Consider the following 57,671-nt stretch of genomic DNA (forward strand, 5'->3'; position numbering starts at 1 on the left):
ACCGCGAACCGCGAACCGCGAACCGCGAACCGCGAACCGCGAACCGCGAACCGCGAACCGCGAACCGCGAACCGCGAACCGCGAACCGCGAACCGCTGGCGGGTGGCGGGTGGCAAGGTCAGTGCGTCCGAGAGAGCTGCGCAGCCCTGACCTCGTAACCATCCGGGGCAGCCATGACCGCTAGCGGCATCGGCTCGCCCCACCGCCTCCCCTTCGGCCGGGACGCCCGCCGCTGGAGCACCTTCCCCGGCGAGCGCACGGTGGTCGTCGCCGCGCGCACGGTCACGTCCACGGTGCGGGTCCTCGAAACGCTGCCCACCTTGCTGCGAGGAGACAGCCGGATCGCCGTCGTCTTCGCCCACGACCCCACCTCGGCGTTCTCCGACGGCGTCCTCGACCTGCTGTACGACTCCGGGTGCCGGGTCATGCCGTGGTCGGACGTGGGGGCCGTGGAGCCGGACCTCATCCTGTCCGCCAGCGAGAACGTCGACGTCCCGGAGGGCCGCTGCCCCGTCCTCGTCCTGCCGCACGGCATCGGCTTCCAGAAGCAGGTGCCCGACTCGCGCTCCCCCAGGACCCGGCTGTCCGGCATGGTGCCGGACGCGCTGCTGGCCTCCGGCCGCGCCTGGCTCGCCATATCCCACCCCGACCAGGAAGAACAGTTGCGGGCCGCGCACCCGGCGACCGCCGACCGCACCGTGCTCGTCGGAGATCCCTGCTTCGACGAACTCGCCCGCAGCCTCCCGCGCGCCGACGCCTACCGGCGCGCGCTGGGCGCCGCCGACGGCCGCCGACTGGTCGTCCTCAGCTCCACCTGGGGCCCCACCTCGCTGCTCGGCCGGGATCCGGAGCTACCGGCCCGGCTGCTCGCGGCGCTGCCGTACGACGAGTACCGGGTGGCCGCCATCGTGCACCCCAACGTCTGGTCCTGGCACGGTTCCTGGCAGGTCCGTACGGCACAGGCCGCCGCGCTGGACGCGGGGCTGCTGCTGATGCCGACGGTGCACGCGTGGCGGCCCGCGCTCGTCGCCGCCGATGTGGTGATCGGCGACCACGGGTCCGTGACGCTGTACGGGGCCGCGCTGGGCAAACCCGTCCTGCTCGCCGCGTTCGGTGAGGACGCGGTCTCCGGGACGGCGGTCGCCCGCCTCGGCCAGGCCGCGCCCCGGCTCGATCCACTCGTGGACCTGGTCGGCCAGATCGAGTCCGCGATCCGCGAGCACGGCGCGGACCGGTACGAGGAGATCGCCAAGCTCGCCTTCTCCGCACCGGGCCAGGCCCTCAGCCGCCTGCGCACCACCGTCTACCGCCTGCTGGAGCTGCCCGAACCGACCACCGGCCCGCCGCCCCTACCGGCCCTGCCCCGACCGGAGCCACCGGCCGAACCCGTCACCTCCTGGCAGGTGACCGCCTCCGCGCACCCCGAGGACGGCCAATGGGTGATCACCGTCCGCCGCCATCCGGCGTCCGTCGCCGACAGTGGAGCCGGTACCGACGACCGAGCCGTCACCGGCAGCGGCCCCGGCCCCGAGGAAACCGGCCCCGGCCCCGAAGGCACCGGCCCCGAAGGCACCGGCCCCGAGGACACCGGTCCCGAAGGCACCGGACCCGAGGCCATGACGAGCCTCTCCCAAGACGCGGCACCCAGCAGCCCCCCGCACCCATCCCCAGCCCTGGCAGCGGACCCCCATCAGTCCCCCCGCACGTTCCACCACCTCGCCTGCGACGAGGGGGAACGCGACCAACGGCTCATCGAGAGCGCCACCGTCCTGACCCGCCGCGCCCCCGCACCGACCCCCGTCGAAGCGCTCCGCTGGGCACGCGCCACCTTGGACCGGCTCCCCGGCAGCCACCTCGCCGCCACGGCCCTGGACGGCGCCGGCTGCCTGGTGGCCCTGCGCGATGGACGGGCCATGGAGGCGACCACCACCGGCCCCGCGCTCGACCCCGGCCTGCCCGCCGCCGTCATCCACGCCTGCCTGTGCGCGGGCCTGCCCTTGAGCGCCACGGACGGCCCGGCCAACCCAGCCGGTGCGGCCAATCCGCACGGCACAGCCGACGCACACGGCACGACCAACCCGCACGACACCTTCGTACGGATACGAATCGGCGGTCTACGCGAGGAAGAGATGGCGATCCGCCTGCGCCCCTCAGCCCCGCCCACCACCTCCGCACATCCATACCGCCCCGGGCACCACCCCTGAGCAAGCGGACAGAGCCCCCACCCCCGCCCCGGACGAGACACCCCCTTAAAAAGAACCCCTCACGCCACCCCGTCTCCCCCGTCTCCTTCCGCCTCCCCCATCCCCCGCAACCGCTCCCTCAGCACCTCAGCCTCCGGACTCCCCCCGGCCTCGTAGATCTCGTAAGCCCTGGTCAGGTACTCCCGAACGGCCGCGGCGCCCCCGACATCCCCAGCCTCTCCGGCACACCCGGCACCCCCGGCACCCCCGGACCGCTCCCCGATATCGGCCAGCCGGACCAGTGCCTGGGCCTCGTAATGGCTGGCCCTCTGAGCCCGGAGCGCACGTGCCGCCTCGCTCAGGGCCCGACGGGCCTCGTCCGTCTCTCCCAGGTGGTCGTGGACGACGCCGATGGCGGCCAGCACCCGGGCCGCCATCCGCAGGTCGTCCCGCTCCTCCAGGTCCCGCCGGGCCTGCCGCAGGGTGGCCAGCGCCGGGCCGTGCTCGCCCGCGGCGTCCTGCGCGCACCCCAGGAAGTACGCGGCGATGGCCGCGCCGCGTCCCTCCCCCGCCTGGACGTTGAGCTCGATGGACCGCCGGTAGGCGCCCATGGCCCGGGACGGGTCGAACCGGTCCCAGTACCGGCCGGTGAACTCCTGCACCGAGGCGTTCAGCACCGTGTGCCCCGAGACCTCGGCGCAGGCGGCGGCCTTCTCCAACTCCGTACGGGCCCGGTCGTACGCGCCGAGGTCCATCAGCGGCCGGGACAGCAGGCTGCGCAGCCGCGCCTCCGCCGCCGGGACCACCGCCTCGGCCGCCGCGGTGGCGCCCAGCTCCAGGGACTCCTGCCAGTCCGCCAGGTGCCGCCGGTGCAGGAACAGCACCGTGAACCCCTCCGCGAGCTGCCACACCGGCGTGTGGAGGCCCAGCCGCGCGGCCTCCCGCAGGACGGCCAGGATGTTGGCGCGCTCCGCCTCCAACCAGGCCAGCGGCTCCGGCCCGCCCTCGGCCGCGAACGGGTCGGGGACGCCGCGCAGCACCTCGTCCAGGTCCGCGACGCGCAACCGGTCCCGCCGCACGGCGCGGTCGGCGAAGGCGGTGAGGGCGAGGTAGTGCCGGGTCACCCGTTCCGTCAGGGCGTGCCGCGCGTCGGCCGGTTCCTCCGCGGCGGCGCGCTCCCGGGCGTGCAGCCGTACGAGGTCGTGGAAGCGGTACCGCCCGTCCTCCGCCACGTCGAGCAGGCTCGCGGCCTCCAGCGCGTCCAGCAGCGGCCCGACGGCCTCCGGGGCGAGCCCGGCGGCGGACGCGGCCGTCCCCACGTCGAACGTGCGCCCGGGCAGCCAGCCCAGCAGGCGGTACAGCCGGGCGGCACCCTCCGGCAGCTCCCGGTACGCGGGCCCCAGAACGGCGGACATGGAGTGCTCCCCTCGTAACGCCATCCCGGCGAGCCGGGCGGTCTCGTCGGCCAGTTCCGCAGCCAGCTTGGCGAACGTCAGCCGCCGGTCGGTCAGCCGCCGCGCCGCCACCACGTGCAGGGCCACCGGCAGCCCGCCGCACAGTTCGACCAGCCGCTCGGCGGACGCGCGCTCCGCCGCGACGGCCCGTTCCCCGCACCGGTCCGCCAGGATGCGCAGCCCGCTGTCCCGGTCGAGGGGGCTCAGCGGCAGTACGCGGGCGCCGTCCAGCGCCGCCAGTTCGTCGAGCCGGTGCTTGCTGGTGACGAGCAGGACGCTGCCCGGCCCCTTGGGCACCAGGGCCCTGACCTGGGCCGGCTGGTCGGCGTCGTCGAGGACGACCAGCAGCCGGCGCCCGGCCGACCGGGAACGGAACAGCGCGACACGCTCGGCGAGGGAGGCGGGCAGGTACGCCTCACCCACCCCCAGGGCGCGCAGGCACATGCCGACGGCCTCGGACACGTCCCCGCCGACCCGATCCCGCAGCTCCCCGAAGTCGACGAAGATCTGCCCGTCGGGAAACCGCTCGCGCCGCCGCGCCGCCCACCGCTTGACCGTCGCGGTCTTCCCGACCCCCGGCAACCCACTGAGCACAGCAACCCCGACCGGCACCGCGGCCCCGGAGCCCCGCCCTTCCCACTCCCCCTCTGCCTCCGACTCCGGCTCCGACTTCGACTCCGCGAACCAGTCGTCCAGCAGCGACAGGTCCGCCGCACGGTTGATGAACCGAACCGTCAGCGGCGGAATTTGATCGGGCGGGCCGTCCCCACCCGCCCCGGTGGTTGGGGCGCCGACCTGGAAGGTGATGCCGCCGTGCACGTGCTGGGCCTGGACGAGCGTCCCGAAAGACCCTCCGGACACCTCGTTCCTCCCCGTCGGAGCCCCGACCGGGTTGCTCCCGTAGGGCTCCACGGGCGACCCGCTCCACCCCTCACCGTTCACGGCCCCGCCCTTTCGTCCTCGTCCCCGTCACCGCCACGCGTCCTCCCGCCGGCCGCCACGAGCCTCTCCTGGCACCGGGCCCCATGCACATCAGGCCCAATGCGCACCGGAGCCTTCACCCACCAGGCCCTTCACCCAGCGGATCCTTCGTCCCACCAGGTCCCTGAGGCACTCCCTACAAAACGCCACCCCGAAACAACACCACGAGACGGGCCAAGAGACGACACCACCACACGCGAGAAGGCCCGGACCGCACCCTCACACGATCCGGGCCACTCCTACCCGTCAGCCGCACAGCTCCCCGTCAGACGTCTCCCGCCCGTCAGCCATCCCCCACCCGCCGGGCAGCCCCGCGCGTCAGCCCTCGGCCCGCTCGCTCCGGTCCCCCGCCCACAGCGTGTGGAAGGTGCCCTCGCGGTCGACCCGCTCGTAGGTGTGGGCGCCGAAGAAGTCGCGCTGGCCCTGGATGAGCGCGGCGGGCAGCCGCTCGGCGCGCAGCGCGTCGTAGTAGGCGAGCGCCGCCCCGAACCCGGGCGCGGGCACACCGGCCTGCGCGGCCGTGGCCACGACCTGCCGCCAGGCGTTCTGCGCGGCCCCGACCTCCTGGGCGAACCGCTCGTCCGCGAGCAGGCCCACGAGCTGCGGGTCCTTGGCGTACGCGGCGGTGATCCGGTCCAGGAAGGAGGCCCGCACGATCGAACCGGCGCGCCAGATGGCGGCCACCGCGCCCAGGTCCACGTTCCAGCCGTACTCCTCGCTGGCCCGCTGGATCATGTGCCAGCCCTGCGCGTAGGCGACCACCTTCGACGCGTACAGCGCCTGCTCCACCTGCTCGGCGAACCGGGCCGCGTCGTCCGGGTGCAGCTCATGCGCCGTCGGGCCGGGCAGCTCGCGGGCGGCGGCGCGCAGCTCCGTGTGCCCGGAGACGGTGCGGGCGAAGACGGCCTCCGCGATGCCGGAGACGGGGATCCCCAGGTCGAGGGCGAGCTGCACGGTCCAGCGGCCGGTGCCCTTCTGCCCGGCCCGGTCCGCGACCACGTCGACGAACGGCTTGCCGGTGTCCGCGTCCGTGTGACCCAGCACCTCCGCCGTGATCTCGATCAGGTACGACTCCAGGCGCCCCTCGTTCCAGCCCCGGAACGTTTCCGCGATCTGCGCGGGCTCGTACCCCGCGACCTTCCGCAGCAGGTCGTACGCCTCACCGATCAACTGCATGTCGGCGTACTCGATGCCGTTGTGCACCATCTTGACGAAGTGGCCGGCCCCGTCCGCCCCGACGTGCGTCACCGTCGGCGTGCCGTCCGGCGCCTTGGCCGCCACGGACTCCAGCAACGGCCGCAGCGCCGCGTACGCCTCCGCGGACCCGCCCGGCATGATGCTCGGCCCGTGCAGCGCGCCCTCCTCGCCACCGGAGACACCGGCCCCGACGAAGTGGATGCCCTTCTCCCGCAGCGCCGCCTCGCGCCGCCGGGTGTCGGCGAAGTGCGCGTTGCCGCCGTCCACGAGGACGTCCCCGGGCTCCAGCAGCGGCGCGAACTCCTCGATCACCGCGTCCGTCGGCTCCCCGGCCTTCACCATGATGACGAGCCTCCGGGGCCGCTCCAGCGCGGCGACGAGCTCCCGCGCGCTCTCCGCGACCACGAACTCGCCCTCGCCACCGAACTCCTCCACCAAAGCGTGGGCCTTGGCCGCGGTGCGGTTGTGGACGGCCACCGTGTATCCGTTGCGCGCGAAGTTCCGCGCCAGGTTGCGGCCCATCACGGCCAGGCCGGTGACTCCGATGTGCGCTGAGGCAGACATTGCGTGCGTGCTCCTTCGTACGTGGCGAGATACGTTCAAACGCGCTGACGTGCTGGGCACGTTGCGGACGCGTTCCCGCGTCGGCGCCCTGCGGCCCTCCCACCCTTCCCCGTCACCGCCGTGAGCGCCACGGTGCCTCGCACGGCGCCGACTTGGCCCCGCCCGTCACCGCACCCGCGTGCTTGCCAGCCCCAACGTCTCCCCCGCGGCGCGTCATTCCACCCGCGCGGCGTGCTGTGGATCACTTTCGCCGCTTTCCCCGCGACCAGGCCCGCACCTCCGTGCGCCTTTCCGTGAGGGCATACAAAGAAGGCTCGCGGTCACCAACGCCCGACATTGCGGCGACCATGACAATCACCGACAACCGCGGCGGCCGTGACATCGCCGGCTCCGCCGGCCCGGACGAACGCCGGCAATGCCTCCGATCGCGGCCCTTGCGAGGTCGCGTATCGATTCTCGTACGAGTCCGGCACGAGCTCCCCAAGACCGGGAAGCCACGAGACCCCATCGCTCAGACGGGGGCGGCCGAACGCGGACTCCCGTGGAAGACCTGCCGCCTGTGCCACGAACGATAGGCCGCCGCTATCGGACGGACACCGGGCTGAGGGCCGATGAGAGGACGATCCGCGAGCGCTGTGACGTTGTCGCGCGCGGTCTCGCTGTGCCCGACGAACCGTTGCGAAACCAGAATGCGGTGGCCCTCGCCGATCCCGAGAACACCTTTGTCGAACAGCTTGTGGTGCAGCGAGCACAGGCACAGCCCGTTCTCGATCTCGTCCGGGCCGTCGAAGGCCCACCACCGCACGTGCGCGGCCTCCAGACCGACCGGCACCGCGCCGATCCGCCCGTCGTAGCCGCAGAAGGCGCACCGGTACTCGTAAGCCGTCAGCACCAGCTCACGCATCCGCCGGTCCCGCTGCCGTCGCCCGGCCGGGAGCCGTTCGCTCCGCCCCGGCTCCAGTTCCAGGCCGACGGCCTCGCACAGCTCGCCGTGGAGGGAGGGCGGGAAGTTCATGTCCAGCAGCACCCGCGCCATCCGTTCGAGCAGCGAGGGCTCCCGCCGAAGCGCCGCCCGCAGCTCCGGCACCAGCCGCCCCACGGCCCCCGTCTCCCGCAGTTCCCGCACCCCGCTGCCGGGGCTGCCCGCTCCACGGTCCGTGCGTACCTCCCACACCTCGTCGCTGACCAGGTGGTGGAAGGGGTAGGCGGGCGTCGTCTTGTTGGGCGGACCGTACTCGGCGAGCAGTTGCTTCAGGTCCTCCTCGACCGCGGTGTACCGCAGCTCACCATCGGCGTCCTGCTGGAACCGGCCGAGGGCGTACAGGAACAGCAGCGGCTTGTGCGGGGCGCGCGTCCCGCTCCTGCTCCACTGCCGCAACTTGGCGGTGCGTTCGAGCCAGTCCATGACCGGTGATCGTAGTGGGGCTGCGTCGAACGTCGTCTCGGGCCCGCGCTGTGTGCGGGGCACGGTCGCCGTCAGCGGAAGCCTGGTCGGCCGTCACCGGGCCGCAGGTCGTCGCGAGGGGCGACGCTTTCGATCCACCGGCCACCCATTCAGTGCGGGTCGGGCCCCAACGTGTCCCACCCTGAGGACGATTCGCGTCCCCGGCGCTGAGGATTGCCGTCCGGATGCTGGTTGATCCAGGACAGCCCTCCCAGGTCAAGGCTGTGCCGGGCACGGGTGACGGCGACGTAGGCGAGGCGCGCCTCGGCGTCGTCGATGTCGCCGGGCAGCGGGTTTCCGTCCTTGTCCGTCTCCTCCTGGTCCACCGGTTCCTCGAAGTCCTCACCGACCCGCACGGAGGCCCACTCGCGGCCCTTGGACTTGTGGGCGGTGGAGACGACGATCTCGGCCCCCTCCTCGGCCGCGAGCCGGTCCACCGCTTGCAGGATGACCTCCACGCCGTGCTCGTCCACCAGGTCGACCAAGGGCAGCAGATCCCGCCCGGACGGGTCGTACTCGGCGTACTCCTGCAGTTCGCCCCAGGTCTCGAACAGAATCAGCTCAGGGTGGGTGCTGCGTTTCCCGGCCTTCAGGTCACGGGCGGCACGGGCCAGGGCCCGCAGTGCGTCACCACCGCCGACCAGTGCGACGCGACGGCCGGCCGCCAGCTGGCGCATGACTTCGAGCATGGCGCCGACGTTGGTCCGGCACAGGACCGCGTGCGGTCGCGCGAGGCGTTCGAGCCGGGTGTGGATGGCCGGGGTGCCGGTCAGACGGATCGGGGAGTCGACGATGTGCAACCATCGGTTGGCTTCCTCGGCCAGCGCGCTGCCGAAGCGGAAGGACTGGGACAGGGCCAGCCGCGTCCCGTCGAAATCACTCATCACGTCCCGCGCCCCGCGCCAGCCGTAGATGGCCTGCGCGGAGTCACCGACCATCACCAACTGGCAGTGTCCCCGCTGGGCGTTGAAGATCTGCTCGACCACCGGGTTGGTGTCCTGGGCCTCGTCCAGCAACAGGAATTCCGCCTCGATCCTCGGCTCGGTCAGTGCCCAGATCTTCAGGTAGTGATCGTGATCGAAGCGGACGACGCCTTCCTGCGGGTTCTGGAGGTCGTCCCATGCCTTGATCGCGTAGGGCAGGACGATGTCCACGAGCTGTGCGTGCGGGTCCGCGGCCTCGACGCCGCGCAGGCGGGGAACGTGGTGCCGTTCGATGGCGCGGTCCGCGGACTGGCAGAAGCGGGTGACGGTCCGCAGCACCGTGTAGGAGAGCGCCTTGTTGGTGACGTTGCGCGCACCGATCCGCACTCTCATGTTGATGCCGATCCCCAGCGAAGCGCCCGTCTTCCAGCCGGGCACACGGGGCGCGTTCATCCGGGACGCGTACTTGTGACCCACGGCGGCGAAGGCCAGCGCGTGCGCGGTCTTGCACCGCACATTGCCAGGGAACTTGCCGGCGGCTTCGTTCGCGATCGACTTGTTGAACGCGATGTACCGGCCGGGCTTCGACGTACTGGCCGCGAGCATCGCCAGCGTCGTCGTCTTCCCGGTCCCCGCCCCGGCTTGCAGGACCATGTGGTCCCCACGCCGGAAGACGTCGACGGCCGCGCTCTGCTCAGGGGTGGGTGCGGGCATCGTGCTCCTCAAAGGGTGAGTGCTGCTTCGCAGCGTCCTCGCACGGTGACACACGGGGAGGAGACGCGTCCGGCGATCATAAAAACGCCGTCATAAAAACGCCGCGCCTTCTGGTAGCGGGGCGGTTTCTGCGGTCACACGGTCGCGACGGGTCCCGCAACCCGGTGGGGGTGGGAGCCACAGGGCGACATCCCGATGGTCCGGCTGGGGCCCGGGCCGCGAGCATGGTGTCCGCGATCCCGACCGGCCAACACAAGCGGGTCACAAGACGCCCGGCCTACACAGGCCGGGGCGCAAGACGCCCGGCTGGCACAAGCCGGGGCACAAGACGCCCGGCTGGCGACAGCACGATTCACCGCACACCACCGTTCGCATGAAGGGCACCATTCTCGATGTCCTCGACATGGACGATGGCATCCGGAATATCCTTGAAGTGCATAAGAGCCTTGACGGACACCTTGTAACTCCGCCCCGCCCTCGCCACGGGGAAAGGAAACTGCCCGGCTCTGATGAGCCGGTGTGCGGCAGATTCAGCGATTCCCATCACGCCCGCGGCTTCTCGTAGCCCGATGAACGGAGGGTAGAGGTCTGAGGCGTAGTAGTAGAGGTTCGGATCGGAAATCCGGGAACGGCCAAGCCTCGTGGCCCTCACCGCCTGACTGACCGATCCTGAACGACGACCGGAGCGGAGTTCGTCATGGAAGCCCCGCACGGCGTCGAAACACCCATGACCTTGGAGAAGCGCCCCGAGTCGCTCACCCCTGATCTGTTCCGCGACACCTGTGTCACGGATACCGCTCATATCGATGATCGACGTTGCCCTCAGCGGGGAACTCGGGGTGGATATCTCCGGCCGGACGAAGATCTCGATATCGTCCATCGAGTACTCCGACGAGTTGGCGCTCCCATACCGGAACGCAACCTCGAAGGCCGCCTTCACCATGCGGTCCCTGACGTGGCGCGGTGGGACCCCCACGGCAGTGTCGGCCCATACCTCCAATGCCGTTGCCACCATGGCCGACCGAATCTCCTCACGCTCGACTCGGAAATCGCGGGCGATTCTCGTGGACAGCAAACGGAAGCACGGGACGATGCAGTCGAGTATGACCAACCGCCATGTGCTGTCGTCGTCCAGGTCGCACAGCCTTCCCATGGCGATCAGGGACTCCCACAGACGTGAGGTCGGAGCCGATCGGACGCCCGCCGATATCGCCTCGGCGCGGAACTTCGGATAAGTGGGATGCCGCTTGATGTCGCACTCCTTGACATCTCCCACATGCACGCAAACCGGCGACTTCCCGAACGCCTTCCGAACATTCCATTCGATGTGGTCGAACACATCTGGCATGATTCGTGCCCCAATCTCCACAGGTCATCCGCGACCGAGTATGGGGACCAGGGAAGATCCAATGACCCCGCGCCAACCGGGTCACCCAATCGTGTGAAGAAATTCTTGTATTCAGATAATCTGGGCCCCTCCGGCGGCCCCTCCGGCGGCCCCACCGGGCCCGTTCGGTGCACGCCGGGACCGCGTGACGCGGGCGGCATCGGGTGGGCCCTGCCCGCCGGCAGGCGACGTTCGCTCAAGTCCTCAAGCCCTGAGGGCCTGCCCGCGTATCGGCGAGAGCCCTGACGAGGCTGCGGCCAAGCCGGTTCGTCCCAACGCGAACAACGTGAAGCTGAGACGGAAAGACGGCTCGCAAGCCGCGAAGACCCTCAGGGCGGCGGGGGGACAAGGCGAAAGCCCAGGCCGGGACCAAACGAGAGCAAGGCCGCTCAGGGCAGCTGGTCGTAGACGGTTCGGACGTAGGCGGCGCTGCGGTCGGAGCCTAGGATGCCCGGTCCCATCTTGTTCATGACGTAGGAGATGGTCATGCGCCGGTCGAGATCCGCGATGATCATCGAGCCGCCCCAGCCACCCCAGAACGCGATCCTGCCGTCCGGGATCCAGGACAGGGTGCCCTTCTTCGGCAATGCGAAGCCGATGCCCCAGCGAGACGGCAGGCCGTTGACGAGGTCGACGCCGTCCGCCTGCACGTCGAAGATGAGGTCGATCGTCTTCTCGCCGAGCAGCCGGATGCCGTCGACCTGGCCGCCGCGGGCGAGCGCGGACAGGATGCGGGCGACGGATCGGGCGTTGCCGTGGCCGTTCGCCGCACCGATGTCCGCGGCCCGCCAGGCCGGGGTGTTCGCGGTTGCCGCCGCCACCGCCGGGCCCGTCAGGGTCTTGTAGGCGGGACTGGCTGTCTTGTGGGCGGCCGGATCGAACGGCAGCGGGGGCGGCGGCACGATGTCCGCGACCCGCGTCCAGTCCGCTTCGGCTGCGCCTATCTGGAAGTCCGCTCCCAGGGGGCGGGCGATCTCCTCGGCGACGAACTGCCGCAGGGACCGGCCGGTGATCCTGTGCACGAGTTCCCCGATGAGGTGCCCGTAGTTCATCACGTGGTAGCCGGAGGCCGTGCCCGGCTTCCACCACGGGGTTTGCGCGGCCATCCGGGCCGCCGCCCCGGGCGTGTCGTACAGGTCCTCCACGCTCGCCGGCTGTTCGAGCCCGGAGACGCCGGAGGTATGGGATAGCAGATGGCGGACTTCCACGCCCCGCTTGCCGCCTGCGGCGAACTCGGGCCAGTACCGGGCCACCGGCGCGTATACGTCGAGTTCGCCCCGGTCCACCAGCATGAGCGCAGCGAGACTGGTGACGGTCTTCGTGATCGACCACACGTTGGTGAGGGTGTCCTCCTCCCAGGCGGCGGTGCGGGCGACGTCGCGGTGCCCGCCCCACAGGTCCACGATGCGCTCACCGTCGATGTCCACGACCAGCGAGACGCCGATCTCCTCACCGGATGCGAGGTTCTGCCGCAGTGTCTCCCGCAGGCCCGCGAAGCGGGGCTCGAACGTTCCGTGCAGTGTGGTCATGGCGCGCTGTCCTTCGTCGATGTCGCCGGCCGCGGCCCCGGTGTGCCCCACGGGCGGGACTCATGCCCTGTGGGGCTACGCCGCAGATGCGGCTCCGGTGTGGATGGCCGAAGCCGTCAGTGTCCGAGGCTGACACTGGTGTGAAGGTCAAGCGGTGCAGGTCACGGCGCTTTCAGGCGCTGTCGTCTTCGGTGGGACCCGGTGCGTGTTCCTGCTGCTCGTTCGTCTCGCGCAGGGCGGCGAGGTAGTCGGCGATCGCGTCCCTGTTGCGGGTCAGGCAGTCGATGCGTGTCGTCAGGCGAGCCTGCTCGGTTTCCAGGAGTGCGACCATCTCCGGTGTCAGACCGGAGAAGCGGATGCTGCTTTGCGGGGTGGAGATGCACGGCAGGATCTGCTGGATCAGGCGGGTCGGCAGACCGGCTTGCAGAAGGTCTCGGATCTGCACAATCCGCCCCAGGGAATTTTCGTCGTACTCCCGGTAGCCGTTCTCGGAGCGACCGGACACGATCAAGCCCTGCTGTTCGTAGTACCGCAGCAGTCGCGGAGTCGTTCCCGTGCGCTGCGCCGCCTCTCCGATGAGCATGTCCTCGATCTTAGGAGACGGTTTCCAGAAGGCCGTGACCTGCACGGTTTGACCTTGACATCAGTGTCAGGGATGGACACTGACGCCGTTGGCGAGGCCCACCGGAACCGTTTCGGTGACGACCACCCCAGGACATGCATCTCATCCGTGTGGCACACCGGCGCCGCGCAATCAGCGACATCGACGAAAGACATGAGCACCATGAACTTGACACCAGAGGCCACAGCACTGCTGGGACGTTGGATACAGGCGGCCGGCGGCATCGCTCCTGCGCTTGCGGGGGAAGGCGACCTCAGCTGGGCGGAGGTGCGGGAGTCCTACGGCAAACAGCTCGCCGCCGCCCTCCCGGCACCGCACGGCGTGACCTTCGAGCAGACCGAGCTCGACGGCGTGCCGACCATGCTGGTGGTGCCGGAGGAAGTGACCGATGACCGGACCCTGCTCTACATCCACGGCGGAGGCTACGTACACGGGGCGGTCGAGGCCTACGTCGGACTGACCGGCCACTACGCCAAGCGCCTGCGGGCCCGGGTCTACGTGCCCGACTACCGCCAGGCACCCGAGCATCCTTTCCCCACCCCCATCGAGGACGTGTTCACCGCCTACCGGGCGCTCCTCGCGGCGGGGACCGCTCCCGAGAAGATCGCGATCTCGGGCGACTCCGCCGGTGGCGCGATGGTGATCACCATCATGCGCAAGGCACGCGCCGCGGGCCTGCCGCTGCCCGTGGCAGGCGTGGCCATCTCGCCCTGGGCCGACCTGACGCACTCCGGTCCCTCGGCACGCAGCCGCGCCCACACCGACCCGATATGCGGCGTGGACTTCCTGGAATCGCTCGCCCGTACCTTCCTGGGCGATGCGTTGCCGACCGATCCGGACGCCTCCCCCATCTTCGCCGACGTGCGCGGCCTGGCTCCGACCCTGATCCAGATGGGGGAGAACGAGGTGATGCTCAGCGGCGGCATCACGCTCGCCGACCGGCTCGCCGAACAGCGCGTGCGTACCACCCTTGAGGTATGGCCTCACATGTTCCACGTCTGGCACCTGCTGGCCGGTCACATGGCCGAGTCCGACGAGGCCCTCGACAACGCCGTCTCCTTCATCACCCGGGAGTACGAGCGAGCACGCTGAGCCGGCACCCCGCCACGCATCCCGGCCTCTCGGCTCCGCCTGTCCCACCCCGTGGAATGATCCTCGGCCTCCAGGGCTCCGGGTGCTGCGGGCGTTCGATCGCCACCTCGGTCATCACGAGTCCTGGAGCGGATGTACCGGGCCATGCTCGACGCCGGTCCCGCCCCCTCGCACGTCGTGAAGGTTCACCGCATCCTGTCCCGCGCCCTGAGAATCGCTCACCGCCGCCGCATCGTCGGAGAGAACGTCGCCGCACTCGTCGACCCGCCGAGCATCGACGAGACCGAGGCCAACCCCTTCACCAAGGAGGAAGCCCAAGCCTTCCTCGAAGCCGCGGCGAAGGCCCCACCTTTATGCGGTGGATCGTCGGTGTCGGCATGGGGTTCCGGCAGGGCGAGACGCTCGGGCTGCGCTGGTCGTACGTCGGCCTGAAAGCCGAGCTGTTCCACCCCGAGTGGCAGCTTCAACGCCTCACATGGCGGCATGGCTGCGCCGACCCGCACGCCTGTGGGGCGCGCCTGCACCGCTTCGAGCCGTGTCCGCCGGACTGTACGAAGCACAAGAGCTACAAGCGCGGCTGCCCGGAGCCATACGGCAAGACGTGCACCAAGCGCGCGAGCGCCTGCCCGGAGCGCAAAGAGGGCGGGCTTACCTTCACCCGGCCCAAGACCAAGAAGAGCCGGAACGCCGTGCCGATCCCACCCGTCTTCGTTCCCTTCCTGCACGACCACAAGGCGCGACAGAAAGCGGCGCGGGAAGCCGCCGGGGAGCTGTGGCAGGAGCACGACGTGGTGTTCTCGCGGCCCGACGGCCGGCCGCTTGACCCGCGCGCCGACTATGAGGAGTTCAAGGAACTGCTCAAGGAGGCCGGGATCGACGACCGCCGCCTGTACGACGGGAGCCGCCACACCGCCGGGACGATCCTGAACGAGTTGGGCGTCGACATGCCCACCACCATGGAGATTCTGCGGCACACGCAGATCAGCCAGACCCGGCGATACGTCAAGGGCAGGTCCCACCTGTCGAAGGACGCCATGCGGCGCATGGGCGAGTTCTTCGTACCGCCGCCGTCGCCTCCGTCGGCCCCGATTCCGGGCCCCACTGAGACCAGAAGTGGGACCACCGACACCCGTGCGGCCCGCGCGCAGCGCCGTCGCCGCATCCGCTGAACGCAAAGGCCCAGGTCACACGGTGTGTGACCTGGGCCTTCATCTGAGCCGCCTAAGGGAATCGAACCCTTGACCTACGCATTACGAGTGCGTCGCTCTGGCCGACTGAGCTAAGGCGGCGTGTTGCGCGGCCCAGTCTACACACCTGGTGGGGGTGGTCCGAAACGGGTTCGAGGGCTGGTCAGGTGCACTGCTTGTGGGCGGGGGGTGGGGTGCCTTCCAGGAGGTAGGTGTTGATGGCGGTGTCGACGCAGTCGCTGCCGCGGCCGTAGGCGGTGTGGCCGTCGCCCTCGTAGGTGAGGAGGGTGCCGGAGGAGAGCTGGGAGGCCAGGCCCTGGGCCCAGCGGTAGGGGGTGGCGGGGTCGCGGGTGGTGCCGACGACGAGGATCGGGGCGGCGCCCTCGGCCTTGATGCGGTGCGGTGTGCCGGTGGGCTTGACCGGCCAGGACGCGCAGTTCGCGGCGGACCAGGCGAAGCCTTCGCCGAAGACCGGGGAGGCGGCCCGGAAGGAGGGGAGGGCGGCCCGGACCTCATCCGGGCCGGAGAAGGCGGCGGGGAGGTCGAGGCAGTTCACGGCGGGGTTGGCGGCGGTCTGGTTGGCGTAGGTGCCGTCCGGATCGCGTTCGTAGTAGCTGTCGGCCAGGGCCAGCAGGCCGCTGCCGTCGCCCTTCTGAGTGCGGGCGAGCGCCTCGCGCAGGAGGGGCCAGGAGTTCTCGTCGTACATCGCGGCGATCACGCCGGTGGTGGCGAGGGATTCGGTGAGGCGGCGGGTGGTGCCGGTGGCGACCGGGTGCCGGTCGAGGTCGGCGAAGAAGGCGCTCAGGCGCTTGCCGACGGTTTCGGGGCGGCCGGTGCCGAGGGGGCAGTCGGGCCGCTTGGCGCAGTCGGTGGCGAAGGCGGTGAAGGCGGTCTCGAAGCCGGCGGTCTGCTCGCGGTTGATCGTGCGGGCGTTCAGGGACGGGTCCATGGCGCCGTCCAGGACGAGCCGGCCGACGCGGGACGGGTACAGGCCGGCGTATGTCGCGCCCAGGAGGGTGCCGTACGACGCGCCCACGTAGGTCAGCTTCCGGTCGCCCAGGACGGCGCGCAGCACGTCCATGTCGCGGGCGGCCTCGATGGTGGAGACGTGGCCGAGGCGGGCGCCCGAGCGGGCCCGGCAGGCGCGGGCGAAGTCGCGGTAGGCGGCGGTGAGGCGGGTGACTTCGGCCGGGGTGTCGGGGGTCTGGTCGGTCTGCGTGTACGCGTCCATCTCACGGTCGGGGAGACAGGCGATCGGCGCGCTGCGGCCCACGCCGCGCGGGTCCATGGCGACCATGTCGTACCGCGCCCGGACGGGGGCGGGCTCTGGGGCGTACTGCTGGAGGTAATCGATCGCCGAGCTGCCGGGGCCGCCCGGATTGACCATCAGGGCTCCGATCCGGGCGCCCGGGCCGGTGGCCTTCTTCCGGGACACGGCGAGCTTCAGGTCCGTGGCCGCGTCGGGCGCGGCGTAGTCCAGGGGTGCCTTCAGGGTGGCGCACTCGAAGGTGGGCGCGGTGTCACAGGGGCGCCAGGTGAGCTTCTGGTCGTAGTACGGGCGCAGGGCGGCGGGGACGGCCGTGGGCAGCGGCTTGAGGAGGGCGGCGGTGGCCTCGCGTGCGGGGGCGGTGCCGGTGGGGGCGCTACCGGTGGGGGCGGTCGGGCGGGACGAGGGAGGCGAGGGGTCGGAGCCGCCGGACGAGCAACCGGAGAGGAACAGGGTGGCGGCCAGGAGAGCGCCGCCGGTGGCGCGGCGCAGGCGGATGGTGTCCATCGGGAGGTCCCCTCGGTCGGTCCCTGGTGCGGCGGCGGTGGGAGGACGGCGGTGGTGCGGGGTGCGGGGTGCGGGACGCCGGACGCGGCGCCGGGCGGTGCGGGGTGCCGGACGCGGCGCCTGGCGTGGTCCTGTGGCAGGGCCGCGTGGCGGGACCGCGTGTGTCCGGTCAGCCCGCGCGGAGGGCCGCGGTCATCGCCTCGACCGCCAGGAGCGGGGCCACGTTGCGATCCAGGGCCCGGCGGCAGGCGATGACCGCTTCTATGCGGCGCAGCGTGCGCTCGGGGGTGGAGGAGGCCGCGACCCGTTGCAGGCTGTCGCGCACCTCGTCGTTGGCCAGGGCGACCGACGAGCCCAGCTGGAGGGCCAGCACGTCGCGGTAGAAGCCGGTGAGGTCGACGAGGGCGAGGTCCAGGCTGTCCCGCTGGGTGCGGGTGGAGCGGCGCTTCTGCTTGTCCTGGAGTTCCTTCATGGCGCCGGCGGTGCCGCGCGGGAGCCGACCGCCGGTGCCCGCCGCGGCGCCGAGGGCGGCGCGCAGCTCCTCGGTCTCCTTGGCGTCGACCTCTTCCGCGACCTGCTTGGCGTCCTCGGTCGCGGCGTCGATCAGCTCCTGGGCGGCCTTGAGGCAGCCGCCGAGGTCGTCGACGCGGGTGGGCAGCCGCAGCACGGCGGCGCGGCGGGCCCGCGCCCGCTCGTCGGTGGCCAGGCGGCGGGCCCGGTCGATGTGCCCCTGGGTGGCGCGGGCGGCTGCCTGGGCGGCGGCGGGCTCGACGCCGTCCCTGCGGACGAGGAGATCGGCGACCGCGCCGACCGGCGGCGTGCGGAGGGTGACGTGCCGGCAGCGGGAACGGATCGTGGGGAGGACGTCCTCGATGGAGGGCGCGCACAGCAGCCACACCGTCCGGGGGGCGGGCTCCTCGACGGCCTTCAGGAGGACGTTGCCGGCGCCCTCGGTGAGCCGGTCGGCGTCCTCCAGGACGATGACCTGCCAGCGACCGCCCGCGGGTGACAGCGACGCCCGGCGCACCAGGTCACGGGTCTCCTTCACGCCGATGGAGAGCAGGTCCGTACGGACCACCTCCACGTCGGCGTGCGTGCCCACCAGGCTCGTATGACAGCCGTCGCAGAAACCGCACCCCGGGGCGCCACCGAGCGCGCGATCCGGGCTGACGCACTGCAGCGCGGCGGCGAAGGCACGGGCGGCGGCGGCCCGGCCGGAACCGGGCGGCCCCGTGAACAGCCAGGCGTGCGTCATCTTGGACGTGGACGAGGCAGGGCCGCCCTCGGCGCCCTCGTCCACGGGTGTGGCGGTGCCCGCCGGTTCTGCCGCGGCCTCCGCGGTGACCAGCGCGTCCGCGTCCCGCGCGGCGGCGGCGAGCTGCTCCGCCAACCGATCCTGACCGACCAGGTCGTCCCACACCGCCATCGCCGACCGCCGTTCCTCGTTCTGTTTCGTGGTGTTCCGCTGGGTTGGTTGCTGGACGGATTCCATTGTGGTGCACGGCACTGACAATCACGGCGCGCGCACGTGGAGGCGGGGAAGGGGAGGGAGGGGGGAAGGGAAGGGACCGGGCGAGTGTACGGGTGGGACGGTGGCGTCGGATCGGCCCGGGGCGGGCGGATGCCGGGCCCACGCCCGCGTCAGGCCGCCGGCAGGCTCGTCCCCCGCCGCCCGGGAGCCGCCCGGTAAGGCGCCGCCCGAGCCCCGGGATCAGTCCCGGTGGCCGGTCGTCAGCCGTCAGGACTCGTCCGCATCCCCGCCCGGAGACGCCCGGGTATACCCGGCGATCCGGCACCGGGCCACGCCGCGTCAGGCCGCTGCCGGGCTCCTTCCCCACCGTCCGGCGGAGCCGCCGCGCCACGGCCCCAGGAACCGCCCGGTACGACACCGCCCCAGCCCGGAACGCGACCCGCTTGCCCCGCCGCCCACGCCCCCGTCCGGACTCGTCCGCGTCCGCGCCCGACGACGACCGACAGGGCGGCACCGAGCCCCCGCACCGGGCCACTACCAGGCTCCTCCCCCACGGCCCGGATGCCGCCCAGTGCGGCGCCCCGAAGGGAAGATCAGCCCCGCTTGCCCCGCCGCCCACGCCCCCGTCCGCGGCCGGACTCGTCCGCGTCCCCGCCCGGCGACGGGCGGCGGTCCGGCTCGGCCGGGTTGGCCTCGCGCGGGCCGAGGAGTTCGTCGGCCAGGGTGGGGATGTCGTCGAGCGGGGTCTCCTCCGCCCATGTGGGGCGGGGGCGCTCGCGGCGCGGCGGCTCGACCGGGCGGCCGGTGTCCGGATCGATCTGCGGGAGCTCGCGGGTGCGTTCCGTGCCGCCCTCGGAGGGTGCGGCCGGTTCGCCGGTGCCGTTCCATCCACCGCTGGTGTGCGTGGTCCGGCCCGTGGGCGCGGCGGCGTGGCCCGTGCCCTCGTCGCGGAACAGCCACGGCGGTACCCGGTCCGCGGGGTCCTCCTCCCGGGGCGGGAGATCGGCCCGGGGCTGCTGCGCCTGGTCCTGCCACCCGCCAGTGGCCCACCGGTCGCCGCCCGCCTCGGTGCGGTGCTCGTCATACGGCTGCGGCTGCGGGTCGGGCCACGCCTGCGGTCCATCCGGCCGGACGGGCGGCAGCACGGCCGTCTCGTCGGCGGCACCCGGCGCACCGTGGCCTGCCGGGCCTGCCGGGCCTGCCGGGCCTGCCGGGCCTGCCGGGCCTGCCTGCGGCAGCACGGCCGTCTCGTCCGCCGCACCGGGAGCTCCCTCGCCCCCGAAGCCCGCCTGGCCGCCGAAGCCCGCCTGGCCGCCGGTCCGACCGGCCGGATCCTGCCGGTCCGGGCCCGGCTGCGGCAGCGCCGCCGTCTGCTCCGAGTCCGAGTCCGAACCCGAGTCCGGCCCCTCGGCCGTGCCCCGGCCCCCGGCCTCCCAGCCCCGCTCCGGCGCGCGGCTGACCCCGAGGCGGGGATCGGCCGCTCCCGCCTCCCGGCCGGAACCCGTCCCCGCGTCCTCACGGCCCCAGGAAACCGACGGCGTCGCCCCGGACACCACCGGCGTCGCCCCCGCAGACGGGTAGGAACCACCCGTGCCGCGCGGCGCCTCGGCGGCGCTTGCCGCCTCGGCCGTCGCCGCCAGCCGCGCCCGCTCGGCCCGCAGGAGGGCTTCCTCGGCCTTGCGCTGCTTCTCGATGCGGCGTTCCTCGGCCTCGGCGCGCAGCCGCGCCTCCTCCTCGGCCTGCTTGCGGCGGCGCTCCTCTTCGGCGGCCCGGGCCCGCGCCTCGGCCTCGCGCCGCCGGCGCTCCTCCTCGGCTGCCTTGCGGGCCTCCTCGGCGCGGCGGCGCGCCTCCTCCGCCTGGCGGGCGGCCTCGCGTGCCTTGGCCTCCTCCAGTTCGCGGCGCTTGCGCTCCTCCTCTTCGGCGCGCAGCTTCGCGAGCTGTTCCTCGCGCTCGCGCCTCAGCCGCTCCTCCTCGGCCTTGCGGGCGGCTTCCTCCTCGGCCTTGCGGCGGGCCTCTTCCTCGGCGGCCTTGCGCGCCTCTTTTTGGGCCGTGATCTCGGCCTCGGAGAGCGGCAGCACCTGGTCGAGGCGGTGGCGCACGGCCTTGGTGACGGCCTCCGGCTCCTGCCCGGCGTCGACGACCAGGTAGCGGGCCGGGTCGGCGGCGGCCAGGGTCAGGAAGCCGGACCGCACCCGCTGGTGGAACTCGGCCGGTTCGGACTCCATCCGGTCCGGCGCCTCGGTGAAGCGCTCGCGCGCCGTCTCGGGGGAGACGTCCAGCAGCACCGTCAGGTGCGGCACCAGGCCGTCGGTGGCCCAGCGCGAGATGCGGGCGATCTCCGTGGGGGCCAGGTTGCGGCCCGCCCCCTGGTACGCGACCGAGGAGTCGATGTAACGGTCCGTGATGACGACGGCGCCGCGCTCCAGGGCGGGCCGGATGACGCTGTTGACGTGCTCGGCGCGGTCGGCCGCGAACATCAGGGCCTCGGCCCGGTCGGACAGCCCCGACGTGGACACGTCCAGAATGATCGAACGCAGCCGCTTGCCGATGGCGGTGGCACCCGGCTCACGCGTCACCACTACCTCGTGGCCCTTGTCGCGAATCCACTGGGCCAGCGCCTGCACCTGCGTGGACTTGCCGGCGCCGTCACCGCCCTCCAGGGCGATGAAGAAGCCGGTGGCGGCGGGCGCCTGCTCCGGGTCGCCGCCGCGCAGCGCCTCGCGCAGGTCGCGCCGCAGCGGCACGCCCTGCCGGTCGTCCACCCGGCCGAGCACCCACGCCGCGACGGGCAGCAGCAGCGCGCCCACCAGGACGAGCGTGAAGGCCGCTCCCCCATGGGCGAAGACGAAGCTCCCGTTGACCATCCGGTGCGGCCCGATGACCGCGGCCAGCAGCGGGGCGACGATCGCGGCCAGCGCCATCGCGACCCGCACCACCGCGTGCAGGTGCTCGGTCGTCCGGGCGGCGCGGGCCTCCTCGGTCTCCTGCTCCAGCAGCGTGTGCCCCGTATGGGCCGCGACCCCGGCCGCGCTGCCGGCCAGCAGCGCCAGCAGCAGCACCGTCGTCGGGTCGGGGACCAGCCCGGCGGCGAGCAGGGCCAGGCCCGTGACCGCCACCGCGAGGGCGAGCAGCCGCCGCCGGGACAGCGTCGGCAGGATCTTGCGCGCACTGCGGATGCCGATGACCGGCCCGCCACCGAACGCGAGCACCAGCAGACCGAAACCGACCGGTCCGCCCCCGAGATCGGTCGCGTGCAGGACGGCCACCGAGACCGCAGCGGCGATCGCCGCGGCGACGGCGGCACAGGCGACGACGAGCGGCGGGATGGCCCCCGTCCGCCCCCGTTCGACCGCACCGGCGGACGCCTTGGCACCGGCCGCGGCCCCCTTGCCAGGAGCCGCACCCGCCTTACCGGAAGCCTTGCCCGGACCCGGCGCCTTGCCGGTGGCGGCCTTCGGACGGCGCAACCCCTCCAGCGGGGAGCGCGGGCGCGGCGTGCGCGCGCCGGGGAGCTGGAGGAAGTAGAGGAACGCGATGGAGGCCGCGAACAGGCCCGCGGCCACGTAGGACCCCGGCGCGGCCTGATGCCGGTGGAACCAGTCGATGCCGGAACCCAGCAGGTTGCCCAGCAGGCTGACGACGACCAGCGCGGCGGCGGCCAGCGGCAGCGAGACGAAGGCCGACCGCAGGAACAGGCGGCGCAGCGCCTCCATGCCGTCGGGAACGACGGGGGTGGTGCGCAGCGCGCCCGCGGAGCCATCGGCCGGGCGCAAGCCCGCGGGCCCGTCGTCCGGGCGCGCGCCCGCCCCGGCCTTCCCTTGGGTCTCCGACGCCCCCGCCTCAGTGGCGGGTACCGCGACCACCCCGGAGGGCAGCAGCCCCGGCGCCGCGCTCTCCCGCGCCACCGTGCCCACGCGCTCGGCAGCACCGCCCAGGAAGACCGTCACCAGCAGCCAGATCCACGCGCTGCCCGGCGTCCAGTCGATCCACAGCGGGGCGACGATCATCAACAGCAGCCGCAGGCCGTCCGCGCCGATCATCGTCCAGCGCCGGTCCAGCGGCCCATCAGGCCGGGTCAGCGTGGTCAGCGGGCCGAGCAGCACGGCCCCGAACAGCAACGACGCCAGCATCCGCACGGCGAACACGGCGGTGACCGCCAGTGCCACGCCCCGCTCGCCCCCGCCGAACACGGCCTGCCCCCCGGCGGGCACGTACCGCGCCGCTTGCAGCGTGAGCAGTACGAGCACCAGGAGGGCCAGGGCATCGCCGATGCCCCCGACGAACTGCGCACTCCACAGCCGCTTCAGCGGAGGGAAGCGGAGCAGGGCTCGCACGGCGCGCTCGCGGGAATCCGCGGCCAGGGCGCCGGATGTGGGGGGCACGACCGTTGGGAGCTCGGTACGCGTCATCCCACCAGCCTATCGGCCGTAACCGACACAGCGGGCGACCGACCGAACAAGTGGTCGAGGCGACAGGGGGGAGCGACACCTCCCGGACGAGGGACCGGTATGCCCGATTGGGCGCCCGAGATGTCCCCCAGAGGCCGGATTGCACCCCGTAACGGAGGCCGCCTCCCGGAGGCACCCGACGACCAACCCCCGCCCGCCAGGTCCCAGCCGACCCCCACCAGACCGACCCTGAAAAAACCCCGATCCCACCCCCGAGAAACCCCGAAGATCCCCGCAGAACGACCCAGGAAAACGACCCCGGTGAACGGCCCTGCAAGCCCCGGAGAGCGACCCCGGGGAACGGCCCTGCGACCCCCCAGAACGACCCCGGGGACCCGCAGAACGACCCCGGAGAACGGCTGCAAGCCCCGTAGAACGACCTCGCAGAACGGCCCTACGACCCCGCAGAACGCCCCTGGGGACCCCGAAAACGGAGCCCCCAGAGACCAAACACCACGAGAGAACGAACCCCCGACCCCCCGGAGACCACCCCCAGGCAGCCCCGCCCTACTCCTCCCCGCCCCCCGGCGCCGACGCCGCCGCCGTCCTCTTGGCCGGGACGGCCTTCTTCGCGGAGACGGCCTTCTTCGCCGGCACCGCCTTCTTCGCCGCCGTGGCGGTCTTCGCCGCCGTCGTCTTCTTGGCCGCGGTCGCCTTCTTCGCGGGCGTGGCCTTCTTGGCGGTCGTGGTCTTCTTCGCCGCCGTCGCCTTCTTGGCCGTGGTCTTCTTGGCGGTCTTCTTCGCCGGGCCCTTGGCGCGCTTCTCCGCCAGCAGCTCGTAACCGCGCTCGGGCGTGATCGTCTCCACGTCGTCGTCCCGCCGCAGCGTGGCGTTGGTCTCGCCGTCCGTGACGTACGGGCCGAAGCGACCGTCCTTGACGACCACCGGGCGCTCGCTCACCGGGTCGGTGCCGAGTTCCTTCAGCGGCGGCTTGGCGGCGGCGCGGCCCCGCTGCTTGGGCTGGGCGTAGATCGCCAGCGCCTGGTCCAGCGTGATCGTGAAGATCTGCTCCTCGTTCTCCAGGGAGCGCGAGTCGGTGCCCTTCTTCAGGTACGGGCCGTAGCGGCCGTTCTGCGCGGTGATCTCCACGCCCTCGGGGTCGGTGCCGACCACGCGGGGCAGCGACATGAGCCGCAGCGCGTCCTCAAGGGTGACGGTGTCCAGGGACATCGACTTGAAGAGGGACGCGGTGCGCGGCTTGACCGCGTTCTTGCCGGTCTTCGGGGTGCCCTCGGGCAGGACCTCGGTGACGTACGGGCCGTACCGCCCGTCCTTGGCGACGATCTGGTGCCCGGACTCCGGGTCCGTGCCCAGCTCGAAATCGCCGCTCGGCTTGGCGAGCAGTTCCTCGGCCAGCTCGACGGTCAGCTCGTCCGGCGCCAGGTCGGCGGGCACGTCGGCGCGCTGGTGACCCTCGGCGTCCTTCTCGCCGCGCTCGACGTACGGACCGTAGCGGCCGACCCGCAGGACGATGCCGTTGCCGACGGGGAAGGACGAGACCTCCCGGGCGTCGATCGCGCCCAGGTCGGTGACCAGGTCCTTCAGGCCGCCCAAGTGGTCGCCGTCGCCGTTGCCCGCGTCGGAGGCGGCGCCCGCGGCATCGCCTTCGCCGAAGTAGAAGCGGCGCAGCCACGGCACGGACTGGGCCTCGCCGCGCGCGATGCGGTCGAGGTCGTCCTCCATCCTGGCGGTGAAGTCGTAGTCGACCAGCCGTCCGAAGTGCTTCTCCAGCAGGTTGACGACGGCGAAGCTCAGGAAGGACGGCACCAGCGCGGTGCCCTTCTTGAAGACGTAGCCGCGGTCCAGGATCGTGCCGATGATCGACGCGTACGTGGACGGGCGGCCGATCTCCCGCTCCTCCAGCTCCTTGACCAGCGTGGCCTCGGTGTAGCGGGCCGGCGGCTTGGTGGCGTGGCCGTCCGCGGTGACCTCGCGGGCCGCCAGCGCGTCGCCCTCGGCGACCTGCGGCAGCCGCCGCTCGCGGTCGTCCAGCTCGGCGTTCGGGTCGTCGGCGCCCTCGACGTACGCCTTCAGGAAGCCGTGGAAGGTGATCGTCTTGCCGGAGGCGCTGAACTCGGCGTCCCGCCCGTCGCTCGCCCGGCCGCCGATCTTGACGGTGACGGAGTCGCCGACCGCGTCCTTCATCTGGGAGGCGACGGTCCGCTTCCAGATCAGCTCGTACAGGCGGTACTGGTCGCCGGTCAGGCCCGTCTCGCCCGGCGTGCGGAAGCGGTCGCCGGACGGGCGGATCGCCTCGTGCGCCTCCTGCGCGTTCTTGACCTTCCCGGCGTACGAGCGCGGCTTGTCCGGCAGGTACGCGGCGCCGTACAGCTGCGTGACCTGGGCACGGGCCGCCGCGACGGCGGTGTCCGAGAGCGTGGTGGAGTCCGTACGCATGTAGGTGATGAAGCCGTTCTCGTACAGCTTCTGCGCCACCTGCATCGTGGCCTTGGCTCCGAAGCCGAGCTTGCGGCTGGCCTCCTGCTGGAGCGTCGTCGTACGGAAGGGGGCGTACGGGGAACGCCGGTAGGGCTTGGACTCGACCGAGCGGACGGCGAAGTCGGCGTTCTCCAGGGCGGCGGCCAGCGCTCGCGCGCCCGCCTCGTCCAGGTGGAGGACCGCGTCGCTCTTCAAACGCCCGTCGGGACCGAAGTCGCGGCCCTGGGCGACCCGGCGGCCGTCGACCGCGGCCAGCCGGGCGGAGAAGGCGGACGGCTCGGCGGCGTCGGCCGCGCCCAGCGGGGAGAACGTGCCGGTCAGGTCCCAGTACTCCGCCGAACGGAAGGCGATGCGCTCCCGCTCCCGCTCGACGACCAGGCGGGTCGCGACGGACTGCACCCGGCCGGCCGACAGCCGCGGCATGACCTTCTTCCACAGGACCGGCGAGACCTCGTACCCGTAGAGGCGGTCGAGGATGCGGCGGGTCTCCTGGGCGTCGACCAGCTTCTTGTTCAGCTGGCGCGGGTTGGCGACGGCGTCCCGGATCGCGTCCTTGGTGATCTCGTGGAAGACCATCCGGTGGACGGGGACCTTGGGCTTGAGGATCTCCTGGAGGTGCCAGGCGATGGCCTCGCCCTCGCGGTCCTCATCGGTGGCCAGGAAGAGTTCGTCGGAGTCGGCCAGCAGCTCCTTGAGCTTCCTGACCTGGTCCTTCTTGTCACTGTTGACGACGTAGATCGGCTGGAAGTCGGCGTCCACGTTCACGCCGAGCCGCGCCCAGGGCTCGCCCTTGTACTTCGCCGGGACCTCCGCCGCGCCGTTCGGGAGGTCGCGGATGTGCCCGACGCTCGCCTCGACCGTGTAGCCGGGGCCGAGGTAGCCCTTGATCGTCTTCGCCTTGGCAGGCGACTCGACGATGACGAGGCGGCGGCCACCGCCCTGTGCGGTCTCGCTGGTCGGGGACAACTTCGCTCTTCTCTCCGGTCGACGCTGGGGGTACCCCCGGGGGCCGGAGGCTCTGGGGGTGGACACTGCGGTGACGCTTGACGCTGCGGAGTGTGACGGTACCTCCCGCCCCCGTGTCAAACGGAAAAACCCCGCAACGCCACTCGAACGGTAACCCGACTACATGCCTTCACGCCGCCCGGACCGGCACCCCGGCGGCGGGTCGCCCACCACCGGCCGCCGGGACCCGGCACCCGGCCGGCTGGCAGGATGGGCGCCGGCCGTGTCCGTCCGCACCACGCACTTCCGGGGGGTCTTCGCACGTGAACGCCGTCGGCCCCTCCCCCGCCGCCATCCGCGCGGCGACCCTGCGCCGGGCCGCCGCGCTCGTCGGTGCCGGCGCCCTCGGCGGCCTCTATCTCTGGCACACCGATCCGCACGAATCCGGCCAGCTCCTTCCCCCGTGCCCGTTCAAGTGGGCGACCGGCCTGCTGTGCCCGGCCTGCGGCGGGACCCGGCTGGCGTACGACCTGCTGCACGGCGACGTCGTCGCGGCCTTCCACGACAACGCCGCGCTGCTCGTCCTCGGTGTCCCGGCCGTCCTGTGGATGCTCGGACGGTGGTTCGCCGCGGGCCTGCGGGGGCGCCGCGTCCGGCCCCGCCTCACGGCCCGTGGCGGCGTCCTCGTCATGGGCACCGCCGCGGCCTGGGCGGTGCTGCGCAACCTCGTTGGCTGAAAACCCGGCGGGGAAAGTGAGACCTTCGCCTCCTTCCGGACGCCCGGAAGGACGAACCCCCTGCGATCCGGCCCGCACCACCCCCTCATACCTCGGCCGGTGAGACTTTCGCCTCTCTCCGGGCGCTCGGCGGGACGGACGCTTGGCGAGCCGGACGCCCGACGGGACGTGTCTCCGACAGGCCAGGTGCCCGAACGGGCCGGACGCCCGGCGGGACGTGTCCCCGACAGGCCGGGCGGAACGGGCCGGACGCCCGGAGGCTCGACGGGACGCACCCTCCCGCCGCCCGGCCCCCCTTCCGCCTCAGCTCCCCTCCGTGCCCCGCCCGACCGGCTCCAGGAACCCCTGCTCGATCAGCATCCGGATCGCCTCGGGCGTGCGGTCCCGCAGCGCCACCGGGTCCTCGCCCACCAGTTGCGCGATGGCGTCCAGGATCCGCCCGGCCGACAGCGTGCCGTCACACACCCCGGCGAACCCCGCGCCCACCGTGTCCACCTTCGTCGCCCGGCGCATCCCCCGGTTCTGCCGCAGCACCACGTGCTCCGGGTCCTCCGCGCCCGGCAGCCCCACCTGCTCCTGCACCACCTCGTCGGCGAGCCGGAAGTGCCCGGCCATCAGCGCCGCGTCGTCCGTGGCCCGCAGGTAGTCCTGCCGGTCGAAGTGACGGACGACATGCGCGCCGAGCGGCTGTTCGACCGGATGCGGCCATTCCTCGACCGTGACGGACGGGTCCTGCGCCCCGGACTTGCGCAGCGTGATCCATCCGAAGCCGATGCCCTTGGTCTTCCTGGCCTCGAACTCCTCCAGCCAGGCGTCGTAGCGCGCCGCGTACTCCCGCGGCGCGGCGCGGTGGTCGCCGCCGTCCCGCAGCCACAGCTCGGCGTACTGCGTGACGTCCTGCACCTCCCGCTGCACGATCCACGCGTCGCACCCCGCCGGAACCCAGCCGCGCAGCCGGTCCCGCCAGTCCTCGCCCTCGACGTGCTGCCAGTTGGCCAGCAGCTGGCAGTACCCGCCGTCGTTGAGGTGGTCCGCGGCCCGCTGGACGAGCGTCCGGCACAGGTCGTCCCCGCCCATGCCGCCGTCCCGGTAGGTGAGGCGGGCGCCCGGGGAGATGACGAAGGGCGGATTGGAGACGATCAGGTCGTAGGTCTCGTCCCCGACCGGCTCGAACAGCGAACCCTGCCGCAGGTCCGCCGCCGGGGCCCCGGACAGCGCCAGGGTCAGCGCGGCGAACCGCAGCGCCCGGGGGTTGAGGTCCGTGGCCGTCACCCGCGTGGCGTGCTGGGCGGCGTGCAGCGCCTGGATGCCGGAGCCCGTACCGAGGTCCAGCGCCTTGCCCACCGGAGTGCGCACGGTGATCCCGGAGAGCGTCGTGGACGCCCCGCCCACGCCGAGCACCAGCTTCGAGCGCTCCACCCCGGCCGGCTCCGCGGCGTCCCGGATGCCGCCCGCGCCGCCGACCGCGCACCCCAGGTCGGAGACGATCCACCAGTCCTGGCCCTCCGGACCGCTGTACGGCCGGACGTCCACGCTCGCCCGTACGGAATCGCCGTCCGCCACCAGCCAGCCGTCCGCCAGGCAGTCCTCCAGCGGCAGTGCCGCGCGCGCCCGCTCCCGGGGCGCCGGACGCTGCAACAGGAACAGCCGCACCAGTGTCTCCAAGGGGCTGTCCCCTCTGGTCGCGCGCAGCGCCGGAACGGTCTCGCTGCGGGCGAGCGCGGCGTAGGCGGGCGCGCCGAGCAGGTCCAGCAGGCCGTCGGCGGTGAAGGCGGCGGACCGCAGCGCCTCGCGCAACCGGGCGGTGCGGGCGCTGCTCGTCGGGTCCTGGGCGTCTGCGGTGGGGAGGTGCGTGCTCACGGTCCCCATTCTTCCGGCAACCACTGACAATCGGCGACGGCCCGGCACCGCGCCCTCACGGAACGCGCCACCGGGCCGCCACGAAAGGCCCCACGCCGGACCGCCCCGCTCTTCTCACCGAGCCGGGCCGGGCCGGGGCCGGTCCTCGGCCGCTGACCACCTTCGACGATCGCCGTCCGACCCCGCCCTCTCACGGCTCCGGTCGTCCGGCACTCGCCGTCTCCGAACCCGGCGAACGCGGCACCCGCCCTCTCCGAACGCGGCGAACGCGGCACCCGCCCTCTTACGAACGTCGCGAAGGCAGCACCCGCCCTACGACGCCGCCGACGGCTTCACCGACGGCCCCTTGGACGCGCCCGACTTCTGGGCCTGGCAGCCCTTCTGGCGGGCCATCGCCTTGCCCACGTCCCCGGCCTCCAGCTTCCGGAAGGCGGCCTCGCTCTGCTCGTTCAGCTTGTTGATGCCGTTCGACAGCGTCCGCAGGCCGTCCGCGAACTTCAGCTTGTCCTTGGTGTCCAGGCCGTCGACCTTCTTCTTCAGGTCGGCGTACCCCTTCGAGAGCGAGTTGAGCTCCTGGACCGCGTCCTTCTGGGACTTGTCACCGCCGTCGACGGGCGGCGGGCCCGCCTGGTCCAGCGCCTTGGCCAGCTCCGCGTAGGCGCCGGAGATCTGGCCGAACGCCTGGGAGTCGGTCTGCTGGACCTTCTTGGACTCCATGTTCCCGGCGTCGGCCGACTGCATGGCCGCGTTCGCGTCCTGGATGCGCTTGAACTGGGCCTGTGCGGGGTCGCAGAACTTCTTGGCCCAGTCGTCGTTCTTCTTGCCCTGGTCGTCATCGCTGCAGCCGGTCAGCGCGAGCATCAGAGCGGCGCCGCCGGACAGCGCAGCCACCAGCTTCTTGTTCACCGGATCGGTCCCTTCCATGGCTTACGGCCCCGGAACATACACGTCGGAAGGCCGTCACCCACCGGTCGGGCGGTCCGCCGGACCGGCATTGCAGCCATTTGCACCAAAGCGCGGGAGCCGTCCGGGCACGGAAAACGGGCGGGGAGACCGCCGTTCAGCGAAACCGTCCGGGCACGGAAAACGGGCAAGTGAACCGCCGTTCAGCGAGACCGTCCGGGCACGGAAAACGGGCGGGTGGACGGCCGTTCGCACCAAGCCGTCCACCCGCCCGTCGAGGGCCCGTCGCCGCTGTCCGGTCAGGACACCACCGCGGGGTCGGGCGCCTGTGACACCTTGCCGGGATTGTCCTCGTCACCCATCACGATGCCGCGCCGCTTGGACACGTACACCGCGCCGACGATGACGACGACGGCCAGCACGGCGACCGCGATCCGGATGCCGAGGTTCTTGTCCGCCCCGTAGGAGAACTTCACCACGGCCGGCGCGATCAGCAGCGCCACCAGGTTCATGACCTTGAGCAACGGGTTGATGGCCGGGCCCGCGGTGTCCTTGAACGGGTCGCCCACCGTGTCCCCGATGACCGTCGCGGCGTGCGCCTCACTGCCCTTGCCGCCGTGGTGGCCGTCCTCGACCAGCTTCTTGGCGTTGTCCCAGGCACCGCCGGAGTTCGCGAGGAACACCGCCATCAGGGTGCCGGTGCCGATCGCGCCCGCCAGGAAGGAACCGAGCGCGCCCACCCCCAGCGAGAACCCCACGGCGATCGGGGTGAGCACCGCCAGCAGCCCCGGGGTGGCCAGCTCGCGCAGCGCGTCCTTGGTGCAGATGTCCACCACACGGCCGTATTCCGGCTTCTCCGTGTAGTCCATGATCCCGGGGTGCTCCCGGAACTGCCGCCGCACCTCGAAGACCACGGCGCCCGCCGACCGGGACACCGCGTTGATGGCCAGCCCCGAGAAGAGGAAGACGACCGAGGCGCCGAGCACCAGGCCCACCAGGTTGTTGGGCTGCGAGATGTCCAGGCTCAGCCCCATGCCACTGGCCGCCTGCCCCACCTCCCGCACGGCGGTGGCGATGGCGTCGCGGTACGAGCCGAAGAGCGCCGCGGCGGCCAGGACGGCGGTCGCGATGGCGATCCCCTTGGTGATGGCCTTGGTGGTGTTCCCCACGGCGTCCAGGTCGGTGAGCACCTGCGCGCCGTCGCCCGTGACGTCCCCGGACATCTCCGCGATGCCCTGCGCGTTGTCGGAGACTGGACCGAAGGTGTCCATGGCCACGATGACGCCGACGGTGGTCAGCAGGCCGGTGCCCGCCAGCGCCACGGCGAACAGCGCGAGCATGACGGACGCCCCGCCCAGCAGGAACGCCCCGTACACGGACAGGCCGATCAGCACGGCCGAGTAGACGGCCGACTCCAGCCCGATGGAGATCCCGGACAGCACCACGGTGGCGGGCCCGGTCAGCGAGGTCTTGCCGATGTCCCTGACGGGCCTGCGGCTGGTCTCGGTGAAGTAGCCGGTCAGCTGCTGGATGAGCGCGGCGAGCACGATGCCGATCGCGACGGCCACCAGTGCCAGCATCCGCGGGTCCCCCTCGTGCCCGAGGATGGCCGGGTCGGTGACGCCCTTCAGGTCCGCGTAGGAGGACGGCAGGTAGGTGAAGACCGCGACGGCGACCAGGACGACCGAGATCCCGGCGGAGATGAAGAACCCGCGGTTGATCGCCGTCATGCCGCTGCGGTCCGAGGCGCGCGGCGCGACGACGAAGATGCCGATCATCGCGGTCAGCACGCCGATGGCCGGCACCAGGAGCGGGAAGGCCAGCCCGGAGTTCCCGAAGGCCGCCGTGCCCAGGATGAGCGCGGCGACCAGGGTCACCGCGTAGGACTCGAACAGGTCGGCCGCCATGCCCGCGCAGTCCCCGACGTTGTCGCCCACGTTGTCCGCGATGGTGGCGGCGTTGCGCGGGTCGTCCTCGGGGATGCCCTGCTCCACCTTGCCGACGAGGTCGGCGCCGACGTCCGCGGCCTTGGTGAAGATGCCGCCGCCGACCCGCATGAACATGGCGATCAGCGCGGCACCGAGCCCGAAGCCCTCCAGCACCTTCGGGGCGTCCACCGTGTAGACGAGCACCACACAGGACGCGCCCAAAAGGCCGAGCCCCACGGTGAACATGCCGACCACGCCGCCCGTACGAAAAGCGATCTTCATGGCCGTGTGCGCGGCGGTTTTCGCTCCGCCCCGCCGACCGGATTCCGCGAGATCGCTTTCACCGGCCCCGGAAACGGCCGCGCGGGCGGCGGCAGCCACCCGAACATTGCTGCGCACCGCCAGCCACATGCCGATATACCCGGTGGCCGCGGAGAATGCGGCGCCGATCAAGAAAAAGACGCTGCGCCCGGCGCGCTGCGTCCAGTTGTCCGCCGGCAGCAGCATGAGCAGGAAGAACACCACGACGGCGAATACGCCGAGCGTGCGCAACTGCCGGGCGAGATAGGCATTGGCTCCTTCCTGCACCGCCGCTGCGATCTTCTTCATGCTGTCGGTACCCTCACCGGCCGCGAGCACTTGCCGCACGAGGACGGCCGCGAGCGCCAGCGCCGCCAACGCCACCACGGCGATCACCAGCACAATGCCGCGGTTGCCGGCCGTCAGCGACGGCTCGGCCAGATGTGAGGGGGTGTCCAGCAACTGAGGGGTGTAAGGCCCCGCCATTCGTCCTCCTTGACGTTTGGCACATGGGCGCGCGGAAGCACGCTCAGGCGTACTGAGCAAAGGTGTGGACGGATTGTAAGGAGCCGCACGAGATCAAAACAGTACGCCCCAATCGGAATTCGCCCGCAACCGCGAAGATCAATAGGCCGAGGTGGCGATAATTCCCTCGGACGAAGGAATGCGCGTAATTCGCTGACGACTCCACCGATGATCTCAGCGTCTTACTGAACACCCCTGCTCACGTGCGTTCCGCGGACATTTCCCGCTTTGCCCGCGCCCCCGCGCACCCGGCCCCGAAACGCCTCACGCGCTCGCGCCACCGGCCCCCGCGACGTCCGGCACCCCGGACACCGCCCGCACCCAACCAAGTACCGAAGGCGGTACGGCAATGCCCGCCCGAACCGCTGGAAAAGTACCGGCACCCGTACGGCCGACGCTCCCACGAACCGCCACCCGCGTAGCCGCCGCGCCGTTCGGCCGAAAGGGTCCCGAGCACCGGTTCCTTATGGCCGGGCGTGTCGCTGGGCCACCCGGGGACGGCCGGGGCAGCACGCGCGTCGCCGGGCCACCCGGGGACGGCCGGGGCAGCACGCGCGTCGCCGGGCCACCCGGGGACGGCCGGGGCAGCGGCAGGCACGCGGACGGGCCCGACGGAGACGCGGCGGCGCCCGAGCACGGCCCCCCCCGAACCGCGAGGCCGCACACCCGCGGTTCCGGCCACGCCTAAAAGAACGACACGACCCAGCCAACTCCGCGCTCCCGGCACTCCCGGCCGACCGCGACGACCAAGCCCCCGCTCCGGGTTACCGAGCCTCCGGGAGCCGGGGATCCCACCGGACCCGCGCCTTCGGAGCCGGCGCCCGATCACCCGCCGCCAAGAGACCCCACACAAAACGAACGCCCGCCCCGGCCGTCAACGGCCGAAGCGGGCGCGGGTCCGCGCGTCCGGCGGGGCCACGACGCAGGTCGGTGACCGCCGCCTGGGGGGCTAGGGGAGAGCCGGCGCGGGTGCCGTCGGCCAGCTCATACGGATGACGCCACCGGTCTCACCGGCCAGCACCTCGAAGTCGTCAACCAGTCCACTGATCACCGCGAGGCCCATCTCGTCGTCACCGTCGAGACCGTCCACGGCCTCCGGCGCGGGCCCCGTGCCGGTGAGCGGCGAGCCGTCACCGTCCGTGGTCCGGGCGCCGGGCACCCGCCCGGCGGGTGCTGCCGCGCCGGAGGGCACCTCGTCACCCACCTCGATGGAGAACTTCTTCTCGTCCTCGATCAGGACGACGCGCACGGGGGCGGTGACCGCGTTGCTGCGGTGCAGGCCCACGGCGCGGGTGCACGCCTCTCCGACGGCGAGTCGCACCTCGTCCAGCACGGCTTCGTCCACGCCCGCCCGCCTCGCCACGGCAGCGGCGACCAGGCGCGCGGTCCGGACGTGCTCCGGAAGCGCACTGAAACGAAGTTCGACGGTGGTCATGCCATCCCCCTCGGTATGCGGGCGTGCAACGCAGGGGGCCGGACGGCCAGGTCCGGGTCCCCCCACTGCTTCCAGCCCCGTGTCTCAGCCACAGGGCACCGGTGGGCCGTCAGTCCGTCGCCGAGACGGCTTCGTCGACCGAGGTGTGAATCGGGAACACCTTGGTCAGTCCGGTGATACGGAAGATCTTCAGGATGCGCTCCTGGTTGCAGACCAGGCGCAGCGAACCCTCATGGGCACGCACCCGCTTGAGCCCGCCCACCAGCACGCCGAGCCCGGTGGAATCGAGGAAGTCGACACGCTCCATGTCGACCACCAGGTGGTAGCTTCCGTCGTTCACAAGCTCGACCAGCTGCTCCCGCAGCTTGGGCGCGGTGTATACATCAATCTCGCCACCGACCTCGACGACCGTACGGTCGCCAACGGTCCGGGTCGACAGGGACAGGTCCACGGATCCTCCAGCACCTTGCTATCGAGCGGTCGCCCCCCATGGATCGGCAGCCGCGATGGCATTCAATCACTTACCAGCAGGCGCGCACGACGCCTTGTCAGCATTGTCCGTCTCACCGGTGACACACTCGGTGTCGATGGCCTCCAATCAGCTCCCGCCGGACGCGCGCGTGCCCCCCTCACCACGTACGGTGTTGAACCGTCTCACCCGAGGGGCGACGCGCGCTACGCGCATCACTCATACGGAGCACTTGCCCCCGCGCATCGGCCGCCATGCGGACTGGCCGGCACGGATCCGCCCGGAAGTGATCGACGCCATCCAAGCCACCGGAATCGAGCACCTGTGGGCCCACCAGGCCCGCACGTCCGAACACGCGCTGGACGGCGAGTCGGTCGTCGTCGCCACCGGCACCGCCTCGGGCAAGTCCCTCGCGTATCTGGCGCCGGTCCTCTCCACCCTCCTGGACGGCTCCGAAGCGCCCAACGGACGGGGTGCCACGGCCCTGTACCTGGCCCCCACCAAGGCGCTCGCCGCCGATCAGCGGCGCGCCGTCCGCGCCCTCGCCGCGCCGCTGGGTACCGCCATACGGGCGGCCGTGTACGACGGCGACACTCCGATGGAGGAACGCGAGTGGGTACGCCAGTACGGCAACTACGTGTTGACGAACCCCGACATGCTGCACACCGGCATCCTCCCCGCCCACGCCCGCTGGTCCTCCTTCCTGCGCGCCCTGCGCTATGTCGTCATCGACGAGTGCCACGCCTACCGGGGCGTCTTCGGCTCGCACGTCGCCCAGGTCATACGCCGCCTGCGCCGCGTCTGCGCGCGCTACGGCTCCGAACCCGTCTTCCTCCTCGCCTCCGCCACCGCCGCCGAACCGGGGACGGCCGCCACCCGCCTGACCGGGGTGCCCGTCGTGGAGATCACCGAGGACACCTCGCCCCGGGGCGAGCTGGTCTTCGCCCTGTGGGAGCCCCCACTCACCGAACTGCACGGCGAGCAGGGCGCCCCGGTGCGCCGCACCGCCACCGCCGAGGCCGCCGACCTGCTGACGGACCTCGTCGTCCAGGACGTGCGCTCGGTGGCGTTCGTCCGCTCGCGCCGGGCCGCCGAACTGATCGCGGTGATCGCCCAGGAACACCTCGCCGACGTCGACCGCTCCCTCCCCTCCCGCGTGGCCGCCTACCGGGGCGGATACCTCCCCGAGGAACGCCGGGCGCTGGAGGGTGCCCTCCACTCCGGTGAACTGCTCGGCCTGGCCGCGACCACCGCCCTGGAGCTGGGCGTGGACGTCTCCGGGCTGGACGCCGTGGTCATCGCCGGCTACCCGGGGACGCGCGCCTCGCTGTGGCAGCAGGCCGGGCGCGCCGGCCGCTCAGGCCAGGGCGCGCTGGCCGTTCTCGTCGCCCGCGACGACCCGCTGGACACCTACCTCGTCCACCACCCCGAAGCCCTCTTCTCCCAGCCGGTGGAGACCACTGTCCTGGACCCCGACAACCCGTACGTCCTCGCGCCCCACCTCTGCGCGGCGGCGGCGGAACTGCCGCTGGTGGAGGACGATTTCGCCCTTTTCGGCCCGGCGGTCGCGGACGTGCTGCCGCAGCTGGAGGCGCGGAAGCTGCTGCGGCGCCGCGCTCGCGCCTGGTACTGGACGCGCCGCGAGCGGGCCGCCGACCTCGCCGACATCCGCGGCCGGGGCGGCGCCCCCGTGCAGGTCGTCGAGTCCGCGACCGGCCGGCTGCTGGGCACCGTGGACGCGGGCGCCGCCCACACCACCGTCCACGAGGGCGCCGTCCACCTCCACCAGGGCCGCACCTATCTGGTGGAGCACCTGGACCTGGAGGACGACGTGGCGCTCGTCCAAGAGGCCAATCCGCCGTACTCCACGACCGCCCGGGACACCACCGCCATCTCCATCCTGGAGACGGACACCGAGATCCCCTGGGGGGACTCGCGGCTGTGCTTCGGGTCCGTCGAGGTCACCAATCAGGTCGTCTCCTTCCTGCGGCGCAAGCTCATCACCGGCGAGGTGCTGGGCGAGACCAAACTCGACCTGCCGCCCCGCACGCTGCGCACGCGGGCCGTGTGGTGGACGGTCACCGAGGACCAGCTCGACGCCGCCCGCGTCAATCCCGAGCAACTGGGCGGCGCCCTGCACGCCGCCGAGCACGCCTCCATCGGGATGCTGCCGCTCTTCGCCACCTGCGACCGCTGGGACATCGGCGGCGTCTCCATCCCGCTGCACCCGGACACCCTCCTGCCCACCGTCTTCGTGTACGACGGCCACCCGGGTGGCGCCGGGTTCGCCGAGCGGGCGTTCCACACCGCCGCGGAGTGGCTGTCCGCCACCCGCCGGGCCATCGCGTCCTGCGAGTGCGAGGCCGGGTGCCCGTCGTGCATCCAGTCACCCAAGTGCGGCAACGGCAACGATCCGCTGCACAAGCGCGGCGCCATCCGCCTGCTGGGCGAACTCCTCAAGGGCGCGCCTGTTTCCGGGAGGTAGTGGTCCCGGTTTCCGGTGGGGTGTCTGCCGGGTGGGGCCGGGGTGGTCGTGGTTTCGGCCGGGGCGGATTCGCCCGGGGCGGGCTTCGCCGGGAGGGTTTCGTTCCCGTCGGACACGGACACGGACGCTGCCTTGGCCGGGGTGGCTTCCACCTCGGTGGGGACGGTCGGGTTTTCGGCGGGGACGGACGCTGCCCTGGCCAAGGCAGCTTCCACCTCGGCAGGGACGGTCGCGGCATCGCCGGGAACGGCGTCGGCCTCCGATGGACCGGCCCGGGAGCGGGCGCGGGCCGTGAAGGGCCCCGCGCGCGCCTCCGTCGCCACATCGGCCACCTCCGAGGCCACCCCGCACCGCGTCAGCCGCACCCCCTGGTCCGCCGCGATCCGGCGCGCCCCGGCGCAGGCGGCCTCCGGGCCGTGCGCGGCCCGGTCCGCGGCGGCCAGCGCCGCCAGATCGGCCGCACCCGCGGCACGGTGGCGGGCCAGCACGGCCTGGCCCACCGCCAGCACCGCCGCGAACACCACGCATGACGCCAGTGCCGCGAACACCGCCCAGACCGTGGCGGAGCCCTCATCGCCCCCGACCGTGGCGGATCCCTCATCGCCCCAGAACGCGGCGGCTCTCTCATCCCCCCACCGTTTCCTCCGCAAGAGCCGTCGCCTCCCCTCTGAGGGTCAGCGCTGCCACGGACGCCCCGGGCGCCGCCACCTCCACCCGTACGCGCACGAGGTCCGCTCGCCGGGTGAGGGCCACCCGCGCGCCGCGCGGAGCGGCGTCCCGCGTCACCGCCAGGGTGGAGCCGGGCGGCTCCCCGCGCGCCGCCGCGCGGGCCCCGGCGCGTGCCGCGTCCACACACTGGATCTGCGCGCAGGCGGCCATCAGGCCCCACAGGAGCACCGCCGTGAACAGCACCAGCGTCGGCGCGACCACCGCTGCCTCAGCGGTCACGAACCCCGCGTCGCGAGCCGGCAGCGGGCCTCTGCGGGAAAGCCCTCTCTCATGCCGGGACATGGAGGGCCTTCTCGATGAGCGATTGCAGCGCCGCGCGGACGGAGCCGCCCGTGACGACCTTGTACAGCACCGCCGCCAGCGCGCAGGCCGCGAGCGTGCCCATGGCGTACTCGGCCGTGGCCATGCCCCGGTCCGCCGCCGTCCGCAACCTCGTGAACCATCGAAGGATCATCGGTCCCTTCTCCTTTCCCGTTCGTTTTGTTTGCCTTTACCTCGTTCGCCTGGCCTCGTTCGCCTGGCCTCGTTCGCCTGGCCCCGTCTTGTGGGTCGGCTTCTCACTCATGTCGTCGGCCTGGCCCGTCTCGCTTGCCGGTTGGCGCTTGTTGCTTGCCGCTTGCCGGTTGGCGCGCGGCCGACTGGCTCGTTCAGCGGCCCTCCAGGCCCAGTCATCGGCTCGCCAGTAGCCCCTCCGCCAGGCCGATCAGTACGGGTGCCAGCCCGACCGTCAGGAAGGCCGGCAGGAAGCACGCCGCGAGAGGGAGCGTGACGAGCACTCCGGCGCGGCGGGCCCGTTGGGTGGCGGCGCGGCCGGACTCGGCGCGGAGTTCGGCGGCGGTGCGGCTGACGCCTTCGGCAGCCGGTGATCCGGATGTCCCGGCCCGTTCCATGCGGCGCGCCAGCCCCTTCGCCCCGGGCACGTCGGCCAATGGCCGCCATGCCGTGGCCGGGTCGCCACCGAGGCGGAGTTCCGCCGCCACCTGGCGGAGTCGTGCTCCGATCGCGCCGTCCAGGGAGCGGCCCACGGCCTCGGCCGACTCCCGTGGTCCGGCACCGGCCGCCAGGCAGGCGGCGAGCAGGTCGGCCGCCGCGGCCAACTCCGCGCGTACGGCTGTCTCGTCGGCGCTTCGGGACGCCGTCGTTCGGGCCCGCCGCTGCCCTTGCCGGACTCCGTAGGCGACGGCGAGTCCGAGGGCGAGGCCGGTCGCGCCACCGATCAGGAGCGTCGTCGCGCAGCCTGCGGTGATCGGCGTAGCCCATGCCCGTACCGTGTGGCCGACGCGCCCCGGCCGGGCGCCACGGCGGCGGCGTAGTGGGGTGATGTCCCGGACAGGGCTGCCTCCAAGGGCCGCCGCCCGGCGCCGGACCGAGCGTCTCGCCCGCATCTCGTGGATGGCCGACAGGACGCACACCACGACCGCGGCCACCGGCACCGCCATCCCCAGCCTGTGGACAACGTCAGCGCTCATCGGCGTTCACCCCGCAGGCCGTGTCCGTACACGGCACGTCATCCGGCTCACCAGGCCAGGCGGCCTCCGCGCCATGCACCGGCCGCCAGAGGCCCGCCGCAACGGAGGACATAGGAGGGGACGAGCCCCCTCCCGTCGGCACGGCCTCCCTCACACCCACCGGCAGCGCCCCCGCCACGATGCGCGCCGTCCACGCCAGTCCGGCCGCCTCCAGCAGCCCCCCGACCACCAGGCACGCCCACCCGGCCGGTGTGTGCAGCAGGATCCGGAGGGGATCGGCGCCCAGGGCGCTGCCCAGCAGGAGGCCGCCGACCGGGAGCAGGGCGAGCATCAGTGCCGTGGCCCGGGGGCCCGCCAATTGGGCGCGCAGCTCGTCCTGTTGGTCGCGCTGGGCGCGCAGGCCGGAGGCGACGCGTTCGAGGCCGGAGGCCAGCCCGGCGCCGCCCTCCACCGCAACCTGCCAGCAAGCGGCGACACCCGCGAGCCCTTCCGCGCCCGGCAGCCGGGCCGCCGCGCGCAGCGCCCGGGGGACGTCCCCGCCGAACCGCGCCGCCGCCAGCACGGCGGCCCCCGCCTCCCCGAACCCCGACGTCACCCCGGCCCCGAGCGCCTGGCCCGGCAGCCGCCCGGCCCGCAGCTCGCCCGCCACCGCGTCGCACAGCTCGATGACGGCCCCGGCCACCCGCTCTCGGCCCCGCTCACGCTCCCGTACGCGCAAGCGCCGCCACGCCCACACCATGGCCGCCGCCCCGAAGACCACCGGCAGCACCGACCGCCCCACAAGCCCGATCCCAGCCCCGAGGACCAGCGGCAGACCCCACAGCCACCGCCCCGCCCCGGCGCCCCGCAACTCCCCGGCCCACGCGCGGGCCCGGCGCCACCACGGCGGCCACCCCGCCCCCAACGGCCCCGGCGCCCCGGGTGGTGTCCCCGCCTCGCCGCCCGCGAGGAGCAGGCGGGCCCGCCGGGTCCCTCCGTCGCCGCCCCCGAGCAGCCACACCGCCGCGCCCGCGCACAGCACCGCCGCCCACACCGGCAGGCTCCCGAGTGGCACTCCGCCGCTCATCCGGCACCGCCTCCCCGCTCGCACAGCCGCGCCAACCGGTCCCAGCCGTCCGCTTTGCGGAACCCGTCCGGGCCCCACACCACGGCCGGTACCGTCATCACGAAGCCGTCCCGGTCCCGGTCCAGCACGTCCAGTTGGGCGAGCCGCCGCCGGCCGTTCCGTGCGCGTACGAGGTGCAGCACCACCGACAGCCCCGCCGCCAACTGGCTGTGCAGTGCGGCCCGATCGAGCCCGGCCGTCGAGCCCAGCGCCTCCAGGCGGGCCGGGACGTCGCCCGCGGCGTTGGCATGGACAGTGCCGCAACCGCCCTCGTGGCCCGTATTCAGCGCGGCCAGCAGGTCCGTGACCTCGGGGCCGCGCACCTCGCCCACCACCAGCCGGTCGGGCCGCATCCGCAGTGCCTGCCGCACCAGGTCCCGGAGGGTGACCAGCCCCGTTCCCTCCTGGTTCGGCGGCCGGGCCTCCAGCCGCACCACGTGGGGGTGGTCCGGCCTCAGCTCCGTCGAGTCCTCGGCCAGGACGATCCGTTCGCCGGGGCCGACCAGCCCCAGCAAGGTGTTCAGGAGCGTGGTCTTGCCCGTGCCCGCGCCCCCGCTGATCAGGAACGACAACCGGGCGTCGACGATGGTGCGCAGCAGCCCCTCCCCACCCGGAGGGAGCGTCCCGGCCGCCGACAGTTCGGCGAGGGTGAAGGCGCGCGGGCGCGAGACCCGCAGTGACAGGCACGTCCCGCCGACCGCCACCGGCGGCAGCACCGCGTGCAGGCGCGTGCCGTCCGGCAGCCGGCCGTCCACCCAGGGGCGGGCATCATCCAGCCGGCGGCCCGCCACCATGGCCAGTCGCCGCGCCAGCCGGCGCACGGCCGCCTCGTCCGGGAAGCGGACGGCCGTGCGTTCCAGCCCTCCGCCCCGGTCCACCCAGACCTCGTCGGGCGCCGTGACCAGCACGTCCGTCACGTCCGGCGCCGTCAGCAGCGGCTCCAGCGGGCCGCTGCCGATCATCTCCGAGCGCAGCGCGGCCACCACCCGCAGCACCTCCGCGTCACCGAGCAGGCGCCCTTCCTGCCGCAGGGCCACGGCGACGCGTGCGGGGGTCGGTTCCATCCCCGTACGGGCGAGCCGCCTGCGTACGGCGTCCAGGAGGGCCGGGCCCATGCCCTCGGCCATCACAGGGCACCCCCTTTGCCGCTTCCGGGAGGCGGTGCGCTTCCCATGGGCAGGACGCGCTCCCAGAAGGCCGTGCAGAACCGGGCCAGGGGCCCCCGCGCGCTCGCCCCGGGCGGCGCGCCGCCCGCCGACGCGTCCGGCAGGCCGTGCTCCCAGGGCAGTTCACCGGCCAGCGGGAGGCGCAGCAGGCGGGCGATCTCCTCGTCCGTCAGCGTGGCGCCGGGACCGGCGCGCGCCACCACCCGCAGGTCGTGCAGCGCCATGTGGACGCCCGAGGCCACCCGCCGCGCCGCCGCGACGGCCCGCAGTTCGGCGGGCACGACCAGCAGGCCCAGATCGGTCTGGGCGAGCGCCTCCACCACCGCCTCGTCCACCCGGCGCGGCAAGTCCACCACCACGACCCCGCCGCGTCGGCGCGCCGCCGCCAGGACGGCGCGCATGGCGGGTGCCGGGATCGTCACCGCGTCGCCCCGGTCCCAGCTGAGCACCCTCAAGGAGTGCAGGCACGGCAGCGCCTCGGCCAGGGCGCCACCGGCCACCCGCCCCCGCGACTCGGCGAAGGCGGGCCAGCGCAGGCCCTTCTCCTTCTCGCCGCCCAGGAGGACGTCCAGCCCGCCACCCAGGGGGTCGGCGTCGACCAGCATCGTCCGCCGTCCCGTGCGGGCCGCCACGAGGGCCAGGGCGCAGGCGAGCGTGCTGGCCCCGGCGCCGCCCCGGCCGCCGATCACGCCCACCGTGACGGCCGCGGGGCCGCTTCCCTCGGCCGCGTCGGCGATCCGGTCGACGAGCCAGCTCTCGCCGTCCGGGAGCACCACCACCTGGTCCGCCCCGATGCCCACGGCCAGTTGCCACACCCGCGCGTCGTCGGCGTCCCGCCCGATGAGCACCACGCCCGGCCGCCGGACGACCCCGCACAGCCGGGCCGCGCAGTCGGAGCCGACGAGCACCAGAGGGGCGGCCGTCCACCCGTCCCGCCGGACCGGCGCGCCGTGCGCGACCTCGGGCGTCGCACCGGCGGCCGCGCAGAGTTTCAGAAGGTCGTCGAGAAGTTCTTCGTCCTCGGTGATGACGAGCGGTCCGCCGCGTTCCGCGTCTTCTCCGGATGACCGGTCGGATGTCTTCGTTCCGGACACGTTCCGTCCCCCTATCGCTACACAACTCACACATCCGCGGAACTCCGCGGACTTTCACCGTGCGGCGATCCGGAAAATCCCGTGGATCTTGGTCCAAAACTGGGGACAACTCGCGGCTTGTGAATATCTCCGTCACCTATCCCGGTGAACGGGTACCGACTCCCTTAGAGCAGCGAATCGGCTACCGACCGTGACGAACGGCGGCGACAGCGAGCCTGCGCCGAAGGCGGCGATCAAGAGGCGTGGAAACCGGTCCGGAGCGCTGAAAATGCGTCCGGACATGCGACGACCCCCGCCGGGGGGGAGAGCGGGGGTCGTCCCCACGGCCGACTCGGGGGGGGAGGAGTCGGGCCGGGTTAGCACGGTCGCGAACGATCCGTGACTTCCATGGTGTACCCGAGAGCCTTCTCAGGCAAACCCACGCGCCACACCTTACGCCGAATGGTGGGCGCCTATGCTCGGCTCGTGGAAAACCGTAACGGACCCCACTCGTCGCCACACTCGACCGCGCGCGCGGCTGCCTTCTTCGACCTGGACAAGACGGTCATTGCCAAGTCGAGCACCCTGGCCTTCAGTAAGTCGTTCTACCAAGGCGGCTTGATCAATCGACGCGCCGTGCTGCGTACCGCGTACGCCCAGTTCGTCTTCCTCGCGGGCGGCGCGGACCACGACCAGATGGAGCGGATGCGCGAGTACCTGTCCTCGCTCTGCCGGGGCTGGGACGTAGCCCAGGTCAGGGAAATCGTCGCCGAGGCGCTGCACGAGCTCATCGATCCGATCATCTACGACGAGGCGGCGTCCCTCATCGAGGACCACCACGCCGCCGGGCGCGACGTGGTGATCGTCTCCACCTCGGGGGCCGAGGTCGTCGAGCCGATCGGCGCGCTGCTCGGCGCCGACCGGGTCGTCGCCACCCGGATGGTCGTCGGCCCCGACGGCCGGTTCACCGGCGAGGTCGAGTACTACGCGTACGGGCCGACCAAGGCGGAGGCCATAAGGGAGCTCGCCGCCAGCGAGGGCTATGACCTGGACCGTTGCTACGCCTACAGCGATTCCGCCACCGACGTCCCGATGCTCGAATCGGTCGGCCACCCGTTCGCCGTCAACCCCGACCGCGCCCTGCGGAAGGAGGCCGCCGCCCGCGACTGGCCCGTGCTGTCCTTCAGCCGCCCGGTGCGGCTCCGGCAGCGGCTGCCCTCGCTGTCCATGCCGTCCCTCTCCCTGCCGTCCCGTACCGCGCTGGCCACCGCCGCCGCCGTGGGCGCCGCCGCCACCGCCGGTCTCATCTGGTACGCCAGCCGGCGCCGCCCGCCCTATGGCCGGGTGGCCGGAACCGACCGGGTGGCCCGGGCCTGAACGGCGGCGCCGGCCTCCCCGGAGGCCGGCGCGAACGCATTCCCCATAGGCCGCCCGGTGATCTGCGGCCAGGGGTTCCGCTTACCCCGCATCAGGAGTACAAAGGAATTAACGGCCCGCGAGACCAAGGACATCCGAGAGGATCACCTTCAGCGCAACAAGGCCCCACGGACCGAAGCATGAATGCCGGGCACCCACGCGACGCCGACCCGTCGATTACGGGCCAGCCGACCAAGTGGCGGACAAAGTTCTCCGACCTGATCGGCACTACGGAGCACGCCTGGTAACCCGGCGGACATGCCAGCGGCGGTACCAGTGGAGACGGGTGCCGCCGCACCTTTTCGCCCGGATTCGCGGGCATCTCTTCAGGCCGGTCGCCAATGGACGCGTGAGCGGTGCGTTCGTCCGGACGAGCACTTCCCGCACGTACCGGATCGCGCACCGATCTTTTTATTTGCTTCCGGCTCCTAATGGGGCGGCGTCACCGCGTAAATGGTTTATCGCTGGAATATTGCCGGGGGAATCTACCCGCCATCGGAGCGCGAATTTTCGCCACCGTCGCGCCGGGCCCCACGGAAATTCCGGAGGCCGGAACTCCGGTTGCGGACGGAGCGGAGCCCGGCGCCGGACCATGGCCGGAGCGACGCGGAACGCTGTCCGCCAAAGCACGGAACGACGACCACCGGGGCCCGGAACGCCATCCCACACGGCGCGGCACAAACGATCCCGCGCCGCCCACCACGCCCGCCTTCAGCCGCCGAATCGTGCCCCCGTCCCGGAATTCAGGCCGCGCCCCGCTGCAACGCCTCGCACACGGCCGTGCTCTCCCGCACCCCCAGCTCCACGGCGCGCCCGCAGTGCGCGATCCAGGCCGCCATCCCCTCAGGCGTCCCGGAAACGTAGCCGTCGAGGGCGGCCAGGTAGGCGTCCCGGCCCAGTTCCGCGTGGCCGACCTCGGCCGGGCAGATGGACTTCGGGTCCAGCCCGCTGCCGACCAGCACGATCCGTTCCGCCGTGCGCGCCACCAGCCCGTTGTACGAGCCGAACGGACGCAGCGCCAGCAGTTCGCCGTGCACGACGGCGGCCACCACCAGCGCCGGCGCCCGCGTGCCCGCCAGGAGCAGCCGCGCCAGCCCGTCCAGCCGGCCGGCCACCTCGTCCGCGTCCGGCAGCGCCAGGCCCACCAGCGGCTCGTCCACGGCCTCGCCGGCCAGCCGCGGCCGGCCCACCGACTCCTCGGGCACCCCGCTCCCGCCCGCGGCCACCAGGTGCAGCCGCGCCAGGACCCGCAGCGGCGACTGCCGCCAGACGCCGAGCAGCTGCCCGGCCTCCGCGGTCAGCCGGAGCGCCGCGCCGACCGTCCGCGGCTCGCCCTCGACGCCGAAGTCGGTGCGCCGCCGGACCTCTTCGAGCGCCCAGTCGGCCCCGCCGAGCGCCGCGGAGCCGCGGGCGCCGCGCAGCGCCGCCTCCGAGGTGACCTCGGTGCTGCGGCGCCGCATGATCCGGTGCCCGTAGACCCGGTCGACGTTCTTGCGCACGGAGTCCACCGCTTCGGCGACTCCGGGGAGCGCGGCCAGAGGGGCGAGCGGATCGGCTGTCGTACTCATGAGTACGACCCTACGCACCCTCAGGGCGGACCCCTCGAAGGAGTGGTCTTCCTCACGCCGAATCGTCACTTGGCGCGCATGTACGACTACCGTTGGTGAACATGAAGATCGCTTTCGTAGGCAAGGGCGGCAGTGGCAAGACCACGCTGTCCTCCCTGTTCATCCGCCATCTCGCCGCCGCCCGCGTCCCCGTCGTCGCGGTGGACGCCGACATCAACCAGCACCTGGGAGTCGCGCTGGGGCTGAACGAGGCGCAGGCCGCGGCGCTGCCCCCGATGGGCTCCCAACTGCCCCTCATCAAGGACTACCTGCGCGGCAGCAACCCGCGCATCACCTCCGCCGAAGCCATGATCAAGACGACGCCGCCGGGCGAGGGGTCGCGGCTGCTGCGCGTGGGCGGCGTCAACCCGGTGTACGACGCCTGCGCCCGCCCCGTACGGCTCGACGACGCGACCGTCCGCCTCATGGCGACCGGTCCGTTCACCGCCTCGGACCTCGGTGTGGCCTGCTACCACTCCAAGGTCGGGGCGGTGGAGCTGTGCCTCAACCACCTGGTGGACGGCCGTGAGGAGTACGTCGTCGTCGACATGACGGCGGGTTCGGACTCCTTCGCCTCCGGGATGTTCACCCGTTTCGACATGACGTTCCTGGTGGCCGAGCCGACCCGCAAGGGCGTGGCCGTCTACCGCCAGTACAAGGAATACGCGCGGGACTACGGCGTCGCCCTGAAGGTCGTCGGCAACAAGGTGCAGGGCCCGGACGACCTCGCCTTTCTGCGGGCCGAAGCGGGAGCGGACCTCCTGGTGAGCGTCGAGCACTCCGACTGGGTACGGGCGCGGGAGAAGGGCCGGACGCCGCGCTTCGAGGACCTGGAGGAGCCCAACCGGCGGGCGCTGCGGACGCTACACGAGGCCGCGGACGCCACATACGAGCGGCGCGACTGGGAGCGCTACACGCGCCAGATGGTGCACTTCCACCTGAAGAACGCCGAGAGCTGGGCGAACGCGCGGACCGGGACCGACCTGGCGGCCCAGGTCGATCCCTCCTTCGTCCTCGGGGAGGACGTGGCCACCGTGCTCGATGAGGACGTGGCCACCGTGCTCGGTGAGGACGTGGCTACTCCGCAGCCTGCCTGACGGGCTTCGCCGGGGCGGGCCCCGAGGGCGCGGCCGGGGGCGTGAGATAGCGCTCCCAGCCGCCCTTCGGGGCCTCCCCCACGTCCAGCTTCCGCAGTTTCGCCAGCACCGACGGGTCCTGCGCGTCCAGCCAGTCGGCCAGTTGCCGGAAGGTCACGCAGCGCACGCCCTCCCGAGGGCAGACGTTCTTGATGGTGTCCTCCACGGCGCGCATGTACGTGCCCCCGTTCCAGGACTCGAAGTGGTTGCCGATGACGAGCGGCGCGCGGTTCCCCTTGTAGGCCCGGTCGAAGGCGGCGCGCAGGCCGTCGCGCATCTGCCGCCCCCAGGCGGCGTGCATCGCCGGGTCGCCCTTGGTGGTGCCCGACTGGTTGGCCAGGAAGTTGTAGTCCATCGAGAGCGTCTCGAAGGCGCGCCCGGGGACCGGGATCGTCTGGAGCGAGAGGTCCCAGAGGCCCTGGACCCGCCGGGGCCACACCTGGCGGGCGACGGAGCTGGAGTCGTAGCGGAAGCCCATCTCCTTGGCGGCGGGCAGGAGGTTGCGCCGGCCCTCCAGGCACGGGGTGCGCCCGCCGATCAGTTCCTTGCCGTAGTCGAAGGGCAGCGGCTGCTCGCCGCGCAGGCCGGCGTTGGTCTTCCAGTTCTTGACGAAGGAGACCGCCTGCCGGATCTCGCTCTTCCACTCCTCGGGCGACCAGGTGCCCACGCCGCCGTTCGGGCCGCAGAAGTGGCCGTTGAAGTGCGTGCCGATCTCGTTGCCCTCGCGCCAGGCACCGCGGACCTGGTCCACGGTGTCTTTGATGCCCTTGATGTCATTGAAACCGATGTCGGACGCGCCCGGCGGGTGCTGGGGCGGGTCGTAGACGTCCTTCTTGGCGCCCGGGAGCATGTAGACGCCGCTGAGGAAGTACGTCATCTTCGCGTGGTACTTCCGGCCGACCGCGCGGAAGTGGGAGAAGAGGCGCTGGCTGTCCTCGCCCGCGCCGTCCCAGGAGAAGACCACGAACTGGGGTGGACGTTCGCCGGGTCTGAGCCGTGCGGCCCGGGGCTGAAGGGGCTGTGCGCCCGTGTACGCCGTGGAGCCGTCGCCGATGAGCCGTACGGGCGCGGCGGCCTTCGGTTCCACCGGGTGCCGTTTCGGGGCGGGTTCCTCGTCCTTCGTGCCCGCCGCGCAGCCGCTGACGGCCGCCAGCGCGGCCGCCGCGACGATGCCCGTCATGACCTTCCACTCGGCTGTCATCAGCCACCTCGTTCCTTGATCCGCGCACACCCCGAAGAGGGATAAAACAGATAAATCGGACTTCCAACATCGCATGCGGCAGAAAAAGGCATATGAAAGACAAGCGCCTTCACCGCTCATTCACTCGAAGGGCGGAACAAGTGCGCCAAACGCAGGAACGGTCTTCTCTCGGGCTTTACGTGTCATTACGATTCGTTTACCGACGCTTGAGAGTCACCGAGCGGTCACACCCCGCGACATCCGCCGACCGCCTCACGACTCGCCGCAGTACACCGCCGCCCCTCGGCCGAGCTCCGCGCCCGGCCGCGTCGCCCCGGAGGAGACGGGAATGCCGTCGTTCAGGAAGTCACGCAAGAAGACGGCCCCACCGGGCCGAACGGCCGGGGCCCCGCCCGCGCCTCCGGCACCGGCGCCGCCCGGGGCGGCTCCCGGAGCCGCGGCGCCTTCGCCGTCCGGGGTGGCTGGTGCGTCCGGTGCGTCCGGCGCGTCCGGCGCGTCCGGCGCGTCCGGCGCGTCCGGCGAGCCTCCCCCGGCCGAGGCGGCCCGCCCGGATGTCGTCATCCGCATGCCCGGGTCGTCCGAGGTCGACGGGCCGCTCATGGCGCTGTCCTCCGGTGCCGACGGGCCGCTCGTGCCGCTGCCGTCCGAGGCCGACGGGCTGCTCGTAGCCCCGCCGTCCGCAGCCGTGGCGCCGACGCCCCAGGTCGAAGAGCCGCCGGCGGCACTGTTCCCCGAGGTCGACGAGCCATCGGCCGTGTCATCGCCCGGCGCCCAAAGGCCACCCGCCACGCCGCCCTCCGACGCCGTATGGCCACCCGCCACGCCGGGGGCTTCGCCCGACACGTCCCGACCCCACGGGCCCTCGCGCACGCACGGGCCGCCAGATGGCGCCATCTCCGGGACACCCGCCCCGGCGGACCGCTCCCCGCGCCGACCACCCCGGCCTGCCGCCCGGCGCTTCAGGGCGGCCCCTTCGCCGCTCGCCCTCCTGATCGCCGTACCGCTCTCCCTGGCCCTGGCCCTGACCGCCGGAGCGCTGCTGGGCACCGGCCCGGTCGCCGCTGCCGCCGGCGGCAGCCTCGTCGGGTGGCTCGCGACCGCCGCCCTCCTCGCGCCGTACCGCCGGGCGCGGGCCCGGCACACGACGACCACCACGCTCGAACGGCCCCTCGTCCGAGAACCGGCGCCCCTCTCACCCCCGCCGCCCCCAGCGGCCCTCTCCCCCGCAGCACCTTCCCCGCCACCCCCCGCGCAGGCGCACCCGCCCACGCCGGTCCCGCCCGGGACGGACGCCCCCACCGAGCCGACCGGCACACCCCTCGCCCATCCCCCGGGCCACCGCGCCCACCACCCCTGGACCCCGTGGCGCGCTCACCACCGGACTCCCCTCCCCACCGTGGCCCCCTCCGCCCCGCGTTCCGGTGACGGCGAGCTGCTGGGCGGACTCAGCACCTTCCAGCGCGCCACGGCCCCCCTCGTGCGGGCGGAGTTGGCGCGGCTGGCGCGGGACGGGCAGCGGCCCGCGCACCTCTTCCTGACCTGCGCCGACTCGCGGTTGATCACCAGCATGATCACGAGCAGCGGGCCGGGCGACCTGTTCACCGTCCGCAACGTCGGCAACCTCATGCCGCCCCCTGGGGACGCGACGGCCTGCGACTCCGTGGCCGCGGCGGTCGAGTACGCCGTCGACGTGCTGAAGGTCGGCTCTGTGACCGTATGCGGGCATTCGGGTTGTGGCGCGATGCAGGCGTTGCTGAGCACCCGCCATGAGGCGGGGGCGGCGACCCCTCTGGCGCGCTGGCTGCGGCACGGCCGCCCGAGCCTGGCCCGCATGGAACGCATCGGGCGGCTCGGCAGGGGCGAAGTGGCGCTGGCCGAGCGTCCGGTGGCCGACGACGTGGAACGGCTCGCCCTCGTCAACGTCATGCAGCAGCTCGATCACCTGATGAGCCATCCGTGCGTGGCACGCCGGGCCGCCGAGGGCGCGCTCGCCCTGTACGGCATGTACTTCCACGTCGGGGAGGCGCAGACGTACCTGCTCGACCGGCGGACCGGCCACTTCCTGGCCGTGCGTCCCGACCACCCCGCCGTGACGGCCTGAGCCACGGCACAGCGGGAGGGAATCCATCATTCCGTCACATGGGCGCACATACGCCCGTACTCCCCCTCAACTCCCTTCTCACGCAAAGCAACTACCGCGAACCACCCGCTCCCCACGCACCCGAACGAGTTGGCCCGTCCCCGCGAACGACCTCTGACCTGCAAAATCAGACAGGTCTACACCAATTTTTCCCAACAACCCTTGTCAGGGCGGGCCGTGGGCTGATGAGCTATGGCCTGGGACACATCGGACGCCCTGGGAATGGGAGATGTCGTGAGCAACGAAAGCCTGGCCAACCTTTTGAAGGAGGAGCGGCGGTTCGCTCCGCCCGCCGACCTGGCCGCCGCCGCCAATGTCACCGCGGAGGCGTACGAACAGGCCGCGGCGGACCGGCTGGGCTTCTGGGCGACCCAGGCCAAGCGCCTGACCTGGGCGAACGAGCCCACGCAGACGCTCGACTGGTCGAACGCGCCGTTCGCCAAGTGGTTCGCCGACGGCAAGCTCAACGTGGCCTACAACTGTGTGGACCGCCACGTCGAGAACGGCCTCGGCGACCGCGTCGCGATCCACTTCGAGGGCGAGCCCGGCGACAGCCGCAGCATCACCTACGCCGAGCTCCAGCGCGAGGTCTCCCGGGCCGCCAACGCCCTGACGGAGCTGGGCGTCAAAGCCGGCGACCGGGTCGCGATCTACCTGCCGATGATCCCCGAGGCGGTCATCGCCATGCTGGCCTGCGCCCGCCTGGGCGCGCCGCACTCCGTCGTCTTCGGCGGCTTCTCCGCCGACGCGCTGGCCACCCGCATCAACGACGCGGACGCCCGCGTGGTGATCACGGCGGACGGCGGCTACCGCCGCGGCAAGCCATCGGCCCTCAAGCCCGCCGTGGACGAGGCGCTCACCCGGCCCGGCACGGAGAACGTGCGCACCGTCCTCGTCGTCCGCCGCACCGCCCAGGAGGGCATCGGCTGGACCGAGGGGCGCGACGTGTGGTGGCACGACGTCGTCGGACGGCAGAGCGATCAGCACACGCCGGAGGCGTTCGACGCCGAGCACCCGCTGTTCATCCTCTACACCTCGGGGACGACCGGGAAGCCCAAGGGCATCCTGCACACCACGGGCGGCTACCTCACCCAGGTGGCGTACACCCACCACGCCGTCTTCGACCTCAAGCCGGAGACCGACGTCTACTGGTGCACCGCCGACATCGGCTGGGTCACCGGCCACTCGTACATCACCTACGGACCGCTGGCCAACGGCGCGACGGAGGTGCTCTACGAGGGCACGCCCGACACCCCGCACCAGGGCCGCTGGTGGGAGATCGTCCAGAAGTACGGCGTCACGATCCTCTACACCGCGCCCACCGCGATCCGCGCGTGCATGAAGTGGGGCGACGACATCCCCGCCAAGTTCGACCTGTCCAGCCTGCGCGTCCTGGGGTCGGTGGGCGAGCCGATCAACCCCGAGGCGTGGGTCTGGTACCGCAAGCACATCGGCGCGGACCGCACCCCGGTCGTGGACACCTGGTGGCAGACCGAGACCGGTGCCATGATGCTCAGCCCGCTGCCGGGCGTCACGGAGACCAAGCCCGGTTCGGCGCAGGTGCCGCTGCCCGGCATCGCCGCGACGGTCGTGGACGACGACGCGAACGAGGTCCCGGACGGGTCCGGCGGCTACCTCGTCCTCACCGAGCCGTGGCCGGCCATGCTGCGCACCATCTGGGGCGACGACCAGCGCTACCTCGACACCTACTGGTCCCGCTTCGAGGGCAGGTACTTCGCGGGCGACGGCGCCAAGAAGGACGAGGACGGCGACATCTGGCTGCTGGGCCGGGTGGACGACGTGATGCTGGTGTCCGGGCACAACATCTCCACCACCGAGGTGGAGTCCGCGCTGGTCTCGCACCCGAAGGTGGCCGAGGCGGCCGTCGTGGGCGCCGCCGACCCGCAGACGACGCAGGCCATCTGCGCCTTCGTCATCCTGCGCGGTGACGCGGCGGAGGACGAGGGCCTGGTGGAGGAGCTGCGGGCGCACGTCGGCAGGCAGCTCGGCCCGATCGCCAAGCCCAAGCGCGTGCTGCCGGTCGCGGAGCTTCCCAAGACGCGCTCCGGCAAGATCATGCGCCGGCTGCTGCGCGACGTGGCCGAAAACCGCGACCTGGGGGACGTCACGACGCTGACCGACTCCTCGGTTATGCGGCTCATCCAGGCGAAGCTGCCGAGCGCGGGCAGCGAGGACTGACGTATCGGCGCCTTCGCGAGGCGCCGGCGCGGAAGAACTGACGATCCGGCGCCTTCGCGAGGCGCCCGCGCAGGGGGCATCCGGCCGTTCACCAGGCCGGATGCCCCCTCTGTCGTTCTCCGACGGCCGCGAGCCCGTTATGCCCCTAACATGACGAATGCCAGGAATTTCCTTGCGTCGCCCGGGTAGAGTAATGACTGCGTCAACAAAGCGCTAAAAATCTGGGGTGCGCCGGGAAGTCTGGTCGGCAACTGCAACAGCCGTATCCAGCTGCCGACAACCGGAGGCCTTCCGTGACCGCCCCCCGCACCCGCCGTTCCATATTCCTCGGGCGCCTGTCCCTGCCCGAGCGGAACTTCATCGCGGACGCGCTGCGCGCCGAGACCGTGGGCGGCGTCCTCCTCCTCGTCGCCGCCGTCGTGGCCCTGATCTGGGCCAACACCCTCGGCGGCAGTTACGAGGCGGTGCGCGGCTTCCACCTGGGGCCCGCCTCGCTCGGGCTGGACCTCTCCCTCCAGCACTGGGCCGCCAACGGCCTGCTCGCGGTCTTCTTCTTCGTCGCCGGCATCGAGCTCAAACGCGAACTGGTCGCGGGCGAACTGCGCGATCCACGGGCCGCCGCGCTCCCGGTCGTCGCCGCGCTCTGCGGCATGATCACCCCCGCGCTCGTCTACACCGTCGTCAACGCCGTCGGTGGCGGCTCGCCGGCCGGCTGGGCGGTGCCCACCGCCACCGACATCGCCTTCGCGCTCGCCGTCCTGGCCGTCATCGGCACCTCGCTGCCCTCCTCGCTGCGCGCCTTCCTGCTGACGCTGGCCGTGGTGGACGACCTGTTCGCGATCCTGATCATCGCGATCTTCTTCACCTCGCAGCTCAACTTCCTGGCCCTCGGTCTCGCCGTCGTCGGCCTCGGCGTCTTCTACCTGCTGCTGCGCAAGGGCGTGCGCGGCTGGTACGTCTACGTGCCGCTCGGCGTCGTCATCTGGGCGCTGATGGAGAACAGCGGGGTGCACGCCACCATCGCCGGTGTCGCGATGGGCCTGATGCTGCGCTGCCACCGGCGCGACGGCGAGGCGCACTCCCCCGGCGAGCACATCGAGCACCTGGTCCGCCCGCTGTCGGCGGGGCTGGCCGTGCCGCTGTTCGCCCTCTTCTCCGCGGGCGTGACGATCTCCGGCGGCGCCGTGCGCGAGGTGTTCACCCGGCCGGAGACGCTGGGCGTGGTCCTGGGGCTGGTCGTCGGCAAGGCGGTCGGCATCTTCGGCGGGACGTGGCTCACCGCCCGCTTCACCAAGGCCGAGCTGAACCCCGAGCTGAAGTGGCCGGACGTCTTCGCGCTCGCCTCCCTGGCCGGAATCGGCTTCACGGTGTCCCTGCTGATCGGCGAGCTGGCGTTCACCGACGACCTGGCGCTGGCGGACGAGGTCAAGGCGTCCGTCCTGATCGGCTCGCTCATCGCCGCCGTGGCCGCGAGCGTCCTCCTCAAACTGCGCGACAACAAGTACAAGAAGCTCTACGAGGACGAGAACCGCGACGAGGACCAGGACGGCATCCCCGACGTCTACGAAGAGGGGCAGCCCGAGTACCACCGCCGCATGGCCGCCCTCTACGAGGCCAAGGCCGCCGAACACCGGCGCCTTGCCGAAGTGGCCACCGGCGCCGAGCCCGGAGACGATGGTCCGGCATGATCTGAGAGGCTTGGCACACCCGGAGACAACCCGGAAGCACCCCGGAGACAACCCGGCGAAGAGAAGAGGATGAAGGCGATGAGCTCAGCCGCGGAGGGCACGGACCGCAGCCTCGGCCAGTTGGTGGCCGCGGCGACCGCCGAAATGTCCGCACTGGTGCACGACGAGATCGCGCTGGCCAAGGCAGAACTGCGGCAGGACGCGAAGCGCGCCGGCATCGGCGGCGCGGCGTTCGCGGTGGCCGGGGTGCTGGGGGTCTTCGCGCTCCCGGTGCTGAGCTTCGCCGCGGCGTACGGCATCCACAACCTCGGGCTGGGGCTGGCCTGGTCGTTCCTGATCGTGGGCGGCGCCTTCATCGTGCTCGCCGGGCTGATCGCGCTGATGGCGGTGAGCAAGCTCAAGCAGATCAAGAAGCCGGAGAAGTCCATCAGCTCCGCCAAGGAGACGGCCGCCGTCCTGCAGAACGTCAAACCGCACCCGCGTTCGGTTACCGAGGCTCACCCCGAGCTGGAGTCTGTGACACGCTCCTCTGTATGACGGCTCCTGACAGTTCCGCCTCGGTCGTACGGCCCGAGGGCCCTTGGACGCACCGGGACGTGGCGGCGAACGGCGCCCGTTTCCACATCGCCGAGATGGGGGACGGACCGCTGGTCCTCCTCCTCCACGGCTTCCCCCAGTTCTGGTGGACCTGGCGGCACCAGCTGCCCGCGCTCGCCGAGGCCGGGTTCCGCGCGGTGGCGATGGACCTGCGCGGGGTGGGCGGCAGCGACCGCACGCCACGCGGCTACGACCCGGCCAACCTCGCCCTGGACATCACCGGCGTCATCCGCTCCCTGGGCGAGCCGGACGCCGCCCTCGTCGGCCACGACCTGGGCGGCTACCTGGCGTGGACGGCCGCCGTGATGCGGCCGAAGCTGGTGCGGCGGCTCGTGGTGTCCTCGATGCCGCACCCGCGCCGCTGGCGCTCGGCGATGCTCGCCGACTTCCAGCAGAGCCGGCGCAGCTCGTACGTCTGGAGCTTCCAGCGGCCGTGGCTGCCCGAGCGCAAGCTCGTGGCCGACGACGCCGCCCTGGTGGGGCGGCTGATCCGGGACTGGTCGGGCCCCTGCCTGCCCGACGACGACGCCGTGGACACCTACCGGCGGGCCATGGCCATCCCCTCGACGGCGCACTGCTCCATCGAGCCGTACCGCTGGATGGTGCGCTCGCTGGCGCGCCCTGACGGCATCCAGTTCAACCGCCGGATGAAGTGGCCGGTGCGGGTGCCCACGCTGCACGTGCACGGCTCGCTGGACCCGGTGATGCGCACCCGCAGCGCGGCCGGCTCCGGGGAGTACGTGGAGGCGCCCTACCGCTGGCGGCTCTTCGACGGGCTCGGGCACTTCCCGCACGAGGAGGACCCGGTCGCCTTCTCCGCCGAGCTGATCAACTGGCTGAAGGATCCGGAGCCGGATCGGTAGGCGTGGGTTCCGGGACGGGCCCGTAGGGGATACGGGGCCGTGCGGGCGCGGGGTACCCGGGGCCGTACGGATACGGGCCCGTACGGGCTCGGGGACGGTCCCCTTACGGGCTTTCCCCGGTTTTCCCCGCGGTCCGGAAAGACCGCCTTGGCGGGCCGCCGGTGCATCCCTACAGTCGCATACGAACGCATGTCTGACGAACGGCCAATTGCCCCTTGCATAGGCCAATTGACGGGCCACCGGGAGGTTACGGACGCCGGACCCCGGGCAGAGACGAGGGTATGGGCTGGACGCACGACTACCGTGACGTGGCACGCGACCGCCGCAGCAACGCCGCTGCCGCGGGAGCTCAGGACAGGGGCACCTCGGACCCGCGGTCCGCGGTGGCTCCCGGCTTCGCTCACCCCCTGGGCATTCCACACATCCTGCGCCGCCGGGCGCGCTGGATGACCGCCCGGTTGCGCCACCCAAGGGGCTGAGCGGCGCGACCGCGGTCGCGCCACCCCCGTCGTTCCCCGCCCGCCCGTTCCGGGCCGGTGATCAGATCACATCGCGCAGCCTTGGCTGTCGACGGCCCGAGCGGCCGTCCGCCCCTTGCGGATGTCATCCCGGATCTCGTCGGCGGTCAGCGCGTAACCGGTCTGGGCGTCGTCGCGCGACTTGGCGAACACCACGCCGTACACCTCGCCGTCCGGCGTGAGCAGCGGCCCGCCGGAGTTGCCCTCGCGGACCGTGGCGTACAGGGAGTAGACGTCGCGACGGACGGTGCCGCGCTTGTAGATGTCCGCGCCGTCGGCCTGGATGCGTCCCCGGATGCGCGCGGAGCGGACGTCGTAGCCGCCGTTCTCCGGGAAGCCCGCGACGATGGCGCCCTCGCCGCTGCTCGCGTCGTCCTCGGCGAACCGCAGCACGGGGGCGGGCAGCGACGGCACGTCGAGGACCGCGATGTCGCGCTGCCAGTCGTACAGCACGACCTTGGCGTCGTACGTGCGGCCTTCCCCGCCTATCTGGACGGTCGGCTCCGACACGCCGCCCACGACGTGCGCGTTGGTCATCACGCGCCCCGGAGCGAAGACGAAGCCGCTGCCCTCCAGGATCTTGCCGCAGCTCGGCGCCGTGCCGACGACCTTGACGATGCTCTTCCGGGCCCGGGTCGCCACCGGGCTGCCCGCCAACCGGGGGTCCGGCGGGGCCACCGAGCGGATCGGCTCGTTGGAGAACGGTGTGAAGACCTGCGGGAAGCCGTTCCGCGCCAGGACGGAGGTGAAGTCGTTGAACCAGGTGTTGGCCTGCTCCGGCAGCACCTCGGAGACGCCCTGCAGCACCTTGGAGTTGCGCACCTCCTTGCCCAGCGTGGGCAGCGACGTACCGGCCAGCGCCGAACCGATCAGCCAGGCGACCAGCAGCATCGCCACCACGTTGACCAGCGCGCCGCCCGTCGCGTCCAGCGCCCGCGCCGGGGACCAGGTGATGTACCGGCGCAGTTTGTTGCCCAGGTGGGTGGTGAGCGCCTGGCCCACCGACGCGCACACGATCACGATGGCGACCGCCGCGATGGCCGCGAAGGTGCCCGGCGTGGCGTCGTCGGTGATCTCGTTCCAGATCACCGGCAGCAGGTAGACCGCGACCAGCCCTCCACCGAGGAAGCCGATCACGGACAGGATGCCGACGACGAAGCCTTGCCGGTAGCCGACGACCGCGAACCACACGGCCGCCACCAGCAGCAGGATGTCCAGGACGTTCACGCCCGCCACCGTCTCACGCGCGCCGGTCGAGCGGGACCTGCCGGGAGCGGTCCCACGGCCGTTCCCAGCCCGTGAAGTGCAGGATCCGGTCGATGAGACCGCCCGTGAACCCCCAGACCAGAGCCCCTTCGACGAGGAACGCCGGGCCGGTGTGGCCGCTGGGGTGGCAGCAGGTGACCCGGTGCGCGGGGTCCGCGAGGTCCGCCACCGGGACCGTGAACACCCGCGCCGTCTCCGCCTGGTCCACCGCGCTGACCGGGCTCGGCTCGCGCCACCAGCCGAGCACCGGCGTCACGACGAAACCGCTGACCGGGATGTACAGCCGCGGCAGCACCCCGAAGACCTGCACACCGGCCGGGTCCAGGCCGGTCTCCTCCCACGCCTCGCGCAGCGCCGCCCGGACCGGGCCGTCCCCGTCGGGGTCGCCGTCCTCGGGATCGAGCGCGCCGCCCGGGAAGGACGGCTGCCCGGCGTGCGAGCGCAGCGTGCCCGCCCGCTCCATCAGCAGCAGCTCCGGACCGTGATCACCGTGGCCGAAAAG

General features: G+C 72.4%; 38 protein-coding genes, 1 tRNA gene and 3 pseudogenes (1 of these 42 only partly in view). 13 read left to right on the plus strand and 29 right to left on the minus strand.

From position 1 onward, the window contains the following. Positions 1–173 precede the first annotated feature (173 nt). Complete coding sequence (locus ABZX96_RS06735) at positions 174–2,204, plus strand: hypothetical protein (RefSeq protein WP_355538962.1); 2,031 nt, start codon at positions 174–176, stop codon at positions 2,202–2,204. Positions 2,205–2,263: 59 nt separating this feature from the next. Here ABZX96_RS06735 and ABZX96_RS06740 read toward each other — a convergent pair whose 3' ends face one another. From ABZX96_RS06740 to ABZX96_RS06770, 7 genes are all read right to left on the minus strand, one after another. After that, positions 2,264–4,498: a hypothetical protein gene (locus ABZX96_RS06740; protein WP_355538965.1), complete on the minus strand. Its 2,235-nt coding sequence runs from the start codon at positions 4,496–4,498 to the stop codon at positions 2,264–2,266. A gap of 438 nt (positions 4,499–4,936) precedes the next feature. Then, a complete protein-coding gene (gene gndA / locus ABZX96_RS06745) occupies positions 4,937–6,379 on the minus strand; it encodes an NADP-dependent phosphogluconate dehydrogenase (protein ID WP_355538968.1) in 1,443 nt (480 codons plus the stop codon). Positions 6,380–6,890: 511 nt separating this feature from the next. Next, positions 6,891–7,784 (minus strand): phosphorothioated DNA-binding restriction endonuclease, encoded by an 894-nt coding sequence (locus ABZX96_RS06750; RefSeq protein ID WP_355538971.1) that lies wholly within the window; start codon positions 7,782–7,784, stop codon positions 6,891–6,893. Between the two features lie 149 nt (positions 7,785–7,933). Further along, positions 7,934–9,460 carry a UvrD-helicase domain-containing protein gene (locus tag ABZX96_RS06755; RefSeq protein ID WP_355538974.1) on the minus strand — a complete coding sequence of 509 codons (1,527 nt, stop codon included), beginning with the start codon at positions 9,458–9,460 and terminating at the stop codon, positions 7,934–7,936. Positions 9,461–9,812: 352 nt separating this feature from the next. Beyond that, on the minus strand, positions 9,813–10,799 hold the full coding sequence (locus ABZX96_RS06760) for a hypothetical protein (RefSeq protein WP_355538977.1): 987 nt from the start codon (positions 10,797–10,799) through the stop codon (positions 9,813–9,815). A 437-nt stretch (positions 10,800–11,236) separates the two neighbouring features. Then, positions 11,237–12,376, minus strand: coding sequence for a serine hydrolase domain-containing protein (locus ABZX96_RS06765; protein ID WP_355538980.1), 1,140 nt, complete (start codon positions 12,374–12,376; stop codon positions 11,237–11,239). A 172-nt stretch (positions 12,377–12,548) separates the two neighbouring features. Further along, positions 12,549–12,959 (minus strand): MerR family transcriptional regulator, encoded by a 411-nt coding sequence (locus ABZX96_RS06770; RefSeq protein ID WP_355538983.1) that lies wholly within the window; start codon positions 12,957–12,959, stop codon positions 12,549–12,551. A gap of 201 nt (positions 12,960–13,160) precedes the next feature. Here ABZX96_RS06770 and ABZX96_RS06775 point away from each other — a divergent pair, with 201 nt between their 5' ends. Together ABZX96_RS06775 and ABZX96_RS06780 are read left to right on the plus strand one after the other, a co-directional pair. Next, positions 13,161–14,090, plus strand: coding sequence for an alpha/beta hydrolase (locus tag ABZX96_RS06775; protein ID WP_355538986.1), 930 nt, complete (start codon positions 13,161–13,163; stop codon positions 14,088–14,090). 123 nt (positions 14,091–14,213) lie between these two features. Continuing rightward, positions 14,214–15,259 (plus strand): annotated as a pseudogene (locus ABZX96_RS06780) (tyrosine-type recombinase/integrase); the annotation flags it as partial. 46 nt (positions 15,260–15,305) lie between these two features. On the opposite strand, the gene ABZX96_RS06785 reads toward ABZX96_RS06780, so the two are convergent. The 5 genes from ABZX96_RS06785 to topA form a co-directional block, all read right to left on the minus strand. Beyond that, positions 15,306–15,379: transfer RNA gene (locus tag ABZX96_RS06785), tRNA-Thr, on the minus strand. A gap of 61 nt (positions 15,380–15,440) precedes the next feature. Next, entirely contained in the window at positions 15,441–17,051 is a 1,611-nt protein-coding gene (locus ABZX96_RS06790; RefSeq protein WP_355538989.1) for an alpha/beta hydrolase, read from the minus strand. Positions 17,052–17,220: 169 nt separating this feature from the next. Then, complete coding sequence (locus tag ABZX96_RS06795) at positions 17,221–18,477, minus strand: DNA polymerase III subunit delta' (RefSeq protein ID WP_355539140.1); 1,257 nt, start codon at positions 18,475–18,477, stop codon at positions 17,221–17,223. A 638-nt stretch (positions 18,478–19,115) separates the two neighbouring features. Further along, positions 19,116–22,931 carry a dTMP kinase gene (gene tmk / locus ABZX96_RS06800; protein WP_355538992.1) on the minus strand — a complete coding sequence of 1,272 codons (3,816 nt, stop codon included), beginning with the start codon at positions 22,929–22,931 and terminating at the stop codon, positions 19,116–19,118. A gap of 546 nt (positions 22,932–23,477) precedes the next feature. Beyond that, the gene (gene topA / locus ABZX96_RS06805) at positions 23,478–26,375 is read right to left on the minus strand and encodes a type I DNA topoisomerase (RefSeq protein ID WP_355538995.1); all 2,898 of its coding nucleotides are present in this window, start codon (positions 26,373–26,375) and stop codon (positions 23,478–23,480) included. 302 nt (positions 26,376–26,677) lie between these two features. Here topA and ABZX96_RS06810 point away from each other — a divergent pair, with 302 nt between their 5' ends. Further along, entirely contained in the window at positions 26,678–27,091 is a 414-nt protein-coding gene (locus ABZX96_RS06810) for a DUF2752 domain-containing protein (RefSeq protein ID WP_355538998.1), read from the plus strand. A gap of 303 nt (positions 27,092–27,394) precedes the next feature. On the opposite strand, the gene ABZX96_RS06815 is transcribed toward ABZX96_RS06810, so the two are convergent. From ABZX96_RS06815 to bldG, 5 genes are all read right to left on the minus strand, one after another. Continuing rightward, positions 27,395–28,951, minus strand: coding sequence for a methyltransferase (locus ABZX96_RS06815; protein WP_355539001.1), 1,557 nt, complete (start codon positions 28,949–28,951; stop codon positions 27,395–27,397). A gap of 312 nt (positions 28,952–29,263) precedes the next feature. Beyond that, complete coding sequence (locus ABZX96_RS06820; RefSeq protein WP_355539003.1) at positions 29,264–29,857, minus strand: small secreted protein; 594 nt, start codon at positions 29,855–29,857, stop codon at positions 29,264–29,266. Positions 29,858–30,153: 296 nt separating this feature from the next. Then, entirely contained in the window at positions 30,154–32,568 is a 2,415-nt protein-coding gene (locus ABZX96_RS06825; protein ID WP_355539005.1) for a sodium-translocating pyrophosphatase, read from the minus strand. A 988-nt stretch (positions 32,569–33,556) separates the two neighbouring features. Continuing rightward, positions 33,557–34,042, minus strand: coding sequence for an ATP-binding protein (locus ABZX96_RS06830; RefSeq protein ID WP_355539008.1), 486 nt, complete (start codon positions 34,040–34,042; stop codon positions 33,557–33,559). Positions 34,043–34,151: 109 nt separating this feature from the next. Continuing rightward, positions 34,152–34,493, minus strand: coding sequence for an anti-sigma factor antagonist BldG (gene bldG, locus ABZX96_RS06835; RefSeq protein ID WP_046926810.1), 342 nt, complete (start codon positions 34,491–34,493; stop codon positions 34,152–34,154). A gap of 55 nt (positions 34,494–34,548) precedes the next feature. Here bldG and ABZX96_RS06840 point away from each other — a divergent pair, with 55 nt between their 5' ends. Beyond that, positions 34,549–36,996, plus strand: a complete 2,448-nt coding sequence (locus tag ABZX96_RS06840) for a DEAD/DEAH box helicase (protein WP_355539012.1) — start codon at positions 34,549–34,551, stop codon at positions 36,994–36,996. A 323-nt stretch (positions 36,997–37,319) separates the two neighbouring features. Here ABZX96_RS06840 and ABZX96_RS06845 read toward each other — a convergent pair. The 7 genes and pseudogenes from ABZX96_RS06845 to ssd form a co-directional block, all read right to left on the minus strand. Further along, positions 37,320–37,544 (minus strand): annotated as a pseudogene (locus tag ABZX96_RS06845) (Rv3654c family TadE-like protein); the annotation flags it as partial. A gap of 76 nt (positions 37,545–37,620) precedes the next feature. Beyond that, the gene (locus ABZX96_RS06850; protein ID WP_355539015.1) at positions 37,621–38,007 is read right to left on the minus strand and encodes a TadE family type IV pilus minor pilin; all 387 of its coding nucleotides are present in this window, start codon (positions 38,005–38,007) and stop codon (positions 37,621–37,623) included. After that, positions 37,994–38,179, minus strand: coding sequence for a DUF4244 domain-containing protein (locus ABZX96_RS06855; RefSeq protein ID WP_355539018.1), 186 nt, complete (start codon positions 38,177–38,179; stop codon positions 37,994–37,996). Before ABZX96_RS06855 ends, ABZX96_RS06850 begins: the two co-directional genes overlap by 14 nt. 214 nt (positions 38,180–38,393) lie before the next feature. Next, positions 38,394–39,194: a type II secretion system F family protein gene (locus ABZX96_RS06860; protein WP_355539021.1), complete on the minus strand. Its 801-nt coding sequence runs from the start codon at positions 39,192–39,194 to the stop codon at positions 38,394–38,396. Then, a complete protein-coding gene (locus ABZX96_RS06865; protein WP_355539024.1) occupies positions 39,184–40,248 on the minus strand; it encodes a type II secretion system F family protein in 1,065 nt (354 codons plus the stop codon). The genes ABZX96_RS06860 and ABZX96_RS06865 overlap by 11 nt, the downstream gene beginning before the upstream one ends. A gap of 8 nt (positions 40,249–40,256) precedes the next feature. Next, complete coding sequence (locus tag ABZX96_RS06870; protein ID WP_355539143.1) at positions 40,257–41,414, minus strand: TadA family conjugal transfer-associated ATPase; 1,158 nt, start codon at positions 41,412–41,414, stop codon at positions 40,257–40,259. A gap of 11 nt (positions 41,415–41,425) precedes the next feature. Continuing rightward, the gene (gene ssd, locus ABZX96_RS06875) at positions 41,426–42,559 is read right to left on the minus strand and encodes a septum site-determining protein Ssd (protein ID WP_355539027.1); all 1,134 of its coding nucleotides are present in this window, start codon (positions 42,557–42,559) and stop codon (positions 41,426–41,428) included. Between the two features lie 441 nt (positions 42,560–43,000). Between ssd and ABZX96_RS06880 the strand changes: the two genes are divergently transcribed. Then, a complete protein-coding gene (locus ABZX96_RS06880; RefSeq protein WP_355539030.1) occupies positions 43,001–43,915 on the plus strand; it encodes an HAD-IB family hydrolase in 915 nt (304 codons plus the stop codon). Positions 43,916–44,697: 782 nt separating this feature from the next. Here the strand turns inward: ABZX96_RS06880 and ABZX96_RS06885 are convergent. Beyond that, positions 44,698–45,522 (minus strand): oxidoreductase, encoded by an 825-nt coding sequence (locus tag ABZX96_RS06885; RefSeq protein ID WP_355539033.1) that lies wholly within the window; start codon positions 45,520–45,522, stop codon positions 44,698–44,700. Between the two features lie 101 nt (positions 45,523–45,623). On the opposite strand from ABZX96_RS06885, the gene ABZX96_RS06890 reads away from it, so the two are divergent. Further along, positions 45,624–46,658 carry an ATP-binding protein gene (locus ABZX96_RS06890; protein WP_355539036.1) on the plus strand — a complete coding sequence of 345 codons (1,035 nt, stop codon included), beginning with the start codon at positions 45,624–45,626 and terminating at the stop codon, positions 46,656–46,658. Here ABZX96_RS06890 and ABZX96_RS06895 read toward each other — a convergent pair. Further along, positions 46,639–47,898, minus strand: coding sequence for a hypothetical protein (locus ABZX96_RS06895; protein ID WP_355539039.1), 1,260 nt, complete (start codon positions 47,896–47,898; stop codon positions 46,639–46,641). The two genes, ABZX96_RS06890 and ABZX96_RS06895, sit on opposite strands and share 20 nt — an antisense overlap. A 252-nt stretch (positions 47,899–48,150) precedes the next feature. Then, the gene (locus ABZX96_RS06900; RefSeq protein WP_355539042.1) at positions 48,151–48,498 is read right to left on the minus strand and encodes a hypothetical protein; all 348 of its coding nucleotides are present in this window, start codon (positions 48,496–48,498) and stop codon (positions 48,151–48,153) included. 841 nt (positions 48,499–49,339) lie between these two features. Between ABZX96_RS06900 and ABZX96_RS06905 the strand changes: the two are divergent. From ABZX96_RS06905 to ABZX96_RS06930, 6 genes and pseudogenes are all read left to right on the plus strand, one after another. Next, positions 49,340–49,999: pseudogene (locus ABZX96_RS06905) on the plus strand (carbonic anhydrase); the annotation flags it as partial. 273 nt (positions 50,000–50,272) lie between these two features. After that, positions 50,273–52,237, plus strand: coding sequence for an acetate--CoA ligase (gene acs / locus ABZX96_RS06910; protein WP_355539045.1), 1,965 nt, complete (start codon positions 50,273–50,275; stop codon positions 52,235–52,237). 293 nt (positions 52,238–52,530) lie between these two features. Then, positions 52,531–53,925, plus strand: a complete 1,395-nt coding sequence (gene nhaA / locus ABZX96_RS06915) for a Na+/H+ antiporter NhaA (RefSeq protein ID WP_355539048.1) — start codon at positions 52,531–52,533, stop codon at positions 53,923–53,925. Between the two features lie 78 nt (positions 53,926–54,003). After that, positions 54,004–54,462, plus strand: a complete 459-nt coding sequence (locus tag ABZX96_RS06920) for a phage holin family protein (RefSeq protein ID WP_355539051.1) — start codon at positions 54,004–54,006, stop codon at positions 54,460–54,462. Then, positions 54,459–55,385 carry an alpha/beta hydrolase gene (locus ABZX96_RS06925; RefSeq protein WP_355539054.1) on the plus strand — a complete coding sequence of 309 codons (927 nt, stop codon included), beginning with the start codon at positions 54,459–54,461 and terminating at the stop codon, positions 55,383–55,385. The genes ABZX96_RS06920 and ABZX96_RS06925 overlap by 4 nt, the downstream gene beginning before the upstream one ends. A gap of 281 nt (positions 55,386–55,666) precedes the next feature. Then, positions 55,667–55,864: a hypothetical protein gene (locus ABZX96_RS06930; RefSeq protein ID WP_355539056.1), complete on the plus strand. Its 198-nt coding sequence runs from the start codon at positions 55,667–55,669 to the stop codon at positions 55,862–55,864. Between the two features lie 66 nt (positions 55,865–55,930). Here the strand turns inward: ABZX96_RS06930 and ABZX96_RS06935 are convergent, their stop codons facing one another. After that, on the minus strand, positions 55,931–57,130 hold the full coding sequence (locus ABZX96_RS06935) for a MarP family serine protease (protein WP_355539059.1): 1,200 nt from the start codon (positions 57,128–57,130) through the stop codon (positions 55,931–55,933). A gap of 13 nt (positions 57,131–57,143) precedes the next feature. Continuing rightward, positions 57,144–57,671, minus strand: the 3' portion of a protein-coding gene (locus tag ABZX96_RS06940) for a CoA pyrophosphatase (RefSeq protein ID WP_355539062.1). It continues 231 nt past the right edge of the window; only the last 528 of its 759 coding nucleotides appear in the window; its start codon lies beyond the right edge, outside the window — the gene reads right to left on this strand; its stop codon occupies positions 57,144–57,146.

The sequence above is a fragment of the Streptomyces sp. NPDC003077 genome (assembly GCF_040611095.1).
Classification (GTDB): Bacteria; Actinomycetota; Actinomycetes; order Streptomycetales; family Streptomycetaceae; genus Streptomyces.

Excerpts from the sequence above, each read along its gene's own strand:
- ABZX96_RS06735 (WP_355538962.1), top strand. The coding sequence starts at position 174 with ATGACCGCTAGCGGCATCGGCTCGCCCCACCGCCTCCCCTTCGGCCGG.
- gndA (WP_355538968.1), bottom strand. The coding sequence starts at position 6,379 with ATGTCTGCCTCAGCGCACATCGGAGTCACCGGCCTGGCCGTGATGGGC.
- ABZX96_RS06750 (WP_355538971.1), bottom strand. The coding sequence starts at position 7,784 with ATGGACTGGCTCGAACGCACCGCCAAGTTGCGGCAGTGGAGCAGGAGC.
- ABZX96_RS06755 (WP_355538974.1), bottom strand. The coding sequence starts at position 9,460 with ATGCCCGCACCCACCCCTGAGCAGAGCGCGGCCGTCGACGTCTTCCGG.
- ABZX96_RS06765 (WP_355538980.1), bottom strand. The coding sequence starts at position 12,376 with ATGACCACACTGCACGGAACGTTCGAGCCCCGCTTCGCGGGCCTGCGG.
- ABZX96_RS06770 (WP_355538983.1), bottom strand. The coding sequence starts at position 12,959 with ATGCTCATCGGAGAGGCGGCGCAGCGCACGGGAACGACTCCGCGACTG.
- ABZX96_RS06775 (WP_355538986.1), top strand. The coding sequence starts at position 13,161 with ATGAACTTGACACCAGAGGCCACAGCACTGCTGGGACGTTGGATACAG.
- ABZX96_RS06790 (WP_355538989.1), bottom strand. The coding sequence starts at position 17,051 with ATGGACACCATCCGCCTGCGCCGCGCCACCGGCGGCGCTCTCCTGGCC.
- ABZX96_RS06795 (WP_355539140.1), bottom strand. The coding sequence starts at position 18,477 with ATGGCGGTGTGGGACGACCTGGTCGGTCAGGATCGGTTGGCGGAGCAG.
- tmk (WP_355538992.1), bottom strand. The coding sequence starts at position 22,931 with ATGACGCGTACCGAGCTCCCAACGGTCGTGCCCCCCACATCCGGCGCC.
- ABZX96_RS06825 (WP_355539005.1), bottom strand. The coding sequence starts at position 32,568 with ATGGCGGGGCCTTACACCCCTCAGTTGCTGGACACCCCCTCACATCTG.
- ABZX96_RS06830 (WP_355539008.1), bottom strand. The coding sequence starts at position 34,042 with ATGACCACCGTCGAACTTCGTTTCAGTGCGCTTCCGGAGCACGTCCGG.
- ABZX96_RS06840 (WP_355539012.1), top strand. The coding sequence starts at position 34,549 with ATGGCATTCAATCACTTACCAGCAGGCGCGCACGACGCCTTGTCAGCA.
- ABZX96_RS06850 (WP_355539015.1), bottom strand. The coding sequence starts at position 38,007 with ATGTCCCGGCATGAGAGAGGGCTTTCCCGCAGAGGCCCGCTGCCGGCT.
- ABZX96_RS06855 (WP_355539018.1), bottom strand. The coding sequence starts at position 38,179 with ATGATCCTTCGATGGTTCACGAGGTTGCGGACGGCGGCGGACCGGGGC.
- ABZX96_RS06860 (WP_355539021.1), bottom strand. The coding sequence starts at position 39,194 with ATGAGCGCTGACGTTGTCCACAGGCTGGGGATGGCGGTGCCGGTGGCC.
- ABZX96_RS06870 (WP_355539143.1), bottom strand. The coding sequence starts at position 41,414 with ATGGGCCCGGCCCTCCTGGACGCCGTACGCAGGCGGCTCGCCCGTACG.
- ABZX96_RS06880 (WP_355539030.1), top strand. The coding sequence starts at position 43,001 with ATGGTGGGCGCCTATGCTCGGCTCGTGGAAAACCGTAACGGACCCCAC.
- ABZX96_RS06885 (WP_355539033.1), bottom strand. The coding sequence starts at position 45,522 with ATGAGTACGACAGCCGATCCGCTCGCCCCTCTGGCCGCGCTCCCCGGA.
- ABZX96_RS06890 (WP_355539036.1), top strand. The coding sequence starts at position 45,624 with ATGAAGATCGCTTTCGTAGGCAAGGGCGGCAGTGGCAAGACCACGCTG.
- ABZX96_RS06895 (WP_355539039.1), bottom strand. The coding sequence starts at position 47,898 with ATGACAGCCGAGTGGAAGGTCATGACGGGCATCGTCGCGGCGGCCGCG.
- ABZX96_RS06900 (WP_355539042.1), bottom strand. The coding sequence starts at position 48,498 with ATGAGCGGCCCGTCGACCTCGGACGACCCGGGCATGCGGATGACGACA.
- ABZX96_RS06920 (WP_355539051.1), top strand. The coding sequence starts at position 54,004 with ATGAGCTCAGCCGCGGAGGGCACGGACCGCAGCCTCGGCCAGTTGGTG.
- ABZX96_RS06925 (WP_355539054.1), top strand. The coding sequence starts at position 54,459 with ATGACGGCTCCTGACAGTTCCGCCTCGGTCGTACGGCCCGAGGGCCCT.
- ABZX96_RS06930 (WP_355539056.1), top strand. The coding sequence starts at position 55,667 with ATGGGCTGGACGCACGACTACCGTGACGTGGCACGCGACCGCCGCAGC.